The 57671-nt window shown below is 70.8% G+C and carries 51 protein-coding genes (2 of these 51 running past the window's edge); 22 read left to right on the top strand and 29 right to left on the bottom strand.

Annotation, left to right across the window (positions count from 1 at the left end):
• Positions 1-751: the 5' portion of an ATP-binding cassette domain-containing protein gene (locus GGR71_RS17680; protein ID WP_160959709.1), read on the bottom strand. 197 nt of this gene lie to the left of the window's left edge; the window shows 751 of its 948 coding nt (coding positions 1-751); its start codon is at positions 749-751; its stop codon lies beyond the left edge, outside the window.
• A gap of 263 nt (positions 752-1014) precedes the next feature.
• Positions 1015-2652, bottom strand: a complete 1638-nt coding sequence (locus GGR71_RS17675) for a Na+/H+ antiporter (RefSeq protein ID WP_160959706.1) — start codon at positions 2650-2652, stop codon at positions 1015-1017.
• Positions 2653-2815: 163 nt separating this feature from the next.
• Between GGR71_RS17675 and GGR71_RS17670 the strand changes: the two genes are divergently transcribed.
• On the top strand, positions 2816-3484 hold the full coding sequence (locus GGR71_RS17670; protein ID WP_048492244.1) for a class I SAM-dependent methyltransferase: 669 nt from the start codon (positions 2816-2818) through the stop codon (positions 3482-3484).
• A gap of 366 nt (positions 3485-3850) precedes the next feature.
• Here the strand turns inward: GGR71_RS17670 and GGR71_RS17665 are convergent, their stop codons facing one another.
• The 5 genes from GGR71_RS17665 to GGR71_RS17645 all read right to left on the bottom strand — a co-directional run bounded on the left by GGR71_RS17665 (position 3851) and on the right by GGR71_RS17645 (position 8902).
• Positions 3851-4324 (bottom strand): hypothetical protein, encoded by a 474-nt coding sequence (locus tag GGR71_RS17665; protein WP_160959704.1) that lies wholly within the window; start codon positions 4322-4324, stop codon positions 3851-3853.
• A gap of 447 nt (positions 4325-4771) precedes the next feature.
• The gene (locus tag GGR71_RS17660) at positions 4772-6265 is read right to left on the bottom strand and encodes a UdgX family uracil-DNA binding protein (RefSeq protein WP_160959701.1); all 1494 of its coding nucleotides are present in this window, start codon (positions 6263-6265) and stop codon (positions 4772-4774) included.
• Positions 6266-6321: 56 nt separating this feature from the next.
• The gene (locus GGR71_RS17655) at positions 6322-7566 is read right to left on the bottom strand and encodes a putative DNA modification/repair radical SAM protein (RefSeq protein ID WP_160959698.1); all 1245 of its coding nucleotides are present in this window, start codon (positions 7564-7566) and stop codon (positions 6322-6324) included.
• Between the two features lie 95 nt (positions 7567-7661).
• A complete protein-coding gene (locus tag GGR71_RS17650) occupies positions 7662-8468 on the bottom strand; it encodes a DODA-type extradiol aromatic ring-opening family dioxygenase (RefSeq protein WP_160959696.1) in 807 nt (268 codons plus the stop codon).
• Positions 8469-8500: 32 nt separating this feature from the next.
• Positions 8501-8902, bottom strand: a complete 402-nt coding sequence (locus tag GGR71_RS17645) for a DoxX family protein (protein WP_160959693.1) — start codon at positions 8900-8902, stop codon at positions 8501-8503.
• 107 nt (positions 8903-9009) lie between these two features.
• On the opposite strand from GGR71_RS17645, the gene GGR71_RS17640 reads away from it, so the two are divergent.
• Complete coding sequence (locus GGR71_RS17640; protein ID WP_160959691.1) at positions 9010-9918, top strand: LysR family transcriptional regulator; 909 nt, start codon at positions 9010-9012, stop codon at positions 9916-9918.
• Positions 9919-10024: 106 nt separating this feature from the next.
• On the top strand, positions 10025-10594 hold the full coding sequence (locus GGR71_RS17635) for a flavodoxin family protein (protein ID WP_048492263.1): 570 nt from the start codon (positions 10025-10027) through the stop codon (positions 10592-10594).
• Between the two features lie 199 nt (positions 10595-10793).
• Here the strand turns inward: GGR71_RS17635 and GGR71_RS17630 are convergent, their stop codons facing one another.
• A complete protein-coding gene (locus GGR71_RS17630) occupies positions 10794-11705 on the bottom strand; it encodes a LysR family transcriptional regulator (protein WP_160959688.1) in 912 nt (303 codons plus the stop codon).
• A gap of 139 nt (positions 11706-11844) precedes the next feature.
• Here GGR71_RS17630 and GGR71_RS17625 point away from each other — a divergent pair, with 139 nt between their 5' ends.
• The 12 genes from GGR71_RS17625 to GGR71_RS17570 all read left to right on the top strand — a co-directional run bounded on the left by GGR71_RS17625 (position 11845) and on the right by GGR71_RS17570 (position 23675).
• The gene (locus tag GGR71_RS17625; protein ID WP_160959685.1) at positions 11845-12912 is read left to right on the top strand and encodes an aldo/keto reductase; all 1068 of its coding nucleotides are present in this window, start codon (positions 11845-11847) and stop codon (positions 12910-12912) included.
• 378 nt (positions 12913-13290) lie between these two features.
• Entirely contained in the window at positions 13291-13482 is a 192-nt protein-coding gene (locus tag GGR71_RS21190; RefSeq protein WP_343160811.1) for a carboxymuconolactone decarboxylase family protein, read from the top strand.
• 53 nt (positions 13483-13535) lie between these two features.
• The gene (locus tag GGR71_RS17615; RefSeq protein ID WP_160959683.1) at positions 13536-14531 is read left to right on the top strand and encodes an aldo/keto reductase; all 996 of its coding nucleotides are present in this window, start codon (positions 13536-13538) and stop codon (positions 14529-14531) included.
• A 64-nt stretch (positions 14532-14595) separates the two neighbouring features.
• The gene (locus tag GGR71_RS17610; protein WP_160959680.1) at positions 14596-15297 is read left to right on the top strand and encodes a glycosyltransferase; all 702 of its coding nucleotides are present in this window, start codon (positions 14596-14598) and stop codon (positions 15295-15297) included.
• A 316-nt stretch (positions 15298-15613) separates the two neighbouring features.
• Complete coding sequence (locus GGR71_RS17605) at positions 15614-16060, top strand: GNAT family N-acetyltransferase (protein WP_202405032.1); 447 nt, start codon at positions 15614-15616, stop codon at positions 16058-16060.
• Positions 16061-16169: 109 nt separating this feature from the next.
• Positions 16170-17177 carry a 3-oxoacyl-[acyl-carrier-protein] synthase III C-terminal domain-containing protein gene (locus GGR71_RS17600; RefSeq protein ID WP_160959677.1) on the top strand — a complete coding sequence of 336 codons (1008 nt, stop codon included), beginning with the start codon at positions 16170-16172 and terminating at the stop codon, positions 17175-17177.
• A gap of 1 nt (position 17178) precedes the next feature.
• The gene (locus tag GGR71_RS17595) at positions 17179-18156 is read left to right on the top strand and encodes an NAD-dependent epimerase/dehydratase family protein (protein ID WP_160959675.1); all 978 of its coding nucleotides are present in this window, start codon (positions 17179-17181) and stop codon (positions 18154-18156) included.
• Complete coding sequence (locus GGR71_RS17590) at positions 18153-19001, top strand: MBL fold metallo-hydrolase (RefSeq protein ID WP_160959673.1); 849 nt, start codon at positions 18153-18155, stop codon at positions 18999-19001. The genes GGR71_RS17595 and GGR71_RS17590 overlap by 4 nt, the downstream gene beginning before the upstream one ends.
• On the top strand, positions 18994-20175 hold the full coding sequence (locus tag GGR71_RS17585) for an ATP-grasp domain-containing protein (RefSeq protein ID WP_160959671.1): 1182 nt from the start codon (positions 18994-18996) through the stop codon (positions 20173-20175). The genes GGR71_RS17590 and GGR71_RS17585 overlap by 8 nt, the downstream gene beginning before the upstream one ends.
• The gene (locus GGR71_RS17580) at positions 20172-21287 is read left to right on the top strand and encodes a hypothetical protein (RefSeq protein WP_160959669.1); all 1116 of its coding nucleotides are present in this window, start codon (positions 20172-20174) and stop codon (positions 21285-21287) included. Before GGR71_RS17585 ends, GGR71_RS17580 begins: the two co-directional genes overlap by 4 nt.
• Positions 21288-21430: 143 nt before the next feature.
• The gene (locus GGR71_RS17575; RefSeq protein ID WP_160959666.1) at positions 21431-22618 is read left to right on the top strand and encodes a diguanylate cyclase; all 1188 of its coding nucleotides are present in this window, start codon (positions 21431-21433) and stop codon (positions 22616-22618) included.
• Between the two features lie 43 nt (positions 22619-22661).
• On the top strand, positions 22662-23675 hold the full coding sequence (locus GGR71_RS17570) for a Rieske 2Fe-2S domain-containing protein (protein ID WP_160959664.1): 1014 nt from the start codon (positions 22662-22664) through the stop codon (positions 23673-23675).
• On the opposite strand, the gene GGR71_RS17565 is transcribed toward GGR71_RS17570, so the two are convergent.
• A complete protein-coding gene (locus tag GGR71_RS17565) occupies positions 23665-26643 on the bottom strand; it encodes a bifunctional diguanylate cyclase/phosphodiesterase (RefSeq protein ID WP_237474353.1) in 2979 nt (992 codons plus the stop codon). The genes GGR71_RS17570 and GGR71_RS17565 overlap by 11 nt on opposite strands.
• A gap of 103 nt (positions 26644-26746) precedes the next feature.
• Positions 26747-27673 (bottom strand): oxygenase MpaB family protein, encoded by a 927-nt coding sequence (locus GGR71_RS17560; RefSeq protein ID WP_160959661.1) that lies wholly within the window; start codon positions 27671-27673, stop codon positions 26747-26749.
• Between the two features lie 174 nt (positions 27674-27847).
• Here GGR71_RS17560 and GGR71_RS17555 point away from each other — a divergent pair, with 174 nt between their 5' ends.
• On the top strand, positions 27848-28465 hold the full coding sequence (locus tag GGR71_RS17555; protein WP_048492261.1) for a hypothetical protein: 618 nt from the start codon (positions 27848-27850) through the stop codon (positions 28463-28465).
• A gap of 276 nt (positions 28466-28741) precedes the next feature.
• Positions 28742-30853: a TonB-dependent receptor gene (locus GGR71_RS17550; protein WP_160959659.1), complete on the top strand. Its 2112-nt coding sequence runs from the start codon at positions 28742-28744 to the stop codon at positions 30851-30853.
• A 446-nt stretch (positions 30854-31299) separates the two neighbouring features.
• Here the strand turns inward: GGR71_RS17550 and GGR71_RS17545 are convergent, their stop codons facing one another.
• The 3 genes from GGR71_RS17545 to GGR71_RS17535 are packed head-to-tail and all read right to left on the bottom strand — an operon-like array spanning position 31300 to position 33800.
• Positions 31300-31695: a hypothetical protein gene (locus GGR71_RS17545; RefSeq protein ID WP_160959656.1), complete on the bottom strand. Its 396-nt coding sequence runs from the start codon at positions 31693-31695 to the stop codon at positions 31300-31302.
• A gap of 46 nt (positions 31696-31741) precedes the next feature.
• Complete coding sequence (locus tag GGR71_RS17540; RefSeq protein ID WP_160959654.1) at positions 31742-32509, bottom strand: LytR/AlgR family response regulator transcription factor; 768 nt, start codon at positions 32507-32509, stop codon at positions 31742-31744.
• The gene (locus GGR71_RS17535; protein ID WP_160959652.1) at positions 32502-33800 is read right to left on the bottom strand and encodes a sensor histidine kinase; all 1299 of its coding nucleotides are present in this window, start codon (positions 33798-33800) and stop codon (positions 32502-32504) included. The genes GGR71_RS17540 and GGR71_RS17535 overlap by 8 nt, the downstream gene beginning before the upstream one ends.
• 506 nt (positions 33801-34306) lie before the next feature.
• On the opposite strand from GGR71_RS17535, the gene GGR71_RS17530 reads away from it, so the two are divergent.
• The 5 genes from GGR71_RS17530 to GGR71_RS17510 all read left to right on the top strand — a co-directional run bounded on the left by GGR71_RS17530 (position 34307) and on the right by GGR71_RS17510 (position 39911).
• A complete protein-coding gene (locus GGR71_RS17530; protein WP_160959649.1) occupies positions 34307-35449 on the top strand; it encodes a glycosyltransferase family 4 protein in 1143 nt (380 codons plus the stop codon).
• Positions 35450-35468: 19 nt separating this feature from the next.
• Positions 35469-36611 (top strand): glycosyltransferase, encoded by a 1143-nt coding sequence (locus tag GGR71_RS17525; protein WP_160959646.1) that lies wholly within the window; start codon positions 35469-35471, stop codon positions 36609-36611.
• A 64-nt stretch (positions 36612-36675) separates the two neighbouring features.
• Positions 36676-38082, top strand: coding sequence for an undecaprenyl-phosphate glucose phosphotransferase (locus GGR71_RS17520; RefSeq protein WP_237474352.1), 1407 nt, complete (start codon positions 36676-36678; stop codon positions 38080-38082).
• A 27-nt stretch (positions 38083-38109) separates the two neighbouring features.
• On the top strand, positions 38110-39225 hold the full coding sequence (wecB, locus tag GGR71_RS17515) for a non-hydrolyzing UDP-N-acetylglucosamine 2-epimerase (RefSeq protein WP_160959643.1): 1116 nt from the start codon (positions 38110-38112) through the stop codon (positions 39223-39225).
• An 11-nt stretch (positions 39226-39236) separates the two neighbouring features.
• On the top strand, positions 39237-39911 hold the full coding sequence (locus GGR71_RS17510) for a class I SAM-dependent methyltransferase (protein WP_202405031.1): 675 nt from the start codon (positions 39237-39239) through the stop codon (positions 39909-39911).
• Positions 39912-39918: 7 nt separating this feature from the next.
• On the opposite strand, the gene GGR71_RS17505 is transcribed toward GGR71_RS17510, so the two are convergent.
• From GGR71_RS17505 to GGR71_RS17430, 16 genes are all read right to left on the bottom strand, one after another.
• Positions 39919-41187 carry an O-antigen ligase family protein gene (locus GGR71_RS17505; protein ID WP_160959641.1) on the bottom strand — a complete coding sequence of 423 codons (1269 nt, stop codon included), beginning with the start codon at positions 41185-41187 and terminating at the stop codon, positions 39919-39921.
• Positions 41184-41966, bottom strand: coding sequence for a WecB/TagA/CpsF family glycosyltransferase (locus tag GGR71_RS17500; RefSeq protein WP_237474351.1), 783 nt, complete (start codon positions 41964-41966; stop codon positions 41184-41186). Before GGR71_RS17500 ends, GGR71_RS17505 begins: the two co-directional genes overlap by 4 nt.
• Complete coding sequence (locus GGR71_RS17495) at positions 41963-43039, bottom strand: glycosyltransferase family 4 protein (RefSeq protein ID WP_160959638.1); 1077 nt, start codon at positions 43037-43039, stop codon at positions 41963-41965. Before GGR71_RS17495 ends, GGR71_RS17500 begins: the two co-directional genes overlap by 4 nt.
• 3 nt (positions 43040-43042) lie before the next feature.
• Complete coding sequence (locus GGR71_RS17490) at positions 43043-44359, bottom strand: O-antigen ligase family protein (RefSeq protein ID WP_343160810.1); 1317 nt, start codon at positions 44357-44359, stop codon at positions 43043-43045.
• A complete protein-coding gene (locus GGR71_RS17485; protein WP_160959635.1) occupies positions 44356-45621 on the bottom strand; it encodes a hypothetical protein in 1266 nt (421 codons plus the stop codon). The genes GGR71_RS17490 and GGR71_RS17485 overlap by 4 nt, the downstream gene beginning before the upstream one ends.
• Entirely contained in the window at positions 45608-46597 is a 990-nt protein-coding gene (locus GGR71_RS17480; RefSeq protein ID WP_237474350.1) for a class I SAM-dependent methyltransferase, read from the bottom strand. Before GGR71_RS17480 ends, GGR71_RS17485 begins: the two co-directional genes overlap by 14 nt.
• Before the next feature lie 16 nt (positions 46598-46613).
• Entirely contained in the window at positions 46614-48455 is a 1842-nt protein-coding gene (gene asnB, locus GGR71_RS17475; protein WP_160959629.1) for an asparagine synthase (glutamine-hydrolyzing), read from the bottom strand.
• Between the two features lie 58 nt (positions 48456-48513).
• A complete protein-coding gene (locus GGR71_RS17470) occupies positions 48514-49860 on the bottom strand; it encodes a hypothetical protein (RefSeq protein WP_160959626.1) in 1347 nt (448 codons plus the stop codon).
• Positions 49857-50600, bottom strand: coding sequence for a TylF/MycF/NovP-related O-methyltransferase (locus GGR71_RS17465; protein WP_160959623.1), 744 nt, complete (start codon positions 50598-50600; stop codon positions 49857-49859). The genes GGR71_RS17470 and GGR71_RS17465 overlap by 4 nt, the downstream gene beginning before the upstream one ends.
• Positions 50601-50835: 235 nt before the next feature.
• On the bottom strand, positions 50836-51792 hold the full coding sequence (locus tag GGR71_RS17460) for an NAD-dependent epimerase/dehydratase family protein (protein WP_160959620.1): 957 nt from the start codon (positions 51790-51792) through the stop codon (positions 50836-50838).
• Entirely contained in the window at positions 51789-53057 is a 1269-nt protein-coding gene (locus tag GGR71_RS17455; protein WP_160959777.1) for a hypothetical protein, read from the bottom strand. Before GGR71_RS17455 ends, GGR71_RS17460 begins: the two co-directional genes overlap by 4 nt.
• A 147-nt stretch (positions 53058-53204) precedes the next feature.
• Positions 53205-54437 carry a lipopolysaccharide biosynthesis protein gene (locus GGR71_RS17450; protein ID WP_160959617.1) on the bottom strand — a complete coding sequence of 411 codons (1233 nt, stop codon included), beginning with the start codon at positions 54435-54437 and terminating at the stop codon, positions 53205-53207.
• 13 nt (positions 54438-54450) lie between these two features.
• The gene (locus GGR71_RS17445) at positions 54451-56202 is read right to left on the bottom strand and encodes an ABC transporter ATP-binding protein (RefSeq protein ID WP_160959614.1); all 1752 of its coding nucleotides are present in this window, start codon (positions 56200-56202) and stop codon (positions 54451-54453) included.
• A complete protein-coding gene (locus GGR71_RS17440) occupies positions 56199-56666 on the bottom strand; it encodes a lasso peptide biosynthesis B2 protein (RefSeq protein ID WP_160959611.1) in 468 nt (155 codons plus the stop codon). The genes GGR71_RS17445 and GGR71_RS17440 overlap by 4 nt, the downstream gene beginning before the upstream one ends.
• 358 nt (positions 56667-57024) lie before the next feature.
• Positions 57025-57243, bottom strand: a complete 219-nt coding sequence (locus tag GGR71_RS17435; RefSeq protein ID WP_160959609.1) for a hypothetical protein — start codon at positions 57241-57243, stop codon at positions 57025-57027.
• Positions 57224-57671 carry the 3' portion of a type II 3-dehydroquinate dehydratase gene (locus tag GGR71_RS17430; RefSeq protein ID WP_160959607.1) on the bottom strand. 2 nt of this gene lie beyond the right edge of the window, so the window shows 448 of its 450 coding nt (coding positions 3-450); the start codon is cut by the window's right edge — 1 of its three bases falls inside, at position 57671; the stop codon is at positions 57224-57226. The genes GGR71_RS17435 and GGR71_RS17430 overlap by 20 nt, the downstream gene beginning before the upstream one ends.

The raw sequence follows: 57671 nt of genomic DNA, 5'->3' as shown, positions 1-57671 counted from the left end.
CCAGCGGCTGCGCCGCCAGCGCCGGCGGCAACGCCGGCAGCGGCGCCTGCAGGGTCAGCGCCAGTTGCTTCTTGCCGAGCTTGCGCATCAGCGTGCGCTTGTCCTCCACCAGCAGCAGTTCGCCGCGGGCGACCACGCCGACGCGGTCGGCCATGTCCTCGGCCTCCTCGATGTAGTGCGTGGTCAGGATGATGGTGGTGCCCTGCTCGCGCAGGCGCCGCACCATCTGCCACATGTCGTGGCGCAGCTCCACGTCGACGCCAGCGGTGGGTTCGTCCAGGAACAGGATGGACGGCTCGTGCGCCAGCGCCTTGGCGATCAGCACGCGCCGCTTCATGCCGCCGGACAGGGTGGAGATGCGGCTGTCGCGCTTGTCCCACAGCGACAGATCGCGCAGCACCCGCTCCAGGTGGGCATCGTCGCGCGGCTTGCCGAACAGGCCGCGGCTGAAGCGCACCGTCGCCCACACCGTCTCGAACGCATCGGTGGCCAGTTCCTGCGGCACCAGGCCGATCTTGCCGCGCGCGGCGCGGTAGTCGCGCACGATGTCGTGGCCGTCGGCCAGCACCCGACCGCTGCTGGGATTGACCAGCCCGCAGATGATGCTGATCAGCGTGGTCTTGCCGGCGCCGTTGGGGCCGAGCAGGGCGAAGATCTCGCCGCGCTGGATCTCCAGGTCGATGCCCTTCAGCGCCTGGAAGCCTCCGGCGTAGGTCTTGGTGAGCTGTTGCACGGAAATGATCGGCGACACGGGACCTCCCGGGGTGGCGCAGCGGCTGCGGAAACGGCCCTCAGGGTAGAAGCCTGGTCGTGATGGATAAATCCCGATGCAGCGGAAGCACTCTCCCGTGTGCGGGATAGTGCTGAAAAGCTGGGATTGGGGAGTCGGGAGTGGGGATTCGCAGAAGCCCGGCAATCGCGCGTGCGCGCCGTGTGCACGCACCCGAATCCGTCATCGCAACGCGCAGCCAGCGCTTCAACGAATCCCCACTCCCATCTCCCCAATCCCGGCCCTCAGCTCTTGCGCCGCGCCTCCAGCAGATCCAGGTTGCGGATCAGGCGCCGGGCGATCTCGTCGGAGATCTTGCGCTGGCGGGTCAGCTTGAACAGTTCCTGGCGTTCGGCCTGCAGGCCGGCGTTGCGCAACTGGCGCAGCACCGCGTCCAGGCGCCGCGCCTCCTCCGGATCGCTCTCCATCGCCTCGCCGTGGTCCAGATGGCGCTGGTACAGCGCGCTGACCCGGTTCGCCGCTTCGTTGTACAGATCGGCGTGCTCGCTGTCCTGCACCAGCCGCTGGCGCAGCTTCTCCACCGCGGCCAGTGCCGCACGCGAGGACTCGCGCCGCGCCAGGTCCTCTTCCCGCTGGTCGTTGGGTTCTTCCGGCAGTTCCAGGCCGCGCAGCAGCCGCGGCAGCCCGATGCTGGCGACCAGCAGCGAGGTGACGATCACTGCGCTGGCCAGGAAGATGGCCAGGTCGCGGGCCGGGAACGCGGCGCCGCTGGGCAGGGCCAGCGGCAGGGTCAGCACGCCGGCCAGGGTGATCGCACCGCGCACGCCGGCCAGCGATGTCGCCACCACGATCCGCCACGGCGGGCTCTGCCGGTCCTCGCCGCGACGGCGCGCCTTGAGCAGGGTCCAGCGCAGCGACAGCCACACCCACAGGAAGCGCAGCAGCAGCAGGCCGACGTAGATCGCCAGCGCGTAGGCCGGCAGCCACCACGGGTCCAGGTGCCCGGCTTCGTCCATGTTGTGCATGGCGCCCTGTACGATGCCCGGCAGTTGCTCGCCGAGCAGCACGAACATGATGCCGTTGAGGGTGAACTGCACCATGTCCCACACCGCCGAGCGCTGCACGCGCATGCTGCCCGGGGCGCGGCCGCTCAGCTCCACGTAGCTCATGGCGATGCCGGCAGCGACCGCGGCGAGGATGCCGGAGGCGTTGATCGCCTCGGCCAGCAGGTAGGCGGCGAACGGCAGCAACAGGTTGACCAGGATCGCCGCGCCCGGCTCCTCGCCGACCTGGCGCCACACCCAGCGCTGCGCCAGGCTGGTGCCGACCACCACCGCGATGCCGGCGGCGACGCCGACCAGCGCCACCCACAGAAAGGTCAGCGAGGCGTCGGCCAGCGAGAACGTGCCGGTGATCGCCGCAGCCACCGCGAACTGGAAGCAGACCAGGCCGGACGCGTCGTTGAGCAGCGACTCGCCTTCCAGGATGTGCATCAGCCGCTTGGGGATCGGCGCGCGCGCCGCGATCGAGGACACCGCGATCGGATCGGTCGGCGACACCACCGCGGCCAGCGCGAACGCCACCGCCAGCGGCATGGTCGGGATCATCCAGTGGATCAGGAAGCCGGCGCCGAGCACCGTGAACACCACCAGGCCCAGCGCCAGTTCCAGGATCACGCCCTTGTCGCGGAACAGGCCCTGCTTGGGGATGCGCCAGCCGTCCAGGAACAGCAGCGGCGGCAGGAACAGCAGGAAGAACAGTTCCGGCTCCAGCGCATAGCCCTTCTTGAACACGCCGGCGATGATCGCGCCCAGGCCGATCTGCACCAGCGGCAACGGCAGCGAGAACGGCAGGACGCGCACCAGGTAGCCGCTGGCCACCACCGCCAGCAACATCGCCAAGACCACTTCGATCGAATGCATGCTCGTCCGGACGGCGGCGCCACGCCGGCGGCGCCGCCCATGAATGGGGGAGCCTGCAAGCAAAGCGCACCGCGGCGGCGATGTCCAGTGGCACGGGCGGCACAGGCTACTATCCGGCGGCAGAGCCGGTGGCGGACACCGGCACCTTTCCGCCGGAGACCGCATGCTCACCATCCAGCAACTCAACCGTTTCATCGACGAACACGCGGCGGAAGGCAGCATTCCGCGGATCTGGGACCTGGTCGGCGAGCACTTCGTCCAGGCCCAGGCCAGCCTGCCGGCCGAGCACGCGATGGAGCGGCGCGAGCTGTCCTTCCACGATCACGTGCGGCTGCTGGGCTACCTGTGCCTGCTGCTGGAAGGCGTGCCAGGCGACCTGGTGGAGATCGGGGTCTGGAAGGGCAAGTCGCTGGTGCTGATGAACGAGGTCTGCGGGCGCCAGCGCCGGGTGATCGGCATGGACCCGTTCGCGTTGCCGAACCAGTTCGAGGAATTCAATCACTACCGGCAGCAGCTGCTGCCGAATGCGCGCTTCATCCGCGGCTACTCCGAGTTTTGTGCCGAGCATTTCTACGCGATGGAACCGAAGGTGGCGCTGCTGCACATCGACGGCGGGCATACCGGGCGCAACGTGCTGCTGGATTTCCTGCTGTATGGGCCGAGCGTCGTCTCCGGCGGATTCGTGGTATTCGACGACTACGGTGACTGGGAATACTCGCCGGAGGTCGGCCCGGCGGTGGACCTGCTGCGCGCCGCCGGCTACTTCGGCGACTTCCACGTGCTCGGCTGCGCCCATGGCTTCGAGAACAGCTACGTGCTGCAGCGCCGCTGATCGACGCCCGATGTCGGGCCGCCTGCGCCGGCACCGCCCGTGCCGCGCCAGCGGTGCTGGGCGCGGCGAAGGCGCAGCGGCGTCGCATGCCGCCGCCACGCCGGGTTCCAGCCCTTGATCGGCGATCGATTCGCTCCCCGGCCTGATGCCACTACCGCCCCTCGCAAGCCGCGAACCCTGCATGCCTCGCGTGGCATGCAAGCAAGCAGATGGCCGCAGGGCGACGCTTGCCATTGGCTGCGAAACGCCCCCGATGCCTGAGCAGGCGCGCCGCGCGGCGGCGCTCCTGCCTCCGGCCTCCGGCGATCAGGTCCCGTGCGCCCGCGGCCCGCGAACGCGGCCGTCACCGACACCGGCTACCACCGGCTACTTGGTGAATTTCTTGACCTCCTTCCCGCTCCCCGTGGCCGTGCTGATGGTCCAGATCTGCGTGCAGTACGCGCGATTGATGTAGATGTAATCGTTACGTTCGTCCACGCCCTCGTCCAGGCTGTCGGCATAGTCCTTTTGCTTGGTCATGAACAGCGCGATTCCCTGCTTGCCCCGGTCGCCCTTGATCGGGGAGATCAGGACGGCAGCACCCTTTTCATTCCATTCGGCGGGCAGATCCATTTCGAAGCACAGCCAGGCATCGCCTTCGGTCGCTTTCAGGCCCAGCACCCGCGCCACGGGGCTGCTGTTGTCGGCGAGCTGTTGCGGCGAAAGCCGCGTGACATAGCACGCCGTCGGCTTTCCTTCCGACTGGTTCTGTTCGCTCTCGATGAACTCCCATCCCTTCTTGCCGCCCAGCCGTTGCACCTTGCTCAGGATCGACATCGGGCCGTAGTGGTAGTACTTCATGCCATCCTCCATTTCTGCGCTTGATCGTGCGGGTGATAGGCACGCCCTCGGCATCCCGATCGATGGCCAGAGCCGGTCGCGCTCGGCGAGGACAATGCGAAGACAGCATCGGCGGACGGCACTGCGAGGGCTGCCGGACAAAACCTGATTTGCGCCCCATCCCGGCCCTATCCGTCCAGGCTGCCGTACCAGGACGCAGCGGCGATCGATGCCGAAGCGGCCGACGGCACATGCCGGGATGCTCGCTTGCGTCTGCGGTGCGCGATACGGACACCGATGCGCCCGGATCGGCGACGGCGCCATGGCGGACGCGACCCAGCCGTGCCTTCCGGTCGCCGACACGACCGTTATCCGTTGCCCGGCATCCACGCGCGATACGCCAACGCCGCCTTGTGCGCAAGACGCGGCACGCTAGGCGGTTCCCGGCGCACCCGGGTGCGATCGACATCAGGAACGGCGCGCGGGCTTCCCGTCGAAAACGCGTCGCTCGCCCGCCTCGCCATCGGAATACGCTGGCGTGCGCGGCGTCTGCGGCTCCTGCGCCAACGCCTGCAGATCCGCGACGAACCCGCGGTAAGCCGTGTCCGCGGCGGCGCCGCCGCGCTGGCGCAGCACCCACGACGGATGCACGGTGGCCAGCGCGTGGGTGCCGTCGTCCAGCGCCTGCCATTGCCCGCGCTGGGCCATCAGCTTGAAGCCGCTGCCCAGCACCGCGCGCGCCGCGGTCGCGCCCAGGCACAGCACGATGCGCGGGCGCACCCGCGCCAGTTCGCCGGCCAGCCACATCCGGCACGCCTCGACATGAGCACGCTCGGGATTGCGATGCAGCCGCGCCTTGCCACGCTGCTCGAAGCGGAAGTGCTTGACCGCGTTGGTCACGTACATGCCTGCACGTTCGACACCCAGTTCCTGCAACGCGCGGTCGAACAGGCGCCCGGCCGGGCCGACGAAGGGCCGCCCGCTCAGGTCCTCCTCGTCGCCGGGCTGCTCGCCGACCACCATCACCGCGGCGTCCTGCGGCCCCTCGCCGAATACGGTCTGGGTGGCTGGCTGCCACAGCGGACAGCGGCGGCAGTCGCGCGCCGCCGCGCGCAGCGCCTCCAGGCTGTCGTCGGCGGCCACCGCCGGCGCGGGTGCCGGCGCGGGAATGCGCCGCCGCACCGGCTCGGGCGCGCGCTCGGCCATCTCGCGCACGCGCTGCCCGGCATCTCGGATCAGCGTCGGCAGCAGTTGCGCCTCCGGCAGGTGCTTCCAGTATTTCTGCGGCATCTCCTGGCGCATCATCGTCGGGTTGAGCCGCGCCGGGTTGAAGATGTTGGCGTAGTAGGTGCGCCACAGCGCGTCCTGCGCGTCGTCGGCCGGCGCATCGGCGCGCTGCGCGCCGGCGCCGAACTGCAGCGCCTCGCCGTCCCAGCGCACGCTGCGATACGGGGTGAGGATCGCCCAGCGCATGCCGGCGAAACGGCGCGCGAAGAACGGCGCCACGCGATCGACGATGTGGTGCTCCGGCTCGAACCAGGCGATGTAGGCCTCCTGCTCGCCCGGCACTTCGCGGAAACGCACGAACGCCTTCATCTTGTGGCTGTCGCGGCGCACCGCCTGCGCCCATTGCTGGGCGCGGTGCACATCGGCATCGGTGACCCGCTGCAGCAGTGCGCGCTCGCCGCCGGCGATGCGCCACAGCAGGCGGTACAGCAGCGCGTGCCGCTGCGGATCGCGATGGCACAGCACCGCACCGGCCAGCGCCAGGAACTCCGCCGACACCCGCGGCGGCGGCACCTGTGCCGGCAGCGTCGCGACGTCGGTCCCGGCGAGCAGCCCTCCCTGCGCATCGCCATCCCAGGCAAGCGTCTCCGGCGCCACCTGCGCACACCACGCCGCCCGCGCCACCGCCCGCCACGCCTCCAGACTCCATGGCGGTGCCACCTCAGCCTGGAACACGATCTGCCCCTCGCATCGCGCCAGCGCGTCGAACGCAAACGACCGCCCCCATCGCTTCAATCAAACAACCCACCCTGCCGCGGTGCCGGCGCCAGTTGCGCGCGCAGCCGCTGCGGATCGTCGAGCCGCTGCCGCGGATGGTGGTCGAGCACACTGACGAACGGCAGCAGTTTCTTCAGCGGCACCCGCAGCCGCGCCAGGTCCTCGACCCGCAGCCGCGCATGCCGCCGCGCCAGCAGCAAGCGCTCGACGTTGCGCGTGCCCAGCCCCGGCACGCGCAGCAGCAGTTCGCGCGCGGCGGTATTGAGATCCACCGGGAACCGCTCGGGGTTGCGCAGAGCCCAGGCCAGCTTGGGGTCCACGTCCAGATCGAGCATGCCGCTGGTGGTGGGCGGGGCGATCTCCTCCACCGAGAAATCGTAGAACCGCAGCAGCCAGTCGGCCTGGTACAGGCGGTGCTCGCGCTGCAGCGGCGGCGCCAGCAACGGCAGCTTGGCGGAGGCATCGGGAATCGGACTGAACGCGGAGTAGTAGACCCGGCGCAGGCGGTAGTTGCCGTAGAGATTGTGGCTGGTGTGCAGGATCGCGCGATCGTCCGCGCCATCGGCACCGACGATCATCTGCGTGCTCTGCCCGGCCGGGGCGAAGCGCGGCGGCTTGGCGCGCACCCGCGCTTCCGCCTTGCGCGCTTCCTTGCTCTCCTCGATGCGCCAGCGCAATTCGCCCATGGCCGCACGGATGCCGCCGACGTTCTTCTCCGGCGCCAGTTGCGCCAGGCCGCGCTCGGTCGGCAACTCCACGTTGATGCTGAGCCGGTCGGCATAGCGGCCGGCGGCGGCGAGCAGTTCCGGCGCCGCATCGGGGATGGTCTTGAGATGGATGTAGCCGGCGAAACGGTGCTCCTCGCGCAGCTGCCGCGCCACTTCCACCAGTTGCTCCATGGTGTAGTCGCTGTTGCGGATGATGCCGCTGGAGAGGAACAGCCCTTCGATGTAGTTGCGCTTGTAGAAATCCAGGGTCAGCTTGACCACTTCCGCCGGGGTGAAGCGCGCGCGGCGCACGTTGCTGGACACGCGGTTGACGCAATACGCGCAGTCGAACACGCAGAAGTTGGTCAGCAGGATCTTCAGCAACGACACGCAGCGCCCATCGGGCGTGTACGAATGGCAGATGCCCATGCCCTCGGTGCTGCCGATGCCACCCGTGCGCAGCGAATGGCGCTTGTCGGCGCCGCTGGAGGCACAGGACGCGTCGTACTTGGCCGCGTCGGCGAGCACGGCGAGTTTTTCGAGGGTATTCACCGGCCGACGATGCCGCGTCCGCGTCTCAAACGGTGAGACGCGGAGCGACTGCGACCTTCACCGCGATGAATCGCTCAGGTCGAAGGACCCGACGTTCAGGCCGCCGCGCGCGCCGCGGCGCCGTCGAAACGGTAGATGTCCATTGCCAGCAGCCCGGCATCGATGCCGGCGTCGATGCGCTGCGCGCCCAACCCGTCCGCACCGGCCGCGCCCATCGCCACGTAGATCGGCAGCCAGTGCTCGTCGGTGGGATGCGCGCGGGCGGCGAACGGCGCCTGCCGACGGTAGTCGAGCATCGCCGGCACGTCGTCGCGGCGCAACGCCTGCTCGGTCCATTCGATGAACGGACGCACGTAGGGCACCTCCTTGCCCTCGGCGTAGCGGCCGAAGTCGTGCAGGTTGTGGGTGATGCTGCCCGAGCCGATCACCAGCACGCCGTCCTCGCGCAGCGGCGCCAGCGCCCGGCCCAGTGCCAGATGGTGCTCCGGCCCGAGTTCGGGCTGGATCGACAGCGGCACCACCGGGATGTCGGCCTGCGGATACAGCAGCGACAGCGGCACCCACACGCCGTGGTCCAGGCCGCGGCGCTCGTCCAGCACCGGCGCCAGCCCGGCCTGCGCCAGCAACTCGGCGACCTGGTGGGCCAGGGCCGGCGCGCCCGGCGCCGGGTACTGCATGGCGTACAGCGCCTGCGGGAAGCCGCCGAAGTCGTGGATGGTCTGCGGCTGCGCGGCGGCGCCGACCAGCGGCCGCCGGCCCAGCCAGTGCGCCGAGGCCAGCACGATGGCGCGCGGCCGCGGCAGCGTGGCCGCCAGTTCGGCCAGCCGCGTGCCCACCAGGCCGGGCTGCAACGCGGTCATCGGCGAACCGTGCGAGATGTAGAGGGAAGGCAGGCGGGACATGGCAGGTCTCCGGAAAGGATGGAATGCCGCGCTCAGCGCGAGCGCAATGCGAAGCGGCCGTCGCCGATCAGGAACAGCACCGCCAGCGCCAGCGCCCAGAACGCCGGGTATTCCCAGCCGCCGCCCGGATTGGCGAAGCCGAAGCCGTTGGCGCCGTGCACGCTGACGATGGTGCCGAGCAGCAGCGGGATGCCGAGCAATCCGACCCAGCGCGCGTACACGCCGAGCAGCAAGGACGCGGCGAGGGTGAACTCCAGCGCCATCGCCACATAGCCCAGCGCGCCGGGCAGGCCGAGCGACACGAAGTAGGCGGCGGTGCCGGCCGGGGTGAACACCAGCAGCTTGGTCAGCGCATGCACCAGGAACAGCGCGCCCAGGGTCAGGCGCAGCAGGGTGGCGCCATACGGCGCCAGGCGGGAGACGGGAGCGGACATGGGAGATCTCCTAGCAGGATGGGATGGACGACGCTGCACAGGCTATTCCCATCGCCAGCACGAATAAATTATCTTTATTCCGAGAATTAATTTCAGGATGCGCAACAATGGACACGTTGGATGCGATGCGGGTGTTCGTCGCCGTGGTCGACCGCAATGGCTTCAACGCCGCCGCCGACGCGCTGGGCATCTCCACCGCCAGCGTCACCCGCCAGGTGGCGTGGCTGGAACGGCGGCTGGGCCTGCGCCTGCTCAACCGCACCACCCGCCGGGTCAGCCCGAGCAGCGCCGGCGCGGCCTACTACCAACGCTGCCAGTTGCTGTTGGCCGAGTTCGACGACATGGAGGCGGCGGTCGGCGAACAGGCGCTGACGCCGTCCGGCACGCTGCGGATCAATGCCCCCTTCAGTTTCAGCGTCGCCCGGCTCGGGCCGCGCATGGCCGGCTATCGCGCGCGCTACCCGCAGGTCGCGCTGGACCTGACGCTGTCGGACCGGATCGTGGATATCGTCGAGGAAGGCTACGACCTGGCGATCCGTGTCACTCGCCAAGTGGCGCCGACCCTGATCGCGCGCAAGCTCGGCGAGGTGCAGGTCTACCTGTGCGCCGCGCCGTCCTACCTGGAACGTGCCGGCACGCCGCGCCTGGCCGCCGACCTGGCCGGCCATGAATTCCTGGGCTACAGCTACATGCCGCTGGACGAACTGGTGCTGCAGGGACCGGACGGCCCGACCCAGGTGCGCGTGCAGGGCGGCCTGCGCGCGAACGCCGGCGACGTGCTGCGCGAGGCGGCCATCGCCGGCATGGGCATCACCGTGCAGCCGGATTTCATGGCCGAGGCGGCGCTGGAGGAGGGCAGCCTGGTGCGGGTCCTGCCCGATCACCAGCTCGGCCCGACCGGCGTGTATGCGGTGTACGCCAGCCGTAGCCACCTGGCGCCGAAGGTGCGCAGCTTCATCGACTACCTGGTCGAGGTCGGCGTCGACCGCACGATGCGCGCCCCGGCCGAGAGCTGAACCGCGGCGCACGGTCGGACACAACATCCCGCCGATGGCGCTGATCGCGACCACGACGCATGCGCACAATGCCCGCGCTTTTCCCCTCACCTTCAGGAGTCCGCGCATGAGCAAGATCGCGATCGTCTACTTCAGCGGCTACGGCCACACCGTCAAGCAGGCCGAGGCCGTGCACGCCGGCGCCGCCAGCGTCGGCGAAGCCACGCTGTACCGCATCGATCAGGACGGCAACCTGCCCGACGGCGCCTGGGAGGCCATCGGCCAGGCCGACGCCATCATCTACGGCAGCCCGACCTACATGGGCGGCCCCGCCTGGCAGTTCAAGAAGTTCGCCGACGCCAGCTCCAAGCCATGGTTCGCGCAGGCCTGGAAGGACAAGATCGCCGCCGGCTTCACCAACTCGGCCTCGGTCAACGGCGACAAGTTCGCCACCATCGAGTACTTCTGGACCCTGTCGCAGCAGCACGCGCAGATCTGGGTCGGCACCGGCCTGATGCCGTCCAACACCAAGGCGCACGGCTCCGACGACGTGAACTGGACTGCCGGCTTCGGCGGCGCGCTGGCGATCTCGCCGTCCGATGCTTCGCCGGACGAGGCGCCGCGCAGCGGCGACCTGGAGACCGCGCGCCTGCTCGGCAAGCGCGTGGCCGAGTTCGCGGCCAGGTTCAAGGGCTGAGCCCATCGGTGTCGCCCGCAAAGGGCGGCACCCTGCATCGCGATCGCAGCGATCTCTGGGCGATGCGACGCCCCCACGGCGCCCGGCCCTGCCGGTCGGGCGCTTCTCCGATCCACGCTGCGATCGCGGCTGCGGCACCGCCGCCTGCTCTCTCCGTCCCCATCTCGCAATGCGACAACCGTTGGCCAGCGCGGTCGCGCTACGCCATGCCGTCCGGTGCGTGCGCCGCGCGCAGGTGATCGATGAACACGCGCAGCTTCGGCGGCAGGTGCTCGCGCGCCGGGTAGTAGATGTGCCAGCCGGCGAATGGCGTGTGCCAGTCGTCCAGCACCTGCTGCAGGCGCCCGGCGGCGACGTCGGCGGCCACCTGCCACTCGAACGCCTGGCCCAGGCCCAGGCCGCGGCGCGCGGCGTCCAGGCCGACCGCGGTGTCGTTGACCACCAGCCGCCCGCTGACTTCGACCAGGAAATCGTGGCCGTCGCGGGTGAATTCCCAGGCCTGCAGGCGGCCGTCGGTGCGCCGCCAGCGGATGCAGTCGTGCGCGGCCAGTTCGGCCGGCGTGCGCGGCGCCCCGTGCGTGGCGAAATACGCCGGCGCGGCCACCACCGTCTGCCGCTGCGGCGGGCCCACCGGCACCGCGATCATGTCGCGCGCCAGGCTCTCGCCCAGGCGGATGCCGGCGTCGAAGCCGCCCGCGACGATATCGGCCAGGGTGCGGTCCGAAAACAGCTCCACGCTGACCTCCGGATAGCGCGCCAGGAACCCCGGCAGGTGCGGACACACCAGTTGCTCGGCGGCCACCAGCGGCAGGTTGATGCGCAGCGTGCCGGCCGGACGATCGCGCAGGAAATCCAGGTCGGCGAAGGCCGCGTCGATCTGCGCCAGGCCCGGCGCCACCCGCTGCAGGAAGCGCTCGCCGTGCTCGCTCAGGCCGACCCGGCGGGTGGTGCGGTTGAGCAGGCGCGCGCCCAGTTGCGCCTCCAGCGCGCGCAGCGTCTGCGACAGCGCCGAAGGCGACACGCCCAGTTCGGCGGCGGCGCGGGTGAAGCTGCCATGGTGGGCGACGCGGACGAAGGCGACGACGGCGGACAGCGGCGGTGGACGGTGCATGGCGGGCGGCAGTGGAGGACGGGCGCGATGCGCGCCGGCCATTGTTTAGCACACCTTCAAAGCACATGCGCATTACCCGGATTTATCCATGGCGAGGCGGCGCCTACAGTGCCCGCACCCTCACCTGGAGACGGCCGCGATGGCCCTCGATCACTACCGCCTGCTCGGCCGTTCCGGCCTGCGCGTCAGCCCGCTGTGCCTGGGCACCATGACCTTCGGCGCCGACTGGGGCTGGGGCGCGGACGCCGACGAGGCGCGCCGGCTGTTCGATCTGTACGTGGATGCCGGCGGCAACTTCCTCGACACCGCCAACATCTACACCAACGGCAGCGCCGAGACCCTGCTCGGCCGCTTCGTCGCCGGCCGCCGCGACCGCCTGGTGATCGCCAGCAAGTTCGCGCTCAATCCCTTCCCCGGCGACCCCAACGGCGGCGGCAACCACCGCAAGGCGCTGCTGCGCTCGGTCGACGCCAGCCTGGCGCGGCTGGGCACCGACTACCTGGACCTGCTGTACCTGCACGCCTGGGACGGCACCACCGGCATCGACGAGATCATGCGCGGCTTCGACGACCTGGTGCGCGCCGGCAAGATCCTCTACGCCGGCATCTCCGACACCCCCGCCTGGCAGGTGGCGCGCATGCAGACCCTGGCCGACCTGCGCGGCTGGACGCCGTTCGTCGCCCTGCAGATCGAGTACTCGCTGGCGCAGCGCACGGTCGAGCGCGAACTGGTACCGATGGCCGAGGCGCTGGGCATGTCGGTGCTGGCCTGGTCGCCGCTGGCGATGGGCGTGCTCACCGGCAAGTACGGCGCCGCCGATCTGGCGCGGGTACGTGCGGCCGCCTCGGGCGGCGCCCAGGTCGATGGCGTCGGCCGCGCCGAGGTCGCGCATTCGCAGCGCACCTTCAACGAGCACGCATTGGCGGTGGCCGAGGCGGTGGTGACGCTGGCCGCCGAGCTGCAACGCTCGCCGGCGCAGGTGGCGCTGGCCTGGCTGCTGGCGCGCGGGGCGCTGCCGATCGTCGGCGCGCGCAGCGTGGCGCAACTGCAGGACAACCTCGGCGCGCTCACCCTGCACCTGGATGCCGAAGCGCTGCAGCGGCTGGATGCCGCCAGCGCGATCGAACTGGGCTTCCCGCACGACTTCCTGGCCTCGCCCAACCCACAGGCCTTGCTCAGCGGCGGCACCCGCATCCAGCCGCGCTGATCCCGGGCGGCAGCCTGCCGCCGGCCACCTCTCTCGTTGCGAGGTCCAGCTCATGTCCACGTCCCATCGTTCCCTGCTGAAGGCGGCATTGGCCGCAGGCCTGGCCGTCGGCGGCGTCGAGACCGCCGCCGCCGAACCGCCGTCCCCTGGCCGGCCCAGCGCGCCCTCCGCGCTCCCGGGCCAGACCACCCTGGTCGAGGCCGAAGCGGCCGGCATCACGCAGATCGACGCCTTGATGGGACCTGTGCAGGCGCAGGCGATCCGCGCGCTGGCCGATGCCCCGGACACCGCGCTCACCGGCCGCGGCGCGGCCATCGCGTTCGGCGAGATCTATCGTCCGGGCACCGCGCTGGACCTGAAGACCCGCGAGCGGTCACGGTGGCGGTGCTGGCCAGCCTCGGCCACGCCGAACCGCAACTGCGCGTGCACCTGCGTGCGGCGCTCGCCGCCGGCGCCAGCCGCGCGGAGATCTTCGCGGTGCTCGACCAGTTGTACGCCTACGTCGGCTTCCCCACCGCGCTCAATGCCCTGGCCGTCGCCCGCGACGCGCTGGGCCCGTCCTCACCCTGAGCGAACCGCCCGGCGGCCACGCTTCCCTCCCCTCCCCCTCAGGAGCATCCTCCATGCAAACCCGCACCCTCGGCCGCAACGGCCCCCGCGTCTCCGCCCTCGGCCTCGGCTGCATGGGCATGAGCGCGTTCTACGGCGGCCGCAGCGACGACGCAGCTTCGATCGCGGTCATCCACGCCGCGATCGAGCGCGGCGTCAGCCTGATCGACACCGCCGACATGTACGGCCCGCACACCAATGAAGTGCTGGTCGGCAAGGCGCTGGCCGGGCGCCGCGACCAGGTCGTGCTGGCGACCAAGTTCGGCATCAAGCTCGACCCCAACGACCCGGCCGCACGCGGCATCGACGGCCGCCCGGAGTACGTGCAGTCCGCCTGCGAGGCCAGCCTGCGCCGGCTCGGCGTGGACCATATCGACCTGTACTACCAGCACCGCGTGGACCCGAACGTGCCGATCGAGGACACGGTCGGGGCGATGGCGCGGCTGGTGGAACAGGGCAAGGTGCGCTTCCTCGGCCTGTCCGAGGCTGCGGCCGCCACCATTCGCCGCGCGCATGCGGTGCATCCGATCACCGCGCTGCAGAGCGAGTACTCGCTGTGGTCGCGCGACCCGGAACACGACGGCACGCTGGAGACGGTGCGCGAACTGGGCATCGGCTTCGTGCCGTATTCGCCGCTGGGCCGTGGTTTCCTGACCGGCGCGATCCGTTCGCCGGAGGACTTCGAGGCCGACGACTACCGGCGCCATTCGCCGCGCTTCCAGGGCGAGAACTTCGATCGGAACCTGCAACTGGTGGAGCGGGTGCGCGAACTGGCCCAGACCAAGGGCGTGACCCCGGGCCAGCTGGCGCTGGCCTGGGTGCTGGCGCAGGGCGAGGACCTGGTGCCGATCCCGGGCACCAAGCGCCTGGCCTACCTGGAAGAGAACCTGGGCGCGCTGCAGGTGAAGCTGAGCGCCGAGGAGCTGGCGCAGATCGAGGCGATCTTCCCCGCCGATGCCGCCGCCGGCCATCGCTACCCCGCCGCCTCGCGCGGCGCCCTGCAGGGCTGAACCGCGCCCCCGGCGACGGCGCGGGTCGATTGCCCGCGCCGCGCCGGCCCCGCATGATGCGGAGGTGATCTCCTTCATCGTCCCCGCGCACGACGAAGCCGCCCTGATCGGCGACACGCTGGCTTCGCTGCATGTCGCCGCCCAGGCCTTGCGGCTGGACTACGAGACGCTGGTGGTGGCCGATGCCTGCAGCGACGCCACCGCCGAGATCGCGCGCCGGCACGGCGCGCAGGTGCTGGAGGTGGAACTGCGGCACATCGCCGCCGTGCGCAATGCCGGCGCCGCCGCCAGCGGCGGCCGCCATCTGCTGTTCGTCGATGCCGACACCCGGGTCAACACTCCGCTGCTGGCCGCGGCGCTGCGCGCGCTCGGCACCGGTGCGGTCGGCGGCGGCGCGCAGGTGCGCCTGCTCGGCGACATCGCCTGGCACGAACGCCTGGCCCAGGCGCTGTTCGGCTGGCTGTTCCGCTGCACCGGCATCGCCCCCGGCTGTTTCCTGTTCTGCACGCGCAGCGCCTTCGTCGCCGCCGGCGGCTTCGACGAGCGCTACTACGCCGGCGAGGACGTAGCGCTGAGCCGCGCGCTGGCCAGACAGGGCCACTTCGTGATCCTGCGCGAGGCGGTGCACACCTCCGACCGCAAACTGCGCAGCTTCAGCAAGCGCGAGCACCTGGAACTGCTGCTGCAGTTGCTGCGCCGCGGCCGCGGCATGCTGCGCTCGCGCGATGCGCTCGGCTTCTGGTACGGGCAGCGCCGCGGGCGTTAGGGCGTGCCACCCATCCCCGAGCATGCCGCGCCGCGATTGCGCGCGCCTGTGGCAAGGAAGAGCGAGGAAGTGGACGTGCGTCCACGCCTGAGCGATGACGCCGCCATGGGCGCGCACAACCGCGGCCCTACGGGTTGGGCCTGGCAGGCGCGCGGCCGGCGCCGCGCGGCTTGACCTGACGGCCAGTCAGGCGCTGCGCCCCGCAACGCCGGCCGCGCGCCTGCCAGACCCAACGCGGCATACTCGGCAATGGGTGACACGCCCTAGGCGTGTCATCCACTTTCCTACAGGCTCGGGCGCTTTCTACGATCTGCACATGGACGAGAACGGCAAGCTGGAGATCGGGGAGGCGGTGATGGCGGACCGGCACGCCATCGCGGCGTTGATGGCGGCGCTGGACTATCCAGGCACCGAGGCCTTCATCGAGACGCGCCTGGCGCAGTTGCTGGCGCATCCGGACGCCGCCTTGCTGGTGGCCGCCGCAGGAGACGACGTCGTGGGTGTGCTGTCGCTGCATTTTCTGCCGCAGCTGGCGTTGACCGGCGACATCGGCCGCATCAGCTACTTTTGCGTGGACGATCGCGCACGCGGCGCCGGCGTCGGGCAGCGCTTGCTGGCGCAGGGCGAGGCCTTGGCGCGGCAGCGCGACTGCGACCGCCTGGAGGTGCACTGCCATCGCCGGCGGGAACGGGCGCACGCCTTCTATCGGCGCGAAGGCTTTGTCGAAGCGCCCAAGTATTTCGCCAAGTCGCTGCGCGATTGAGGACTGTCCGAGGCCGCCAGCCGCAGACAGCGGCGCGATCTTCCCAAGGGCGGTTGCCGGCGCCGAGGCGCTGGCAGTACGCTGCGCGCCCCTTGTGCGAGCTTTACGGATGAGCGTCCACACCAGCAGGCCCATCGCGGTGCGCATCCTCGGCACGGGCGAGTATCTGCCCGTGCAGCAGGTGCTGGCGGAGACCTTCGACCGGCGCTGGGGCAAGCCCACCGGCTGGACCCTGCGGCACACCGGCGTGGCCACGCGGCACTATGCGGGCGCCGACGAGCCGGCCACCTTCATGGGCGAACGCGCCGCGCGCGGGGCGCTGGAGGCGGCGCAGCTGCAGGCGCACGAGGTCGACTGCGTGATCAGTGCCTGCAGCCTGATGGAACAGGCGATCCCGTGCAGCGCGGCGCTGCTGCATGCGCGGCTGGGCCTGCAGGGCAGCGGCATCCCGGCCTTCGACATCAACGCCACCTGCCTGAGCTTCATCGCCGCGCTCGACCTGGCCGCCTGCGCGATCGCCGCCGGCCGCTATCGCCGCGTGCTGATCGTCGCCAGCGAGATCGCCAGCGTCGGCCTCAACCCGGACGACGCGGACACCGCGCCGCTGTTCGGCGACGGCGCCGCGGCGGTGGTGGTCGCCGCCGACAGCGGCTCGCAATTGCTGGCGGCACGCCTGGAAACCTACTCCGAAGGCATCGACCACTGCCGCGTGCGCGCCGGCGGCACCCGCCTGCGCCTGGACCACGGCGTCGAGGCGCTGCGCGCCGGTTCGCAGTTCGAAATGCACGGCCGCGCCACCTATCGCCTCGCTGCGGCGAAACTGCCCGGCTTCCTGCAGCGGCTGCTGGCGCAGGCCGGGATCGAGCTGGCGCAGCTGCGGCGGATCGTGCCGCACCAGGCCAGCGCCAAGGCGCTGCGCCACCTGCGCGTCGCGCTGGGACTGGCACCGGATGCGCTGATCGAGATCATCGGCCATCGCGGCAACCAGATGGCGGCATCCATTCCCGGCGCGCTGCACCAGGCGATCCACAGTGGCCGCATCGTCCGTGGCGACCTGATCGGCCTGGTCGGCTCCGGCGCCGGGTTGGCGTTCGGCGGCGCGGTGTTGCGCTACTGACATGGCAAGCGTCCTGGTCACCGGTGCTTCCGGCTTCATCGGCGCCTACATCGTGCGCGCCCTGGCCGAGGCCGGTTTGCCGGTGCGCGCCAGCGGCCGCGACACCGCCAAGCTGGCGGCCTTCGCTGGCGATCCGCGCATCAAGGTCGTGCCCGCCGAACTGTGCAGCGACGACCTGGCGCCGCTGCTGCATGGCTGCGATGCGGTGATCCACTGCGCGGCGTTGTCGGCACCGTGGGCCAGCGCCGAGACCTTCCGCCTAGCCAACGTGGTCGCCACCGAACGCCTGCTCGCCGCCGCGCTGGCCGCACGCGTGCGCCGCTTCGTGCACTTCAGTTCGCCCAGCATCTACTTCCGCTTCGCCGATCAATACCAGATCAGCGAAGACTTCACCCCACCGGCGCGCTGGATCGGTGGCTACCCGCAGACCAAGTGGGAAGCCGAAGAAAAGGTACGCGCCGCAGCGGCGGCCGGGCTGCCGGCGGTGGTGCTGCGTCCGCGCGCGGTGTTCGGCCATGGCGACAACGCGATCGTGCCGCGCTTGCTGGCGGTGGCGCAGCGCGGCTGGTTCCCGCTGGTCAACGGCGGCCGCGCGATGATCGACGTGTGCTGCGTGGAGAACGCGGTGGCCGCGGCGCTGGCCGCGCTGCGCGCCGAGCACATCGGCGACGGCCGCGCCTACAACATCAGCAACGGGGTGCCGATCGCGGTGCGCGACCTGCTGACCGAGCTGTTCGCGGTGCTGCGCCTGCGCGTGCGGCTGCTGCCGGTGCCACGCGGGCCGGCGCTGGCCCTGGCCACGCTCGGCGAACAGATCGCGTTGCGCCGGCGCGGCCAGCCGGAACCGCGGCTCAGCCGCTACGGCATCGGCGTGCTCGGCTATTCGCAGACGCTGGACATCGGCCGCGCGCGCCGCGAACTCGGCTATGCGCCGGTACTGTCGACCGAGGCCGGGCTGGCCGCACTGGGGCGGCCATGAGCGCGCCACGACTACGCTGGCGGCTGTACGAGGCCGGCCACTGCACGCACCCCGAACGCGCCACGCGCCGCGGCGCGCCGCTGGCGCCGTGCCCGTTCCCGGCGCTGGCGGCGCTGCTGCAGCATCCGCAGCACGGCGATCTGCTGTTCGACACCGGCTACGCGCAGCACTTCTTCGACGCCACCGCGCGTTTCCCCGAGCGCCTGTATCGCTGGCTGACCCCGGTGCGGCTGGCACCCGGGCAATCGCTACGCGAACAGCTCGCCCGCGACGGCGTGGATCCGGACCATATCGGCTGGATCGTGCTCTCGCACTTCCATGGCGACCACGTCGGCGGCGTCGCCGATTTTCCGCAGGCGCGCCTGGCCTGCGCGCGACAGGCCTGGGACGACCTGCAGCGCCGCGGCCGGCTGGCCGCGCTGCGCCAAGGCTTCCTGCCGGCGCTGCTGCACGGCGCGCGCCCGCGCATGCACTGGATCGAGGCGCTATCCGCGGCGGCGTCGCCCACCGCGCTGCGCGACTTCGGCACACCGCGCGATCTGTTCGGCGACGGCAGCGTGCTGCTGGTGCCGCTGCCCGGGCATGCGCCCGGCCACTACGGCCTGTGGTTCGAGGACGCGCACGGCCCGGTGTTCCTGATCGCCGACGCGGCCTGGTCCAGCGCCGCGCTCGCCGATGGCACGCCGCCGCCGGTGCTGGTCACCCACCTGCTCGGCGAGCATCGCGTGTATCGCGACACGTTGGCGCGGCTGCATGCGCTGCGCCAGGCCGAGCCAGCGTTGCGGCTGGTGCCCTCGCATTGTCGGCAATGGCGGCCGGCGCCGGCGGAGCACGCGCATGGCTGATGTCCCCGGCGTGCTGATCACCGGCGCGCGTGCGCCGGTCGCCCTGGACCTGGCGCGCCGTTTCGCCGCGCAGGGTTGGCGGGTGCACCTGGCCGACAGCGTCGCCAGCCGCATCTCCGGCTGGTCGCGCGCGGTCGCCGCGCATCACCGCGTCGCGCCCGCGCGCGATGCGCCGCGCGCCTGGCTGGCCGATCTCAACGGCGTGCTCGCACGCCAGCGCATCGACGTGCTGGTGCCGACCTGCGAGGAAGTGTTCTACCTGGCCCGCTACCGCAGCGCGCTGCCGGCGCAACTGCATCTGCCGCTGCAGGACTTCGATACGCTGCGCATGCTGCACAGCAAGTACGCCTTCATGGAACTGGCGCGCGGCCTGGACAGTGACGTCGACGTGCCCGACAGCGTGCGCGTGCGCAACCTGGAACAGGCACGCGAATGGGCGGGCACTGCGCCCCTGGTGCTGAAGCCCGAGTTCTCGCGCTTCGGCGTGCATGTCCGGCTGTACCCGCACGGCCTGCCGGCCGCGGACACGCCGCTGCCCGACCAGGGCGCCTGGGTCGCGCAGCGCTACTGCGATGGCGAAGAGCGCTGCTCGTATGCGCTGGCGCGCGACGGCGTGTTGTTGGCGCATGCGGTGTATCGCCCGCGCTATCGCCTGCGGCGTAGTTCCAGCTACTACTTCGATGTCGCGCCCGATCCGCAGATCGAGCGCTTCACCGCGCAGTTGGTGCAGGCGCTGCGCTTCAGTGGGCAGATCTCCTTCGACTGGATGGTCTCCGCGCAAGGGCGCTGCAGCGTGATCGAGTGCAATCCGCGCGCGACCAGCGGCCTGCACCTGTTCGCCGCGACCGACCCGCTGGTGGCCTTGCTGTGCGGCGACGCGGGCGATGCGCAGGCGCCACTGCGCCCGGCCGACGACCGCGCGGCGATGCTGGGCATGCTCATGCTGGGCGTGGCCTTGCCTGCGGCGTTGGGCCATGGCCGGCTGCGGCAGTGGCGCCGGGACTACGTGCGCGCCGAGGACGTGCTGGCGCCGCGCGGCGACCGATGGCCGCTGGCCGGCACGCTGTGCGACCTGGGCAGCCATGCGCGGCTGGCGCTGGCGCAACGCTGCAGCGTGCGCGAGGCCGCCACCCGCGATACCGAATGGGACGGCGAGGCGCTGCCGCCGCCATGAACGCCGACAGCGCCGAGGCCGCGGCCGCCGATTACGTCGCGCAGCTGCAGCGCTTCGCCGCGCTGCATGCCGGCGGCGACGCGCAGCAACTGGCCGACAACGCGCGGGCGCGCATCGAAGTGCTGCAGGCTGGCGCACTGACGCTGCCGGTGACCGTCGGCGAACAGCACCCGGGCAACGCCTGGGTGTGCTCGCCGCGCACCACCTATGCCGACTACGCCGCCGAGGAAGCCGCGCGGCTGTTGCCGGGCACACTGGCCGCACCGGTGCGCGGATTGTGCGGCGGCATCGGCGCGTGGCTGGACTGGGCGCGGATCGACCGTGCGGTCACCCTCAACAACTGGCTGCTGTCCACCAACCTGTATCCACCGTTGCCGCCCGGCGGCCTGCGCACGCTGTTGGACGCCGCGCGTGCGCGCTGGCCCGACCACGCGCTGTGGTTCCGCTCGCTCAACGCGGTGGACACGCCGCAGTGGCTGCACGCGCTGCAGGCCGAAGGCTTCACCCTGATCGCCAGTCGCCAGGTGTACCTGTACGAGGACTGGCCGCAGCTGCTGCGCCATCGCGATCTGGTCCGCGACCTCAAGCTGGTCGACCGCCGCGATCTGCAGCGCTGCGGCAACGACGCCATCGGCGAGGCCGACTATCCGCGTATCGCCGCGCTGTATGCGCAGCTGTATCTGGAAAAATATTCGCACTGCAATCCGGCCTACCACGCCGGCTTCCTGCGCGCCTGGCATCGCGCCGGGCTGCTGCGCTTCGACGGCTTCCGCGACGATACCGGGCAGTTGGTGTGCATCACCGGCCTGTTCGGCATCGGCGGCACCGTCACCGCTCCCATTGTCGGCTACGACCTGCGCCTGCCGCAGCGGCTGGCGCTGTACCGCACCCTCACCGCCTGCGGCATCGACCATGCGCGACGGTACGGCCAGCGCCTCAACCAGAGCGCCGGCGCTGCCAGCTTCAAGCGCCAGCGCGGCGGCATGCCGGTCATCGAATACAGCGCGGTCGATGCACGCCACCTGCCGTTGCGGCGACGCCAGCCGATCGCCGCGCTCGGCGCGCTGACTCGGCGCATCGGTGTACCGCTGATGCGCAAGTACCGGCTGTAAGGCAACGCAGCACCACGTCTGAAGGCAGACCGTAATCGTTTTCAGCCTCGATCGCGCATGCCGCGCCGGATGTCAGGCGCTGGCACTGGCATATACTTTGCTGCATCTGCAACACCTCATCGCCGCTGCGGCCCGGAACATCTGTGGAATGGATTGCGCATCTGGCCCATGCCGGCACCCTGCTGATGGTCAACGCATTGCTCGCGGCAGTGTCCTCGGCGATGTTCCTGGCCCTGTACGTCACCGGCCGCAAGGAACGGCACGCGCGCAGCCTGCTGCTGCTGGCGCTGAGCTACGGCGTGTTCGCCCTGGGCTTCGGCATCCTGCAGGCGCCGGCCTGGAACGTCACCAACTTCTGGGTCAACCACATCGGCAACGTCACCTTGGACGTGGCCACCATGCTGACACTGGTGGCGGTGAACGCTTATCTGCGGCGTCCGCTGCTGCAATGGACGCTGCTGGTGCCGGTCGCGCTGCTCTGCGCACTGGAGCTCTACAGCCTGTCCTACGCCAACCACGATCACCGGATCATGGTGATCTTCGGCGGCATGGTGCGCGGCCTGCTGACCGCCGCGACCGCAGTCGCGCTGTGGCGCTATGCCGACAGCGTGGTGCGCTCGGCGGCGCGCTTCACCGCCGTCTGCCATTTCCTGTGGGCTGGCATGGTGGGACTGCGGATCGCCTGGTGGGCGCTCCACCCCGATGCCGATACCAGCTACGACCCGACCACCAACTTCGGCCTGCTCTCGCGCATCGTGCTGACCGCCAGCATCACCCCCGGCTTCCTGTGGATGCTGAGCCGCGAAATGAACGCGGAGCTGATGCGGCACGCCTCGCAGGATCCGCTCACCGGGGTGACCAATCGCCGGGTGATGTGGGAGTGCGGCGAGGCGGCGACCCAGGATGCTGCGCGCAAGCAGGGGGCGATCGCGGTACTGATGATCGACGTGGACCATTTCAAGTCGATCAACGACCGCTTCGGCCATGCCGTCGGCGACCAGGTCCTGATCGCCATTGCGCAGACGCTGGCGCAGCACATCCGCACGCCCGACCTGCTGGCACGCATCGGCGGCGAGGAATTCATGGTGCTGGTCCCGCATGGCGAGGAGGCGGGGGTGCGCGATCTCGCCGAGCGCCTGCGGCGACGCATCGAACAGCAGCAAATCGAGGCGGTGCCGGAGACAGCGCTGGAGTGCACGGTGAGTATCGGCTACTGCCTGTCGCCAAGGGCGCAGGCGTCCTGGCAGAGCCTGGTGTTGGCCGCCGACCAGGCGCTGTACGCGGCCAAGCGCGCCGGCCGCAACCGGGTCGCCGGCACCGCCATCGCATGATCGCCCGCAGCGAGCCACGGACGCGGCGGACGCCGCGGGCGGCATGAGCGCCTGGCATCCGTCGCTGTACCGGCAGTGGTTCGCCGTCGCTCCCGCCGCGGCGTTGCGCCAGCGACCGCTGGGGGTCTCGGTGATGGACCGGCATGCGGCGATCGCGCGTTGCGCCGACGGCCGCCTGCTGGCGCTGGAGGACCGCTGCCCGCACCGGCACGCCCCGCTGTCGGCCGGCTGCGCCACCGGCGACGGCCTGTCCTGCCCCTACCACGGCTGGCGCTTCGACCGCGACGGCGCCCTGCGCGAGATTCCCGGCCTGCCGCCCGGGCAGGCGCCGCCGGCGGTGCGGGTGCGCGCCTTCGCCGCGCGCGAGCACGACGGGCTGATCTGGCTGCGTCCCGATCCGGAAGGCGCGGACGCGCCATCGCAACTGGTGCAGGCGCTGCAGCCGTCGGCGCGGCGCTTCCTGTGGCGCACGCGCTGGGACGCGCACGTGGTCGATGCGCTGGAGAACTTCCTGGACCCGCTGCACACCCATCTGCTGCATCCGGGGCTGGTGCGGCGCGGCGGCGCGCGCACCGCCATGCGCGCCGAGTTGCGGCACACCGACGAAGGCTTCCACGTCGACTACCGCGGCGCCGCGGCACAGAGCGGCTGGCTGTACCGGCTGTTCGAATCGCCGCGCATCCTGGAACGCGCGCATTTCGCCGCCCCCGGCAGCGCGCAGATCGAGTACCGCTACGCGCGCGGCGGCCGCGTGCGGATCAGCCTGCACTTCACCCCGCTCGGCGCACGCAGCACCGACGTCTTCGCCAGCCTGCACGTGGAGGGGCGCTGGGCGCCGGCGTGGGCGGTGCGCTTGCTGGTGTGGCCACTGCTGCGCCGGGTTGGCGAGCAGGACCGACGCATGCTCGCGCTGCAGTCGCGCAACCTGCAGCGCTACCCGGGTGCGCGCGGTGCCTCCACCGCGCTGGATCTGGTGCGCGAACCGCTGCGCCGCTATTGGGACGGCGAGGCACTCCCGACGCCGGGCAGCGGCCACGACGTGGACCTCATGCTGTGACCGTGCCGAGTCGCTGCAGCACCTCCGCCAACGGGGCCGGGCGCCCGAGCAGATAGCCCTGCACGCCGCCGCAGCCATGCGCACGCAGCCAGCGCAACTGGCTCTCGGTTTCCACGCCCTCGGCGACCACGTCCAGCCCCAGGCAATGGCCCAGGGTCAGCAGCGCCTGGCAGATCGAGGCGTTGCGCGGATCGCGGTCCACCTCGGCGACGAAGCTGCGGTCGATCTTCAGCGTGTCCAGCGGCAGGTCGCGCAGATACGCCATGCTGGAGAAACCGGTGCCGACATCGTCCAGAGCCACGCGCACGCCCAGCGCGCGCAGTTGCCGCAGCACGTCGCCGGCCTGCTGCGGCTGCCGCATCAGGCTGCTCTCGGTCAGCTCCAACTGCAGGCCATTGGCGGCCAACCCGGCCTCGGCGCAGGCCTGCGCCAGGTCGGCGACCAGGTCGCCATCGAAGAACTGCAGCGCCGACACGTTCACCGCCACCGGCAGGTCCGGCCATCCATGCTCGACCAGGGCGCGGCGCGCCCGCGCCGCGGCGCGCATCACCCAGCGCCCCAGCGGCAGGATCAGCCCGGTGTCCTCGCACAACTGGATGAACGCATCCGGCGCAATGAAGCTGCCGTCGGCCTGCGGCCAGCGGATCAGCGCCTCCAGTTCGCGTGGCGCGCCGCTGACGGCATCCATGATCGGCTGGAAGTGCAGCTCGAATTCCTGGCGCTCGATCGCCTGCTGGATGCGTCCAGCCAGGCGCAGGCGTTCGCCGGTGCGTGCCGCCATGGCGCGGTCGAAGCGCACCAGGCTGCGGCCCTCGGCCTGTGCCGCGTGCGCGGCCTGCGCGGCGCTGCCGATGACCTCGTCGGCGCTGGCGGCATCGTCCGGACACAACGCCACGCCGATGTGCGCCTGCAGTTGCTGGGTGAATTCGCCGCCCTGCACCGGCGCGTACAACGCCTCCTGCAAGGCCTGCAGCGCTTGCGGCAGTGCCTGCGGATCCAGGATCGCCAGCACGAAGTCCTGCACAGGCTGGTGCGCGCTCAGGCCGAAACGCTCGCCCAGCACGCGGATGCGCTCGGCCACCGCGCAGCGCACCGCGTCGCCGGCGGCACGGCCCAGGGTGTCGCCGATCAGCGACAGTCCGCGCACCTGCACATAGGCGATCGCATAACCGTCGCGGCGCTGCGCCTGCAGGGTCTCGGCCAGGGCACGCGGCTTGAGCAGGCCGGTGCTGAACTCGTGCTGGGCAAAGAACGCCAGTTCGCGCTCGTGGGCCAGGCGCTCGGTGACGTCCTCGGCCAGGATCAACCGCGCCGGCACGCCGCCGAATTCCAGGTCGGCGCTGTGGATGCACACCGACAGCAGGCTGCCGTCCTTGCGCCGGTGGGTCCATACGCTCGGCACGTCGAAGCCCTCACGCGGTTTGCGCACATCCTGCAGCAAGCGTTCGGCATCCTCCGGCGGGCGCAGATCGCGCAACTCCATCGCCAGGAATTCCTCGCGGCTGTAGCCGTACTGGCGCACCGCGGCCTGGTTCACTTCCAGGAAGCGCAGACTGTCCACGGCGAATACCCAGTACGGCAGTGGATTGCGGTCGAACACCAGCCGGAACTGACGCTCGGCATCGAGCAGCCGCGCCTGCGCCGCCACCCGGTCGCTGACATCCTGCACCGCGCCGGTCATGCACATGCCATTGCGGGTACGCACCAGCGCGCCGCGCGCGGCCAGCCAGCGCAGGCGCCCATCGGGCAGGTGCATGCGGTAGACGGTGTTGTAGTCCGCGCGCCCCTGCGCGGCGTCCTCGTATAGCTGCGTCACCCGCGCGCGATCCTCGTCGTGGATCCGCTCCAGGAACGCCTCGATGGGCAACTGCATGCGCTGCAGGCCGAACATCGCGCCGGTCGGCTCGGACAGGCGCAATATGCGCTCGGCGATGTCGATGCGCCAGGTGCCGATGCCGCCCATGCCGTGGGCCAGGCGCAGATCCTCGTCGCCGCGGCGCAGGCGCTGCAGCAGGTGGCGCTGGCGGCGCTCGGCACGGCGCAGGCTGACCAGCAGATAGGCCAGGCCGAGCAGGTACAGCACGTACCCCAGCGCCGCCGCCGCGGCGAACCACCACCAGCCGGACAGCGTCTCGCGCAGCCCCACGCCGGCCACCGCCAGCAACGGGTACGCACCGCCGCCGCTCAGCGCCAGGATCCGCGGCGTGCCGTCGAAGACATCGCGGCGCACGCCGAGCGCGCCGCCATGCGGCATCGGCCGCGCCAGCGCGATCGGCAGGCGCGGCTGGCCGGCCGCAAGCGTGCGGCTGGCGGCCAGCAGCACGCCCTGCGCGTCGGTCAGCGCGACGATGCCGTCGCGTCCGCTGTCGGTTCCCTGCACGATGCGCTGCAGGGCGGCCACCCGCCATTGCGCCTCGACCCAGCCATCGGTCCCCCAGGGCACGGCCACACGCACCACCGCCTCGCCGTCGGCCAGGCGCAACGGCGGGCTCACGCAGACCCGACCGCCGCAGCGCGCATGCTGCATCCAGGCGCGCAGTGGCGCATCGCCGGCGCCACCGAAGCGGCGTTGCCCCTGCGCATTCAGCAAAGCCACGTCGCGCAGTTCCGGGTGTCGCGCCAGCAGGCCGTGCAACGAGGCGGCGATCAGCTCGGGCGCACGCACCGGCGTCTCCGCCAGCAGCGCCTGCGCGCCCAGGCCTTCGCCATGCAGGGCCTGGCCGAGATTGTCCAGTTGCAACTGCAGCAGGCGGTCGGCGCCGGTGGCCAGCGCCAGGCTCTGCCGCTGCGCCGCGGCCAGGCGGTTGTGGCGGTCCTGCGCCAGGACCAGCACTAGGCCGGCCGCCAGCAGCACCGCCAGCACCAGGCCCCAGGTGGCGATCGCCCGCAACGGCGCGCGCGTGACGCGCCGCAGGCTGTGCCGAAAGCGACGGTCGCGCTTCCTGTCGGCGAGCGGGTTCTGCGGCATCGAGAGTGGGGAATGGGGCGTAGGTGCTGGTTACAGCGGCCTGGCACCGACGATCTTGACCGTACGTGACGCAATACTGCGTTCAGCGGCGCAGATAAACGGTTCAGTCCGCCGCGGGCCAGTGCGCCAGTTGCTGCGTGGTCAGGCCGACGCGCCTGCAGGCACGCGCAGCGATGCCGTCGTGCAGCGCCACCCGGAACAGCGGCGCCACCCGCTGCAGCAACCAGGCCGGCACCGCTGGGCCGGTGCGCTGCAATCGCGCCTGCCGCAGCATGGCGCTGGCCCACGGTGGCAGCAAGGCCGCGCCGGCCCCCAGGAACAGTTCCCGCGACAGGCCCGGCGCCGGCACCGGCAGGCGCAGGCCAGCCAGCACCGCCAGCACTTCGCGCGAGCGCGCATCCACCAGCAACTGCGGCCGCTGCCGTTCGAAATAGTCCAACACGGCCGCCTCGCTGGCCGGGACCTGGCGTGCGCCCAGCGCCTCGGCCACGCGCCGGCCTTCGTCGTAGTAACGGTCCGCGATCGCCGCCGGTACTTCACGGCAGTAGCGGCGGTAGCCCTGCAGGAAGCCATAGGCCTCGGTCACGTGCACCCAGGTCAGCAGCGCCGGATCGTCGGCGGCATAGGCGCGCCCGTCGGGCGTGTGCCCGCGCACCCGCGCGTGGATCGCGCGGACCCGGGCGATCTGGCGCTGCGCCGCATCCGTGGGCGCGTAGCTGGTGGCGGCGACGAACTGGGTGGTGCGGCGCAGGCGCCCGACCAGGTCCTCGCGGAAGTTGGAATGGTCGTAGACCCCGGCCAGCGCCAGCGGGTGCAGGGTCTGCAGCAGCAGCGCACACAGCCCGCCGGCCAGCATTCCCGGAAACTCGGCATGGATGCGCCAGGTGACGCTGTCCGGACCGAACAGGCCGATGTCGCCGAGCGGCTGGTCGTAATCGATGGCGTCGCGCTCGCGCGGGAACGCGCCCAGCACCCAGCGGCGGATCTGGGTGGTGGCCGGAGCGGAGAGCGTACGTAGTAGCGAAGCCATGTGCCGATGCTAGCGAAGACGGCGCGAGCGCCGTGCGATGGCGTATGGCGCGTCGGCCGCGTGCCGCATGTGCGGCCGCAGCATGCACTTTGCGGCGGCTGTGCTAGAAAGAAGCTGCCTCAAGATCGACCGTCGACGTTCCACGTCCGTCACCGCATCTGCAAGGAGCCCGTCATGCTCGCTTTGTTCAAAGGCTTGGGATTGTTGCTCGAGGACAACGCGCTGCACCAGCGCTCGTTTCCCGAACAGGTCGCGCACTGGCAGCACAAGAGCGAGGCGCAGATCCGCGAAGAGGTGGCCTTGCTGGCCAAGGCCAAGCAGCAGTGGCTGGTGGCCTCGATCATCGGCTGGCAGGCGATCTCGCTGATCCTGCTCGGCGTGATCACCGCGCAGCTGTGGCAGCACGACTACCACCTGACCTTCTCGCGCATCGTCATCGTGGTCACCTCGTGGGTGGCGATCCTGTTCGTGATCTGGTTCATCGCCAACATGTTCGACCGCACCGCCGGTTTCGAGCGCTGGCTCACCGCGTTCAACAGCCGCGAGCCGCTCTCCGCCGATGCCGATACCGTGGAATGCGTGGCCGATGCATTGAACATGGCGCGCAAGTACCCGGAGATCCTCGCCTACAAGCGCGAAGTGGTGAGCAACCGCGAACTGCGCCACGAGGACATCCGGATCATGCGCGAGATGGGCCGTATCCGCCTGCATGCCGAACTGGTCGCCTCGCTGATCCAGTTCGAAGGCACGCCGCCCGGCGGCCAGCCCGGCGTGTTCCGCGTCGCCGGCTAAGCGCGCCGCCCGCCCGAGCGACGCCACCGTCCGAACGGCGGCACAACGCCGCAAAGCGACCGCACCGGCGGTCGCTTTGCGTTTGTGGAGACCACGTGGCACGCGCTGTGCGCCGACGCTGCGATGCCGGCACAGCGCGGGTGCGGCACACCGAGTGCGCAGGCGCACCGCACACCGGGCACCGGGCACGCCGCCGTGCCGCTGCCACGGGCATTCCCAAGGCCGCCCTCGCGAAATATAATCATTCTCGATTAGAACTTTCGCCCCACGGTCTCGATGACACTGCATCCCCTCTCGTGCGCCTGCCTGCTGGGCATGGCGCTATGTCTGCCTGCGCACGCCGCCACCGCCGACACCGCCACTGACGCCGACGGCGATGCCGCACAGGCGACCGCCCTGCCCACCGTGCAGGTGCGCGCCGACGCCCAGAGCGGCTTCCGTGCCACCGGACCGGTGCAGGCCGACAAGTCCGATGCGCCGCTGGCGCAGACGCCGTTCTCGATCACCGTGGTACCGCGCGCGCTGCTGGACAGCCAGCAGGCGCTGAGCCTGTCCGACGCGCTGCACAACGTCTCCGGCGTGGTCGCCAACACCTACGGCCGACGCGGCTGGGACGACCTGATCATCCGCGGCCAGACCGCCTCCGACGCGCTGTTCGTAGACGGCCTGCGCACCGCCGACAGCAACCGCGTGGCCGAGCAATTGTTCGGCGTGCAGCAGGTGGAGGTGCTGAAGGGACCGGCCTCGCTGCTGTACGGGCAGGTGCTGCCGGGCGGCCTGGTCAACCTGATCAGCAAGCGCCCCGGCGCCGAACCGATGCGGCGGGTCGACCTGGGCGTGGGCAGCGACGGCCTGCGCCAGGGTAGCGTGGATCTCAACCAGCCGCTGTCGGCCGATGGCAAGGTGGCCTTGCGCCTCAACGCGCTGGCGATGAACAGCGACGACCCGACCGACCACGTGTACTTCCGCAGCCGCTGGATCGCCCCGGCGCTGTCGCTGGACCTGGGCCCGCGCACCGATTTCGTGCTGCTGACCAGCTACCAGGAGCGCGACTACATCCGCCAGCAGGGCCTGCCCTGGGAAGGCAGCGCCGAACCCAACCGCAATGGCCGCATCGACCGTGCGCTGTTCACCGGCGAACCCGGGCAGCGGCCGTACCACAGCCACCAGAGCCGGATCGGCTACGTGCTCGATCACCGCTTCGACAACGGCTGGAGCCTGCACCACGCCGCACGCTGGCAGAGCTTCGGCCTGGACGGTTTCCTGATCGCCAACAACGGCCTGGCCGCCAACCTGCGCACCCTGCGCCGTACCGCCACCCAGCAACAGTTCGACGGGCGCACCTGGGTGCAGGACACCTACCTGCAGGGCGGCTTCGCCACCGGCACCTGGCAGCACACCGTCACCGCCGGCCTGGACGCGTTCAAGACCTGGGAATGGAACGTGCAGTCGACCTGCCGCGTCGGCAATCTCGACGTGTACGCGCCGGTCTACGGCAGCGCCGTGGTCTGCCCGGCCCGACCCACCCGCGACAACCTCAGCGTGGTGACCTCGGGCGGCCTGTACCTGCGCGACCGCATCCAGTTCGCGCCCGACTGGCAGTTGTTGCTCGGCCTGCGCCACGACCGCAGCCGCAACCGCAGCGAGGACCACCTGGCCGGCAGCGACACGCGCAACGACAACAGCGCGACCACGGGCTCGGCCGCGCTGATGTTCGACGCCGGTGGCGGCCTGCGCCCGTATGTCAGCGTCGCCACCTCGTTCTATCCCAACGTCGGCACCGATGCGCAAGGCGCGCAGTTCGATCCCGAGCGCGGGCGCCAGGTGGAACTGGGCGTCAAGATGGAAGTGGGCAGCGGCACCAGCCTGAGCATGGCGCTGTACGACCTGCGCCGGCGCAACGTGCTGCAGACCGACCCGCTCAACGACGGCTACAGCATCGCCGTGGGCGAGCAACGCAGCCGCGGCCTGGAACTCAATGCCGCCGCCGACCTGGGCAACGGGCTGAGCCTGTTCGGCGGCTACGCCTACACCGATGCGGTGGTCACCGACGACGGCGGCCAACGCGTCAGCAGCGTCGGCAGCCGCCTGAACAACGTGCCGCGGCACAGCGGTTCGCTGTGGCTGCAGTACGCCGCCCACGGCGCGGCCGACGGCTGGAGCGTCAGCGGCGGCGCCCGCGCCGAAGGCGAGAAGACCGCCTACGGCCACCGCATCCCCGGCTACCTGGTGTTCGATGCCGGCCTGGGCTACCGCCAGGGCCATTGGCGCTATGCGCTGAACCTGAAGAACGCCTTCGACCGCGACTACTTCACCGGCGGCCTGCAGCGCGCGGTGGCCCTGGGCGATCCGCGCACGTTGCTGTTCTCGGTGGGCGTGGATTACTGAGTGGACGCGCGTCGTTCCGCACGACGCGACACCGTTCGTACCATGTGGCGCCGGATTGCGGGACAGCCTCCTGTGGGAGCGACTTCAGTCGCGACGCGAGACGTCATCCCGCAGTTCCGTTGCCGATGCGTCGGGACTGAAGTCCCTCCCACAACAGCAACGATCGGATCACTGCATCAATGATGCAATGACTGATTCGGCAACGCGATGCGGCACATCGGCTGACATCGGATCAAGGGTCGCGGCTGAAGCCGCTCCTACGATGTCCAGTGTCGGATCGCAGCGAGGCGCCCTGTAGGAGCGGCTTCAGCCGCGACGCGGGGCGCCAATCCGCTAGTCCGTTGCAGCCACGTCGGGACTGAAGTCCCTCCAACAACAATCGCGGTCGTCGCGACGTCGCTGGACGCAGCGGGCTGTCGTATCAACCTGCCCTTGCCTATCGCCTCTCACTCGCGCCCGCACGCCGAGGCCGCGGCATCCGACACCACGCACTGCCGGAAATCGCGCGGCAGCCCGGCGATCTCGCGACGCTGGCCGACCGGGAGGTCGAACGCCTGCAGCACGCGCGGGTGACAGGCAGCGTCGTCGCCGCCGCGCGCCGGCTGCGGTGCCGTGCAGGCGGTATAGACCTGGTAGTGGCAGCGCCCGCTGCGGCTGTCGATGCAGCGGAACGTGGTCAGGCTACCGCGATAGGTGGTGCGACTGAACAGCAGCGGCACGCCATCTTCGCTGGCCTGCACCACGGTCTCGCGACGGGCGCCGACGGACAGATCGAGATCGGCATGCCCATGGCAGCCGAGCAGGCCAAGCAGGCACGACCACAGCAAGGAGAGCAGACGCATGGCGGAGGTTCCTTGTTCCAGTGCGAAGCGGAAGGCGATGCCGCGGCTACATGCCGCGGAACAGGCTCATGTACGGCTGGCTGACGGTCAGCACTTCGTCGCGGTGGCGCAGCTTCAGCCGGCCCTTGCCGGTGTCGTCGCGCACCACCGAGGCCACCGCCTTGAGGTTGACGATGGTGGAGCGGTGGATCTGCCGGAATGCGGCCGGATCGAGCACGTCCAGCAACTCGCGCAAGGAGGTGCGCAGCACCGCCTCGCCATCGCGGGTGAGCACCGTGGTGTACTTGCTGTCGGCCTGGAAATACAGCACGTCGTCGAGCAGGATCAGCCGCGTCTCGCGTCCGCTGCTGGCGGTGACCCAGGCCAGTGGCGGCGGCGCCGACGGCGCGGCGGGGCGCTGCTGCAGGCGCTGCAGCAGCGCGTCGAGCACCGCCGGATCCGGCCCTTGCGCCGCGCGGGCCTGCAACCGCTGCACCGTGGCCTGCAGGCGCTCGCGCACGATCGGCTTGAGCAGGTAGTCCACTGCCCCGTGTTCGAACGCATCGATGGCGTACTGGTCGTAGGCGGTGACGAACACCACCTGCGTGTGCGGGCTCAGTTCGCCCAGCGCGCGCGCCACCTCGATGCCGCTCAGCCCGGGCATGCGGATGTCCAGGAACGCCACCTGCGGGCGCAGCTCGGCCAGCCGCTCCAGCGCGCTGGCGCCGTCCTCGCACTCGGCGACGATGCGCAGCTGCGGCCACACCTCGCCCAGCAGCGCGACCAGCGCGTCGCGCAGCAGGGCTTCGTCCTCGGCGACGATCGCGTCAATCATGCGGCACTCCCATGGTGGCCGGCGCCGGCAACGGTGGCGGTGACGGTGTCGCCGCCATCGGCCACGGCAGAGTGATGGTGGCGGCCACGCCGCTGGGAAAATTGGAGACGATGGCGAAGCTCGCCGCGCCGGCATAGGTCAGGCGCAGCCGTTCGCGCAGGTTCTTCAGGCCGATGCCGGTGCCGCTGGACTGGGTGTTGAAGCCCAGGCCGTCGTCGGCCACGGTCAGGGTGACGTGGTCGTCGGCCGCGCGCGCCAGGATCCAGATGGTGCCGCCGCCCGGCTTGGGCTCCAGGCCGTGCTTGATCGCATTCTCCACCAGCGTCTGCAGCATCATCGACGGCAGCGGCAGCGTCTTCATCGCTTCCGGCACCTGCAGCTCCAATTGCAGGCGCGCGCCCATGCGGATGCGCAGGATCTCCAGGTAGGCCTGGGTCCGCTCGAGCTCGGCGCCGAGCGAGCTCATCGCGTCCTCGGCGCTGGGCAGCGAGCGCCGCAGGTACTGGATCAGGTAGCCCAGCATCAGGTCGGCGCGCGGCGGATCGGTGCGCGCCAGCACCTGCGCGCTGGCCAGGGTGTTGTAGAGGAAATGCGGCTCGACCTGCGCGTGCAGCAGGTTCAGCCGCGCCACGGTCAGCTCCTGCGCGGTGGCGGCCCGCGCGGCGGCGGCCTGCTCGTCGCGGCGCAGCTCGGCCACGCGCCGCGCCAGCGCCCGGCCCAGCGCCTCGGCGTTCTCGTAGTTGCTGCCTTCGTCGACCGCGAACAGGTCGATCCAGGCGCTGGCGTCCGGCTCCAGCAGCAGGGTCAGGCTGCTGGTGCCGGTGCCCGGGGTCACCGTCGCCAGTATCTGGTTGCGCTTGACCGCAAAGCGCGCGGCCAGGTTCCAGCGCGACGGCGGGCGGCCGTTGTACGGATCGATGCGGCGTACCTTGGCGCGTACCTGCAGGCTGTCCAGCGTGCTTTCGACCTCCTCCACCCGCGGCAGCTCGCGCACCGCCGCATCCAGCAGCGCGAACGCCTCGCGGGTGTCCAGCGGAATCTCGATCTGGCGCCGCTGGCGGCTGGCCAGGGTGCCCCAGTCCAGGCGCCCGGCGATCAGCCAGACCTTGCGCAGATGGGTGATGCCGGCGATCAGCGCCGACAGCATCAACAGCATCGCCAGCAGGCCGAACAGCCAGCCCGGCCCGGAATTCATGCCGTAGAACAACCCGGCCCAGACGAAGGCGGCGACGACCACCGCCACTGCCCAGGCGCACAACAGGCGAACGAGGAAGAACAGGCTGGCGAGCATGGCGGCCGGGATTGGATGAGGTGCCGGCGAGCATAGCGGCCGAGCCACACAGCGCCAGCCCGTCGCGATGAAACCTGGGAAACGCGGAGTCGAGGCCGCAATCCGCGGCACCAATCGATAGCGGCCACGACGCGGCAACCGGTGCCCGCGCATTGCCGGCATGGCCTTGGCGCGGCGCGCAGCCTCGCCAATCGGAGCGGTAACCGCCCGCGTGTCGACAGGTGTCCGGACGCTGCCTCGCAGGCAGTGCAAGACACTGGCGCACGCCGCCACGTCCCGCCGCCAACCAAGGTGTCTCACCGTCCGGGCTGCGCACGTTCTAGACTCTGCGACTGACCAGCAGGAGCCAGGATGCGCCGGCCCTCCATCCCATGCAGCCACATGCCGACGCTCGCCCCGCGCGGGGCCTCGTCGACGGGCGTGCCCTGCCCGGCCGCCGCACTCGCACAGGACCGGCGCCGTGCCGCGTTGCCTGCTGCACCTCGCACGCCATCGTTGTAACGCCGATGCATGTGATCCTGGCGACGGAGTCGATCCGGTATCCGCTGACCGGCGTCGGCCGCTACACGCAGGAACTGGCCACACAGTTGGCGGCCTTGCCGCAGATCGATTCGCTGCGCTTCCTGCACGGCCGGCGCCTGCGCAACGACCTGCCGGCACCGGGACCGGCACCCACGCTGGCACCGTGGCTGCGCGACCGACTGTCGGGCATCCAGCCGGCCGTCGACATCTACCGGCGGATAAACAACGCAGCCAAGGCGCGCGCGCTGCGCGGACAGGCGCCAGCCCTGTTCCATGGCTGCAACTACTACCTGCCGGCGTTCGACGGACCCTGCGTCGCCACCTTCCACGACGTCTCGATCTATCGCTGGGCCGAGTGCCATCGTGCCGACCGGGTGCGCTACATGCGCAAGGAACTCGCGCTTTCCCTGCGACGCGCGCAGCTGATCCTGACTGTTTCAGAATTCTCGCGGCGCGAGATCGCCACGCAATTCGACTGGCCCCTGGCGCGCATCCGCGCCATCCCACTGGCCGGCAATGCGGCCTTCCGCCCGCACCGCGCGGAGGAGTTGCAGCCGCCGCTGCAGGCGCTTGGCCTGCAGGCCGATGGCTATACGTTGTTCCTGGGGACGATCGAGCCGCGCAAGAATCTGCAGATGCTGCTGCAGGCCTATGCGGCGCTGCCGGCGGCACTGCGCACGCGCTGGCCGCTGGTGGTGGCCGGCCATCCGGGCTGGCACAGCGAGGCGCTGCACCGGCATATGGCGCAGGCGCAACGCGACGGCTGGCTGCGCTACCTGGGCTACGTGGAGGAGGCCAGGCTGCCGGCGCTGGTCGCCGGCGCACGGTTGTTCGTGTTCCCGTCGCTCTACGAGGGGTTCGGCCTGCCGGTGCTGGAGGCGATGGGCAGCGGCACGCCGGTGCTGTGTTCCAATGCCGCGGCGCTGCCCGAGGTCGCCGGCGACGCGGCCGCGTTGTTCGATCCCGGCGATGTGGACGGTCTGGTCGGCTTGCTCGCGCGCGGGCTGGACGATGCGGCATGGCGCGCGACGCTGAGCGCGGCCGGGCGCCGTCGTGCTGCGCAGTTCGATTGGCGCACCTGCGCCGAGCGCACTGCCGACGCCTACCGCGACGCGATGCGCGCATGAACCACGGATTCCCGGGCTGATGCGCGTCCTGCATGTCTACAAGACCGCCCTGCCCGACTCCATCGGCGGGATCGAGCGGGTGGTGCATACGCTGGCGCAGCAGGCGCAAGCGCGCGGCGTGGACAGCGAGGTGCTGGCACTGTGCAGCGATGCCACGCAGGCCGGCACCCGGATCCATGACGGCTATACGCTGCATCGGCTGCAGCGCCTCGCCGAGTTCGCCTCCATGCCGGTCTCGCTCGGCCTGGTGCGGCGCTACGCGCAACTGGCGCGCCGCGCCGACCTGATCCATTACCACTTCCCGTGGCCGTTCATGGATGCCCTGCATTTCGCCGCATCGGCAGGCACGCCCGCGGTGCTCACCTATCACTCGGACATCGTACGGCAGCGGCAGCTGCTGCGCCTGTACCGGCCGCTGCAGCGGCGCTTCCTGCGCAGCGTCGACCGCATCGTCGCCACCTCGCCGAACTACCTGGCCAGCAGCACGGTCCTGGCGGAATGCCGCGGCAAGGTCAGCGTCATTCCCATTGGCCTGGATGCGGCGCCGCAACATGCGGCATCGGCGCAGCGAATGCAGGCCTGGCGCACGCGCCTGGGTCAGCGCTTCCTGCTGTTCGTCGGGGTACTGCGCTACTACAAGGGCGTGCGCTTTCTGCTTGAGGCCGCGCAAGGGCTGCAGATCCCGATCGCGATCGTCGGCGATGGCCCGGAAGCGCCCGCGTTGCGCGCGCAGGCGCAGGCGCTGGGCCTGTCCCACGTGCATTTTCTCGGCGCGGTGGACGAGGCCGACAAGCACGCCCTGCTCGCCGCCTGCGACGCGCTGGTGTTCCCCTCGCATCTGCGCTCCGAAGCCTTCGGCATTTCCCTGCTGGAGGCGGCCATGCATGCCAAGCCGATGATTTCCTGCGAGATCGGCACCGGTACCAGCTTCGTCAACGTCGATGGCGAAACCGGCCTGGTGGTGCCGCCGGCCGATCCGGTGGCCTTGCGCGACGCGATGCGCTATCTATGGGACCATCCACACATCGCCGCGGCCTTCGGGGGACGCGCGGAAGCGCGATATCGGCGGTTGTTCACCGCGGACGGCATGATCGACGCCTATCTGGCGCTTTATCGCAGTGTCTGCGGAACGCGCAGGGAGGCAGACAGGGAATGGGGATGAGGAACACCTTGGCGACGCACGGAGACACGGCAATGCGGGCGCGCAGCGCGCGGAGCGAACGCGCATGAGACTGCTGGGCAAGCCACTGCCGCGGACGGCGGCAGCGGGCATGGTCGGCGATGCGATGGCGCTGGCGGCGACGCTGCTGAAGGTGGCCGATGCCGCGGTGGTGGTCGCTAGCGGCCTGCTGGCCTATGCCGTCCGCGTGGGCCAGGCAAACCTGCCCGAGGCGCCACGTTACCCGTATGCCCTGCTGGCCGGCGCCACGCTGACGCTGCTGGTGTTCTCGCAATTGGCGCTGTACCGCAGCTGGCGCCTGGCGCTTCCGACGATGATGCTGGGCCGGTTGCTGCTCGGCTGGGGCGTGGTGCTGGGCGTGCTCGCGTCGCTGAGCTTCCTGAGCAAGACCGGCCCCAGCTTCTCGCGCTTGTGGTTCCTGTACTGGGCGGTGATCGGCGCAGTCGGCCTGATCGGCGTGCGCCTGGCCGCGGACCGGCTGCTGCGCTGGCTGCACCGGCACGGCGTGGGCACGCGCCGAATCGCGGTGCTGGGCCCGCTGGAACGGGTCGAGCAGGTCGGCGCACGGATCTGCCAGGGGCCGTGGTCGGGGCTGCAGTGGGTGCCGTCGCCAGCGGCGATCCGCAGCGGCGACCTCGCCGCGCTACCGCAATGGCTGGATCTGCACGGCATCGCGGAAGTGTGGCTGACCTGGCCGATGCGCGAGGAGGCGCTGATCCGCGAGAGCATGCGCCAGCTCGACGCCAGCAGCGTGGACGTGCGCTGGGTCCCGGACATCTTCGCCTTCGGCATGATCCACCACGGCATCGCCGAAGTGGCGGGAATGCCGCTGCTGGAGCTGTCGGTGCGGCCGCTGTCGCGCACCGCGCACTGGCTCAAGGACATCACCGACAAGCTGCTGGCCGCGCTGATCCTGCTGCTGAGCACCCCGCTGCTGCTGGCGCTGGCGCTGGGTGTCAAGCTGTCCGGGCCGGGACCGGTGCTGTTCCGGCAGACGCGGCACGGCTGGGACGGGCAACCATTCGAACTGTGGAAATTCCGCAGCATGCGCGTGCACGACGCCGTCGAGGCCGCGCCGCAGACGCCGCGCGGCGACCCGCGGGTGACACGGTTCGGCGCCTTCATGCGCCGCACCAGCCTGGACGAGCTGCCGCAGTTCTTCAATGTGCTGCAAGGGCGCATGTCCATCGTCGGGCCGCGTCCGCACGCGCTGGCGCACAACGCGCAGTACCAGGATCTGGTGCCGAACTACCTGCAACGCCACCGGGTCAAGCCCGGCATCACCGGCTGGGCGCAGGTGAACGGCTTGCGTGGCGAGACCGATACGGTGGAGAAGATGCGCAAGCGCATCGACTACGACCTGTACTACATCCAGCACTGGTCGTTGTGGCTGGACCTGAGCATCATCGCGCAGACCTGCGTGATCGTGCTGTTCGACCGCGACGCGTATTGACCGCAGGACCTGGGGAGTCCGAATCCGATGCATATCAGCTACGTTCTCGGCACCCGCCCTGAGATCATCAAACTGGCCTCGCTGATCGCCGCCAGCGTGCGCGATGGCCTGCGCTTCTCGATCGTGCATACCAACCAGCACTACGCCGAAACGATGGACCGCGTCTTCTTCGACGAACTGGAGCTGCCGCGCGCCCACTACAATCTCGGGGTCGGCTCGGCGTCGCATGCCACCCAGATCGGCCACATGCTGTGCGGCATCGAACCGGTGCTGGAACGCACCCGGCCGGACGTGGTGGTGGTGCAGGGCGATACCAACAGCGCGCTGGCCGGCGCCATGGCCGCCAACAAGCTCGGCATCGCGGTGGCGCACGTGGAGGCGGGCCTGCGCAGCCGCGATCGCAGCATGCCGGAGGAAGTGAACCGGATCCTGATCGACCACATGTCCGATCACCTGTTCTGCCCGACCATGTTGCAAGCACAGATCCTGCACGAGGAAGGCCTGGCGCCGGCGAGCATCCGCGTCACCGGCAACACCGTGGCGGATGCGACCCTGGCGCACGCGCGCACCGCGCTACGGCGGTCGGACATCCTGCAGCGGCTGGGGCTGCGCGAGGGCGCCTACCACCTGCTGACCTGCCACCGGCGTTCCAACACCGACGATCCGCAGCATTTCGCTGCGCTGATGCAGGCGGTGGCCGCGATCTCCGAGGATGCCGGCGTACCGTTGATCTTCCCGATGCATCCGCGCCTGGCGAGCATGGGCAATTCCGCCTCGGCGCGGCATCGCTGTCTGCGCGCGATCGGGCCGGTCGGCTATCTGGACATGCTGGCGCTGCAGCAGGGCGCGTCGCTGATCATGACCGACAGCGGCGGCATCCAGGAAGAAGCCTGCATCCTGCAGCGCAAGTGCCTGGTGCTGCGCACCAACACCGAGCGGCCGGAGACCCTGCAGGTCGGCGGCGCCGAGTTGCCCCTGAGCCTGGACACGCGCGGCTTGCGCACGGCGGCCGACACGCTGCTGAAGCGCACGGTGGCCTGGCACAATCCGTTCGGCGACGGCCATGCCTACCGGAACATCCTGGGTGCGCTGCTGGGCACCGCGGTCGAGCAGCGCGCGCCGCAGCGCCTGCGTCACGCCTGATCGGTACGCCCATGGGACTGCGCGCACAGGCCGACTATAACGATCCGCGTTCGCTCAGCGCGCGCTTGCGTGCGCGGCGATTGCAGCGCTTCATGCAGATGGTGTCCGAATGCCATAGCCGGCAGGGCGAGTGCAGGGTGATCGATGTCGGCGGCACACTCGCCTACTGGGCCCATGTCCCGGACACGTTCTTCGCCCAGCACCGTTGCAGCGTCACCATGGTCAACCTCGAACCGAACCACACCCACGCACCACGTCCGCACCTGCGCGAACACCATGGGGATGGCTGTGCCCTGGACTTCGCCGACAACGCCTTCGACATCGCCCATTCCAATTCGGTCATCGAGCACGTCGGAGATGCCGTGCGCACGCAGGCCTTCGCTGCCGAGATTCGGCGCGTAGCGCCATGGCACTACGTACAGACACCGAACTACTGGTTCCCGGTCGAGCCGCACTATCTGGCACCGGGCGTCCAATTCCTTCCCTATGCATGGCAGGCCGAACTGCTGTACCGGATCCCGCTGGGCCGGATCGATCGGCCGCAGACGCGGGCACAGGCGCGCGCGTTCGTGGAGGACATCCGCCTGCTGACGCGTGCCGAGCTGGCGCGTCTGTTCCCGGACAGCACCCTGGTCGGCGAGCGGCTGTGTGGACTCACCAAATCGTGGATCGCGGTGCGCCGCTGAGCGATGGTCACACGGTGCCGTTGCGTACGGGCAAGCGGGCATACAGAACGGCTATCGCCAGTGCTGCATGCAGCGAGAATGCATAGAACGGCAGATAGAAGTCGAACACGCCCAGACCCAGCAGCAATAGCAGCCAGGTCACCGCCCAGCCGCGCACGCTAGCGCTACGCAGCAGCGGCGCCCACAGCGCATACAGCAGTCCCAGGCACGCCAGCAGCCCGCACAGCCCGGTTTCCGACAGCACCGCCAGCAGCAGGTTGTGTGCATGCAGTTCGCCGCGGTCGAAGCGTCCTCCGGTGTAGTCCGGCACCAGGAACTGGAAGACCCCTGCACCCAGCCCGAACCACGGGTGGCTGCGCCAGGCCTCGAACGCGCCGGCCCACAGATAGGTACGCCCCAACGACACCGCGGTGAGCGTGCTTTCGTGCACCGCGCTGGTCATGTCCGCATAGCGCTGCCACAGCACGAAGCCGGCCAGCGCCGCCAAACCCAGCAGCGCGACCACGGCGGCGTTGCGGCGGACACGCGAAGCGCCGCGACGCGGCCACGCCCACCACAGCAGCAGCGCGCCGACCGGCAACAGCGGATTGCGCACCTGGGTCAGCGCCAGTGCCAGCACGGCGCCCAGCAACGCCATGGCCAGCGCGAAGCGCCCCAGCACACCGCTGCGCCAGCACTGCAGCACCAACGTGGCCACCACCACGGCGCTCGCCGCCAGCAGCGCCGGGTGTTCGTACATGCCGGAGATGCGCGGCAGATACTTGAAGCTGTCCTCGGCGTGGAAGGCCAACGACGCGCGCAGCGCCGGCGGCCAGTGCAGGCGCACCGCCAGCCCCAGCGCCAGGTTCCACCACAGTGCGATCAGCGCCGCCAGCGTGGCCGCACGCGGCCAGCGCGGGTAGGCGAGCGCGAGATTGAGCATGGCCCACAACGCCAGCAGGGCGGTGGCGTAGCGCACGGCGAACTTGAACGCCAGATCCGGATGCGCGGACGCCAGTACCGAGACGGCCAAGGCCGCCAAGCACGCCAGGATCGCCAGCAGCGGCCTGCGCAGAACCGCCGGCACGCCATGCCGCCACACCGCCCAGGCCGCGACCACCAGCACGAACGCGCGGATCGCCATCGAGCCCAGCGACAGGCCCACGCCGAAGTAGCGGCCAGTCAGCACCACCTGCTGCAGGCAGAACAGCAGATACACGCCCAGGCACACCGCGACCGCCAGCGGCTGCGGCGCACGCAGGCCGGCAGCGGATGCCGCCGTCGCCGGTTCGCTCATGCCGGCTCGCGGATCGCCGCGCGTGCGCGGTAGCGCCGGCTCAGGCGCGCACGCAGCAACAGCAGCAGATACAGGAAGTTGGTGCGGACGTAGCGCCAACCCAGGCGCCGCGGCTCCAGCGCAAGCCGGAACAGCCACTCCATGCCGAACCGCTGCATCAGCAGCGGCGCGCGCGGCAGCATGCCGGACAGCACATCGAACGATCCGCCCACGCCCATCGCCACCGCCACGCCCAGCTCGGGCCAGTGACGCTGCAGGAACAGTTCCTTCTTCGGCGAACTGATGCCGATGAACAGATAGCGTGCACCCGAAGCACGAATCGCCGCGACCACCTGCGCCACCCCGGCCTCGTCGAAGTAGCCGTCGCGGACGCCGACGATCTGCAATCCCGGTGCGGCCGCGCGCAGCCGCTCGGCCGCGGCCGCCACCACCGCCGGCCGCGCGCCCAACAGATACACGCCGTCGCCGGACTGCGCGGCCTGCACGCACAGGTCCTGCATCAGATCGATGCCGGCACGCCGCGGCGGCGGCTCCACGCCCACCCAGCGCAAGCCGATGCTGATGCCGCTGCCATCGATATGCACCAGTTCGGCCTCTTCCAGCGCCGCGCGCAACGGCGCTTGCGCGCGCGCATCGATCAGCTTGGCCACGTTCAGGCCCTCGATCCGCAGCGGCGCGCCACCGGCGGCCGCGGCCTGCGCGCGCTGCAGCAGCTCGGCGGGCGCAAGCAGATCCAGCGGGCAATCGAAGAAACGCAGGCGCGGCGGACTTGGGTTCAAGGGGCAGGCTCCTCGGGAATCAACGCATCGTACAGCGCCAGCACCTGCGGCCGGATGCCTTCCCAGGTGAAACCGGCGCGTACCGAGGCCACCACCTGTGGCGCGACGCGTTGTCGGCGCAGCGATGCAATCCGTGCCGCCAACGCGGGGACATCGCCCAGCGGATACAGCCCATCCTGCAAGCCCAACGGCTGCAGGATGGCGCGATTGCCGGGGATATCGCTGGCCAGCACCGGGCAACCGAGCAGCAGCATTTCGATCAGCACAGTCGGCATGCCTTCCACCGCCGACGGCAGCACGAACGCGTCGGCACGCGCGGCCATCGCCGCGACCTCGGTGTCGCCGACGAAGCCATGGAAGCGCACGCGTGCGGCCACGCCGTGCGCGTGGGCGCAGGCTTCCAACCGCGCGCGATCGGGTCCGCGCCCCACCAGATGCAGCACCGCCGCATCCATCCCCGGCTGCGCCAGCAGCGCGATCGCATCGTGCAGGCGTTTCACCGCATCCAGGCGGCCGACCGAGAGCAAGGCCGGCGCGCCCGCCAACGCGTCGGCCTCGACCGGGGCAGCCGGTAGCTCGGCAGCCAGTACCGCGTTGGGCAGCAGCAGCGCGCGCGTGGCTGGCATCCGCCGTTCCTGCAGATAGCCGTGCCAGTAAGCCGACAGCAGCACCACGCGATCGGCCCCGTGCAGCAACGGACGTTCCACCAGCGCATCCCAGACGCGTTTGCGCAGGCGCTTGCCCAGATTGGGCGCATCGTCGTAGTAGCAGTGCGGCGTGTACACCACACGCTTGCCGCGACAGCGCGCCAGCAGTGCAGCCAGCGCCGCGATCGGTGTGCGCGCGCCGTGCACGTGCACGACGTCGGCCCAGCCGATCTGCGGCCACAAGCCTGCCGCGGCGACGCGAACGGTGGCGTAGTCGGGCCTTCCCGGATCTTCCGCCGCCGGCGCCGCCACCCGCACCGCGTGTCCCGCCTGCGCTGCCAGCATCGCCAGGCCATGGATGTGCCGGGCCACGCCGCCGCCGCCACGCAGCGGCGCGAAATCCTTGTATACGTGCAGGACCCGCATGGCTCAGGCCTCCGCCGCAGCGCCCGGCGCCGGCAGCGCAGCGTCGCGCGCCTGGCGTGGACGCGCGCGCATCCGGCACTGCCGCAGCACGCCGCCAAGCAACAGCCAGAAGCCGCCAGCACCGGACACGGTCAAAGCGTTGTCCGAGGACACCAGGGTGGTCGTCATGCCGCACAGCAGCCAGAAGGTGGCCAGCGCCAGGCGGTCGTCGTCCTGGCGATAGGCGCGCCACAGGACCCGCAGGCACCAGCCGATGAAGCCCAGGAACAGCAACGCCGCCGGCACGCCCATCTGGTAGGCGATGCTGAACACGGCGCCTTCGCCGCCACCGAGATCGGTCAGTCCCTGGCGTGCGGCGATCGCGCCCTGGCGTCCCAGTCCGCCGCCGAACAGCGCGACCTGATGCAGGTCGGCCAGATTGCGCTGCAGCGCCCACCAGTGGCCGATGGTGGACCCGTCGCGAAAGTTCACCGACATCACCACGATGCCGTAGGACGCCACGACGATGGCCAAGCCCACCGCACCGGCCAGCACGATCCGCGCCGACGCCGAACGCACCAGGCCGCGCCCGGTCAGCAGATAGCCGAGTACGGCGACGATGCCGGCCAGCATCGCGCCGCGGGTGCCGGACATCCAGATCCCTGCGAACAAGCCGGCACAGGCCAGCAATGCCCGCCACGGCCAGCGCCGCTGCCACAGCGCCAATGCCGCCAGCGCAGCGGTCACCAGGAACTGCCCCTGTGCCAACGGCGCGGCGAGCAAGCCGCCTGCGCGGCGCGCATAGTCTTCGCCGCCGACGAAATTCCACGGCAGCCCGGTCTCCGGTTCGGTGTCTTGCGGCATCACGCCCTTGACCTGTTGCAGGTACTCCGGCAAGCGCACCTGCTTGACCCAGAAGTCGGTGTGGGTCAGATCCCAGACGCCGAACAGCGCGCTGGCCACGCCCAGCCAGACCAGGGCGCGCGTGGCGGCCCGCAGGTCCCGCGGCTGCGGCATGGCGCCGTAACCGGCCAGCAGGAACAGGATCGGGACCATCACCACGCCGAACGATCCCACGACGATGCCGGCCGGCAGCCCATGCGCATAGCCGAGCGGCGCGTACGCTGCCGCCAGCGCACCGAACACCAGCACCGACAGCAGCATCGGCCGCGGCATGCGCACGGTCAGCAGGCACAGCGCGGCCAGCCCCAGCACCGTGGCATCGCGCAGCGGCCGCAGCCAGGTCGCCTGCGGCATCGCGCCGCCGGCGTACAGCCAGGCCACCAGCAGATCGCCAAGATGGATCCACAGGATCAGCAGCACCACCCCCAGCCGCCTCACGCCATCGCTCCCAGGCGCTGCGGCCAGTGCGGGTCGCTGGCGAAGGTCTGGCGCAGCCACTGTGCCTGCTGCGCGAGCAGGCGCCGGCGTGCCGAGGGGTCCGCGCACAGTTGGTCGATCAACGCGCACAGCGCGGATGCAGCGTCCACCTGCATCGGCGGACGCCCCACCGCCAGTGCGTCCAGCGAGGCCGTCGCCGGCCACGCCAGGCCGATCACGTAATGGCCGCGGCAAGCGGCCTGCAGCAAGGCGGTGGAGCAGAAACCGACCACGATCGCCGGCGCCGCGGCGGCGTCCAGCAGCACGTGCGGCGGAGGCCGGCAGCGGGTGGCCAGCGCAGGAGCGGCGTAAGGATGGCCACCGCGCACCTCCTCCGGGTGCAGCAGGATCTGCAGTCCGGGACTGTTGCGCTGCGCCAGCACCTGCGCCAGCGCCAGGAAGTCCGCCGCGAGCGGGCGCCCATAGATCGGTGTGTGCGTCTGCGACACCAGGCACAGCGCCGCCGGCAACGGTGCGTCGTCGGCACGCTCGGCCGTTGCATCGGTCGGCAGCAGCGCCGGGCCATAGCCGAGTGCCTGCAGAGCCACCCCATGCCGCGCGAACACCTGCGCGCTGCTCGGCCCCCACAGCAGATGCCGCTGTGCGCGTACCGGGAAGAACTCGTCGGTGGGCAGGCCATGCTGCACGCACACGCTGTGCCAGCCGGCGCCTGCGGCCTGTTGCGCAGCGACCGCATACAGGTCGAAGTCGTTGTGCAGCAGCAGCGTCGCCTCGTTGCGCTTGGCCAACGTACGCGCCCAGGCGCCGCGCCACAGGCGCTGCCGGAACACGCAGCAGCGCACCAGCCAGGGCGACACCGGTGGCGTGCCTGCAGCGGCCTGCCGCAATCGCCAGGCGCCGACGGCGTGGCGCCAGGCGGCCGCCGCCGGGCGTGCGGGCAGGTCGCCGGCGACGCGCCCGCGCAAGCGGGGATGGATCAGCACGCTGCAGGCGATACCGCGCTGCGCCAGATCGGCCACACACGGCGCCAACGCGCCCCAGCCGTTGGCGCCGGGCAACGTCGCCAGCGCCACCCAGGCGGCCAGCGGTGCCGGCGTGCGTGGCAGACGCCAGCACAGCCAGACATCGCGCACCGTCGCCAGCAATGCCCGAAACACCGCGGCGCGCCCGCGCCGGGCAAGGAAATAGAGTTCGTGGCGCGCCGCCGCGGCTTCCTCACCGTAGTGCGCATGCAGCGCCTGCTGGAAGTCAGCGAAGCGCATCGCCTGTCGCCTCCCGCACCTGCCGCCGTCCGCGCCAGCGTTGCACTTCGCCCGGCAAGCCGGGGCCGAATGCATGCACGATCATGCGCTTGAGCACACGCCGCACACGGTCGCGCAGACCCCAGCCCACACCATCCAGCCGCGCATCGAGCAGGTGCACTTCCTCGGCGCTGGCGGTCGCCAATGGGCTGGCGCAGGGATGCGGCGGCCGCTGCAGTTGCACCCACAGATTGTCGGCCAGCACGCCGCCGGCCGGATGCGCACCGCACTGCACCACCTCCAGCCCGGCGCTCAGCGCCAAGCGCTGCAGCATGGGGCCGGAGAAATAGCTCAAGTGCGCCGGTTGCACGTAATTGCGCGAGCGCCAGTCGCTCATCACATCCGGCACTTCGATCCAGGCGTGTCCGCCTGGCGCCAGGATCCGCGCCAGCGTCTGCAGGAAACCGCGCGGATCGGGTAGATGCTCCAGCACGTGGAACGCCACCACTGCGTCGACGCTGGCGTCCACCACCGCCTGCAGATCCGGCACGAACGCCACGCGCGCTTCGCCGAGCAGCCGTGCACGATGTTCCAGGTCGGGTTCGATCGCCCACAGCGCCAGGTCCGGACGCGCTGCCGCAGCGACGCCGAGGAAGGCACCGAAACCCGAGCCCATTTCCAGCAGCCGGGCACCGTTCGCCAGGTGCGGCGCGATCCACTGCAGCCGCCGCTGCGCGATCGGCCGATCGCCACGCCAGGCGAAGAAGCGCACTTCGCTGCGCCAGGGCGATTCGGCCGGGAACAGCCGCCGGTAGTCGTGCGCATAGAAGCGCGCCAAGGTGTCCTCGGTGAAGTCCGGCGCCAGATAGGCCAGCGCGCAATGCCCGCACCGGCGCAATTCCTGGCCGGTGTCGGCATAGACCTCTGGCCACACCGCGCGTTGCAGCGTGCTGGCGCCGCAACAACGGCAGACGCCCGCGTCGGCCGCCAGTTCCATCGGCACACGCCCTGGCCTAGCCATAGATGCTCCGGTACCACAGCGCCACGGAGACGGCGAACCACAGCGTGCTGTGCGCCTCGCCACGCTGCCACTGGCTGCGCAACGCCGCCAGGTCGAGAAATTCGCCCAGCTCCGGCGGCAATGTCGCCAGGAGCGGCTGCAGCGGCATGCGATCGACCAGGAACTGCTCGGCATGGCCGAACCCGGTGCTCTTGCGCTGGCCGACCAAGCGTTGCGGCAGGACGCCGGAAAACGCCTGCCGCAGCAGCGCCTTGCCGTGGTAATCGCCCATGCGCTGGTCCGCAGGCGTGGCCAGCGCACGTTCCACCACCCGGTAATCCAGGAACGGCGCGCGCACCTCCACGCCCGAGTGCATGCTGTTGCGATCGGTCATGCGCAGGATCATCGGCAGGTTGGTCGTCAGCACATCGGCGCGCAGGCGCGCCTGCACGTCGCCGCGGCGATCGGCCTGCAACACGGCCAGGCGCGGTGCCTGGTCGTGCCATAGCGCCGCCGACATGCTGGCCACGCTCGGCCGCTGCCGCCGCAGCAATGCCCCGAGCGGACCGGCCGGCAGATCCCAGGCCAGGCGGTTGAGCAGCAACCGCGGATCCACCGCGCCGCTGCCGAGCAGGCGCGCCAGGGTCGGCAGGCGCAGGCCGCGCAGCGCGCTGCGCGCGCTCAACGCCAGATACAGGCGGACGTAGCCGCCGAACAGTTCGTCGGCGCCCTCGCCGTTGAGCACGACCGTGTAGCCGGCGTCGCGGATCGCCCTGTACATGCGGAAGCTGGCCAAGATCGACGGCGTGCAGAACGGCTCCTCCTGCGCGCGCGCCAACTCCAGCAACTCGTCTTCGGCAGGGATCGCATGCGCGCGGTGCACGCGGTGGCGCGCCGCCTCGCCCCACTCGGCCATCAACCCGGACGCGGCAGCGACCTCGTCGAAGCGCGCCTGCTCGGCGTCGTGGTAACCGTAGGTGTAGGCACCGGCGAAGCAAGTGCGCGGCGCATGCGCGGCGCTCAGGCTGAGCCGGGTCAGGATCGCACTGTCCAGCCCGCCCGACAGCAGCGTCACCGTCGGCACGTCCGAGCGCAGGCGCAGGCGCGTGGCATCCTCCAGCAGCGCCCGCGTGGCGTCGTCATCGAGCGGTGCCGCCTCGCCCAGGAGCGGCCAGCGATGGTAGCGGTGGTGGCGGCTGTGGCCGTCCGCCGAGACGCGGTACAGCCAGCCGGGCGGCACCGCACGGATGCCTGCATAGAAGGTCTCGCCGCGATGGTCGGACAGGCCGGCGACGAGGAAATCGAAGATCGCACCGGGATTGGGCGGCGGATAGCCGCCCAACGCCGCGGCGATGGCGCGGATCTCGCTGGCCAACAGCAGTTGCCGGCCGTCGTGATGCAGGTACAACGGCTTCACCCCGAGCCGGTCGCGGCAGTAGATCAGGTCGCCGCTGGCCTGCTCCAGCAGCACGATCGCCCACATGCCGTTGCAGCGCGCGAACAGGTCGTCGCCCCAGGCGCGCCAGCCATGCAGCAGGACCTCGGTATCGCTGTCGGTGCGGAAGCGATGACCGAGCGCTTCCAGTTCGCGGCGCAGTTCCAGGAAGTTGTAGATCTCGCCGTTGAACACCACTGCGTTGCCGGTCTCGGCGCAGCGCATCGGCTGCGTCGCCGCCTCGCTCAGGTCGAGGATGGCCAGACGGCGGTGGCCCAGCGCGGTCGGCACCGGCTGCTGCATACACAGCAGGCCCTGTGCATCCGGCCCGCGCCGGGCCAACGCGGCCAGCGCGCGTTCGGCCTGCGCCTGCAGCGCGGCGCCGTCGCCGAAATTGCGCAACGCGACTATGCCGCACATGCGCGCCTCCTTGTCTCTACGCCGCGGCGCGGCGCGACAGCGAACCTCGACGACCGCGTCACGCCGCGCGCTCCGGCGCAGGTGCGAACAAGCTGCGCTGGCGCCATGCCGTCCACAGCGCCGGCAGCAGCAGCACCGCCGCCAGCGCCCAGCCGACCCGGCCGCCCCAGAGCGAGGCCGCCAGCAACGCCGAAAGCAGCGCCGCAACGCCGCCGCCGTTGAGACGAAGGCCGCACAGATGCAGGCTCACCGCGGCGATGCCCAACAGGCACAACAACCGCCCCCATAGCAGCCACTGCGGCGCCGCCCATGCCGCAGCGGCCAGTTGCAGCACCGCGCTGCACAGCAACCCGATCAGCAGCAGGCGCAACAGCGCGCGCTCGCGATGACGCCCGATCAGCAGCGCCGCCAGCACCCCGCTGAGCAGCACCGTCGCGCCGCCGGCCAGCACCGGCGTCGTCCATGGCCACCAGGCCCGCTGTTCGGCACTGCCCCAGGCCGCCAACGCAAGCGGCAGCAGCAGCGCGGCCAGCGCCGCGCCGCCCAGCACCAGCGAGATCAGCGACTGCGCCCAACGCTGGCCGGCCTCGCTGGTGGCTTCGGCCAGCAGCAGGCGATTGAACTGAGTGAACACCCCGCTGGCGCCGTTGAGCAGATAGCCCAGGAACAGATACACCGGCAGGAAGCCCGGCGCCACCGCCGCCAGCAGCAGCGGCGTCAGGCGATCGTGCAGGATGCCGGCGATCCCCAGCAGCGAGAGTTGCACGGCCGCCCCCAGCAGGTGGCGGCCGTGGCCGCGCTGCGGCCACAGCAGGCGCGGCGGCGCGGCGAACACCGCCGTGTTGAGCAGCGCCTGCAGCAGATAACCAATGCTCACGGCGATGCCGGCACCGACGCCGCCGCCGCATCCGGGCAACGGCCGCAGCAGCAACCAGGCCAGGATCGCCACGGGCATCGCGACCTGCTGCACGGCGAATCCCGACAGTCGCCGCCCCTGCGCCAGCAACGGCGCCGAATAATTGACCAGGCCGAACAGGGTGGCCGGCAGCACCGCCAGCACGTAGCCGAAGCCTGCGCCCTGCCACTGCCAGGAGCATCCGGCCGCGACGACCCAGCCCAGATCCAGCGCCAGGGTGGCCAGCAGCCGATGGCGCAGCGCTTGCCGCCACCGCAGCTCCCATCCCGGCGCGGCCGGATCTTCGCGCAGGAACAGCGAGGCGTAGCCCAGGTCGGCCAGAAACAGCACCGTCGTCAGCCCCAGATGCGCCAGTCCCACCTCGCCATAGCCCTGCAGGCCGAACTGGCGCAACAGCAGCCATTGGAACAGCAGCGCGCAGCCCTGCCCGAGCGCGTACAGCAGCGCGCCGGACACGAATCCCGCGCGCAGGCGCCCGGCCGCGCTCATGACCGGGCGAAGGATCCGGCCGCCGGCACATGGCACAGGAAGGCGCGCGAGGCCGCGCCGTAGGCGAACCACGGCTCGAATTCGATACCGAACCGCCCGGCGCATTCCCGAAGGGCGCGCCGTTCGCCGCGCTGGCGATCGGCCTGGAACAGATCATAGTCGTCGCACAGCAGCACGCTGCCCTGGACCAGGCGTGGCGCGATCAGCGCCAGGGCGTCGCACGCCGAGGCGTACAGGTCGCAATCCAGGTTCACGATCGCCGCCTGGGTGTCGCCGACGGCATGCGCGTTGTCGGCGAACAGGCCGGGCACCAATTGCAGGTCCGGCGCGCGCAGCCCCACCGCGGCGCACCGCGCCTGCGCCTCGGACTGCGCGGCCAGAAAGCTGCCGGTGGCCAGACTGTCCTCGCCTTCGGCATTGCGCGGCATCCCGGCAAAGGTGTCGAAACCGTAGAACCGCGGCCGCTGCGCCAGAAAGCCCAGCACCGTGCCCTGGTGCTGGAAGGGCAAACCGGCACTGCGCTCGATGCGCCGCCGCTGGTGCCGATAGCACAGCCACGCATGTGCCAGGCTGTTGCCGCGGTACACGCCGAACTCGTAATAGTCGCCAGCGAGCTGGGTGGCATGCACGTACGCCCAGGCACGATACAGCGCGCCCAGCGCGTCGTTGCGATGCAGGTTCGCACCGACCCGCAGGCCGCGATAGGCGAGCTTGAGGCGTTCGATGAGCGTTATGGACACGTCGGACACCTTGTCTCGGGCCAGGAGCGGCAGCGTCCGAGTATCCAGGCTCGATCCCGACCAGCGCAATGGTGCACGCGGGTGCGCGTGACCGTGGAGACGGCGGCGCGCACCTGGTCAGCGGCAGATGCGCGCGACGCATATGGCACGGTGTCGAGAACAGCGTCCTCGACGACATCCGCCACCGACTGCACGCGCGGATCGGTCGCGCACCGAGCGATCCGGTCGAGTGCGCTCATCCGGGAACGTGTGCGTCGGCAGCCTGCTCCGGCGCGAGTGTGCGCTGCAACGCCTCGCGCAGGGTCCAGCGCGTGCGCCAGCCCAGCACCGCGGCGGCCTTGGCCGGGTTGCCGAGCTGATGCGCCCGGTCGTGCGGACGCTGACGCTGCGGATCCACCTGCACGCGCGGTGCACGGCCGAGCAAGGCACCGATTTCCTCCACCAGCTCGCCGACCGAGTGTTCCACGCCCGAGCACAGATTGAACACATCGTAAGCCGGCTCCGCCCGCGCATCGTCGAGCAGGGCCAGCAGCCCGGTGGCCGCGTCGTCGGCATGCAGGTAATCGCGGCGCGGCTGCAGATTGCCCAGCCGCACCAACGGCGCCGGCGCCGGATCGGCCGCCAGTTGCGCCAGCACCTCGGGAATCAGGTGCGCGTTCGGATCGTCGTGGGCGATGCTGTTGAACAGGCGCGCCACACGGCCGCGGCGCCCGCCACCGCGCGCGCACCACAGGCGCAACTGGCCTTCGTTGCAGAGCTTGGACAACGCGTAGTTGTCACGCGCCTCGGTGGCGCTGGCGGCTTCGTCCAGCGCCTCCTGGCCCCAGGCGTACACCGCCCCGCTGGAGGCGATCAACACATGCCGCACCTCGGCGACGTCGGCGGCATGCAGCACGCTCTCGGTCCCGACCACGTTCACCTGCAGGCAATGCATGCGCTGCTGCTCGCAGGTCGGGATATGGTGGACCGCGGCAAGGTGCACCACCGCATCGGCCCCGAACGTGCGCAGACAGGACGTGACCGCGGCGGTGTCGCGCACGTCGGCGACCGCGGCAAGGTCCAGCCCGTCCGGCATGGTCATCCCGCTGGACAGGTCGTCCAGGCCGGCCACCGCATCGCCGCGCTGCAACAGCGCAGCGGCCAGCCGGCGGCCGATCATGCCGGCGGCGCCGGTCACCAGCACGCGCTTCATGATCGCTCCGACGTGCGCGGTGCGTCGTCGGGCAACAGGCGGCGCCGCATCCCTGCCGGCAACCAGGCGAACAGCGGATCGCGCTGCGGGGACCACGACGCGGACGGATCGCCCAGGCGCCGCATTGCCACATACAGCCCGAGCGCCAGCGACATCGCCAGCAATGCGGCGGCGAACACGGCAACGGCCACCAGCAACGGTCGCCGCGCCGGCACCGGCGTCGCCGAGAGCGCCGGCAGCGCCCGGTAGCGCACCTGCTGGGCGCGCCCGCGTTGCTGGGCCAGCGTCAGTTCGATCTCGCGTGCGATCTGCTCCCGCACCGAATCGGCCTGCGCGCCGGCGGCGAAGACCGCCGTGTGGCACGCCAGCAGCCAGTCCTGCAGGGCCTTGCCAGAATGCAGCGTCGATGTGCGCTTGTCGGCGCACGCGAGGAAACGCTGCTTCCAGTCGAGCTGCTCGAGTTCGCGCTGCCCCTGGCGCAGATTGGCCCGGGTTTCGGTGATGGTGGCCTGCAGCGCCACGATCTGCGCCAGCGGCGACAGGTACTTGCCGCCGCCGTCGCCGACCGAGACCACCGTGTTGACCTCGCTGCGCCGCAGCTCCGGATAACGCTCCAGCAACGCCTGCATGTCCGCCGCCTGCTGGGTGCTCTGCTGGATGGCGAACTGCTGCTGGATCTGCGCGATCTGCAGTTCCGGCCGCTTCTCCACGGTCTGCTGGCGCATGCCGTCCAGGGCATCGCGCAGGCCGCCCCACAGCATCACCTGGCGCACGTGCTGTGCGATCGCCCGCAACTGCTGCGTGGCGGCGGCATCGTCGCGTGCGTTGATCGCCACTTCCAGCCCCAGCGCACCGACCGTCTTCGGATCGATGTTGACCTGCTGGCGGATGTCGTCGCGCTCCACCGCGCTGCGGTACTGCACGCGCGTCTCCCAGTAGCGCGGCTGCTGGAACTGCCGCTGCACGCGTTCGCGCAGGTCCGCCGGCAATGCGATGGTGGCCACCGAATCGGCAACCAGTTGCCGATCCGACAGCATCGGCTGCAGCCGCCGCCACTGCTCCAGGGTCAGTTGCGGCACGTCCAGCAGCGCGCTGGCGCTGTAGACCGGACGTAGCGCAACCAGCACGCCGGCGGCCAGCGCCAGCAGCAGGGCCACCGGAATCAGCAGGCGGCCGAACTGCCGATAGAAGCGCAGCAGTTCAAACACCAGGTCGCCCAACGACGCATCTTCGCCACGGTCACGTACATCGTCTCTGCCAGGCATCGGATCCATCGCCGTGTTCGGGTCACAAGGGAGTCACCAGCCCGGCGTAGCGCCGCACGCGGCATCGCATGTCCCCGCATGTCGATCGGCGGCTGGAGGAGCGGGCACTGTGCCATACCGATCGCAATGGCGGCAATGCGAAGCGGCTCACGTCGTTGCCGCGGCGGCGCGGCGCAGCCCCAGCCACAGCGTCGCCGCCAGCACCGCCTCGGTGGCGATCGTCGCCATCGCCGCGCCGCGCGCCCCGTGGTGCGGCGTCAGCAGCAGGTTGAGCGCCAGGTTGGTCGCGGCCGCCAGGCCGGCGCCGACCATGTAGTAGCGCTGGCGCTCGAGCGCGATCGCCGTTTGCGTCAGCACATAGTTCGGCAGCACGAACACGAACGCGGCAAACAGCCAACCCACCAGCGGTCCCGCCGTGGATCGGTATGCCTGCCCATACAGCAGCCCGACCACCCAACTGCCGAGCGCGGCACCGGCGATCGCCAGCGCGATGCCGGCCAGCGCCGCGGCGGCCAGAGTACGGCGCTGCAGACGCTGCGCGGCACCGGGATCGACGCGGCTCAGGCGCAGACGCCGGAAGAACAGCAGTGCCACCGGCGCCGCCAGCAACAGCACGCCATCGAACAGACGATAGGCCGCGGCATACTGGCCGACCTCGGCCGGCGACACCGCGCGATGCAGGATGACGATGTCGCTGCGCCGGTACAGGCCGGTCGCCAGGTCGATCCACAGGAAGCCGGCCGCTGCGCGATACACCGCGACCTGCGGCCGCCAGCGCGGCCGATCGTGCAGATCCCGACCCAGCAGCGCGTAGGCCAGCAGCAGTCCCACGGCCCAGGCCGCGAACACCACCTCGGGACGGGCGCCCAGCAGCAGCACCGCGAGCACGATCGACAGTCCGCTCAGCGCACGCGCGCCGATCTGCCAACGCGCCTCGCGACGCCAGTGCCCGGCGCCCTTCAGTTGCGCCGAGACCAGTTGCGACAGGGTCACCGCGGCGAAGCACAGCACCGCCCACCCGAGCGCCGGGTCGCCGACACTGCGCGGCAATAACAGCGCCGCGATCACCAGCAACAGCGTCGCCAGCAGCAGATGCCCGCGTGCCAGGCCCGGCAACGCCGTCGCGTACTCGGCCAGCCCCGGGCTGGGCGCCACGCGCTCGCGCAGCACCAGCGTGCGCATCCCGGCGTCCTGGGCCAGCGCCAGCAGCGTTGCCAGGTTGAGCAGGTAGGCGTAACGGCCGAATCCATCCGGCTGCATGCTGCGCGCCAGCCACACCGACAACCCCAGCGAGACCGCCGCCACGCACAGGATCGCCCCCCATTGCGCGGACAAGGCACCGGCGCCGGCGCGCCAGGCAGACGTGCGTGGCGCGCTCATCCGCACAGGCCTGTCATGCCGCGCCGGTCCATGCCGCGGCCACCTCGTGCCAGCGGCCCTGCGCGCGCACCCGACCCTGCTCCAGCACCACCACCTGGTCGGCGCGTTCCAGCAACGCCAACCGATGGCCGATCACCACCACGGTCAGATCGCCGTGCAGGCGCTCGATCGCGGCGCGGATGCGCGCTTCGTTGTCGTGATCCAGCGCGCTGGTGGCTTCGTCCAGAATCAGCAACGCCGGCCGCTGCAGCAGCGCGCGCGCCAGCGCCAGGCGCTGCCGCTCGCCCCCGGACAGGCGCATGCCGCGATCGCCGATCACGGTGTCCCAGCCCTGCGGCAGTGCATGCACGAACTGCGCCGCGGCCTGCTCCAGGGCCAGGTGCAGCGTTGCCGCATCGGCATGCGGCGCGGCCAGCAGCAGGTTGTTGCGGATGCTGTCGTTGAACAGGAAGGTGTCCTGCGACACGTACGCCACCGCGTGCCGCCAGCTGCGGCGCGCGTGCGCGTCCAGGGCCACATCGTCGATCTCCAGCGCGCCCTGGTCCGGGCCCAACAGACCGCACAGCACATCGGCCAGCGTGCTCTTGCCCGCACCGGAGGGGCCGACGATGGCGGTGGTGGTGCGCGCCGGCAACACCAGCGAGATCTGCTGCAGCGCCGGCGCCTCGCGCCCGGCATAGCGCACCTGCACATCGCGCAGGGCGATCTGCGTCTGCACCTGCCAGTCGCTGGCACGCGGCGGCAGCGCCGGCTCGGACCACTCGCGCGCCTGCGCCAGTTGCCGCTCCACTTCCACGAACGCAGGCACCGTATGCAACCAGTATTGGTGCTGCTGCTGCGCCACGGTCAGCAATGGCAGCAGGCGCGCGAACATCACCACCAGGATCAGCAGCTCGGCCAGCGGCAGGTGCCAGACCTGCAGGCCCAGCAGCGCATAGCCGGCCAGCAGGACCGCCGCGGCGCTGTGCAGCAGGGCCTTGGACAGCGCCAGGCCGGAAGCGAAGCCCACCTGCAAGTCGCGCACGGCCGTCGCATCGCGGTTCACGACAGCGCGATAGCGCGCCTCGGCACCCAGGATCTTGGCCAGGCGCAACCCGGCCAGGCTGTCGTGCATGCCGGCGTGCAGGCGCTGCCTGGTCTGGGTCAGCGCACTGCCCAGCCGCAGCACGCGACGGCGGCGGCCGAGCAGCAGCAACAGCAGCAGCGCGCCCGCCACGACCGTGGCCAGCGCCAGCGTCCCGGCCAGCGCGAGGGCGGCCAGCAGATAGACGACGGCAGTGGCGAGCGATGCGAGCATGAGCAGCGCATGGCCGAGCCCGACACCGATCCTCTCCACTTCGGTCAGCATCAGGCTGGCATGGTCGCTGCTGCGCTGGGCCACCAACCATCGCCATTGCGCCTCCAGGAGTGCGGTGAAGCTGGCCTCGCGCAAGCGCTCGGCCACGTCCTGCTGCACGCGTGCGGCCGTGTGCTCGCGTGCGTAATGGATGCCGTTGCGCAACAGCACCAGCGCGCAGAACAGCGCCAGCAATGGCAGCGGTGCGTCGCGCGGCAAGCCGAGCATGCCGACGATCTCGCCGACGGCATGCACCATCGCACCGCCGTTGGTCGCGCCACCGCCCTGCAGCGCGCCGAGCAAAGGCACCAGCAGCAGTACGCCGATGCCTTCGCTGGCACCGGCCAGCACCATCAGCAGGAACACGCCAAGCAGGCGCCCGCGCGGCGCCCAGCCCAGCAATCGGCGCAAGGCCCGCCAGTTGCTCATTGCCGCGATCCCGCCGGCGCCACGAAGCAACCGACCCGGGCGAAGCGCTCCACACCGCCGCCGCCGGTGACCCGGACCGGGCCCGCCACCACCCAGGCGTGGGCCTGCAGGGACGCCGTCTGTGACGACCGGGCCACGCCGAAGCACAGCATGTGCGGCACGCGGAACAGGCCGAGCAGGCAACGCGCGCTCAACGCCTGGGCGAGGCAGTTGGATTGCCATGGCGTGTGCCGCGCCGCCAGGCGCAGGGTGCGCCCGATCTGGATGGCACGGCGCTGCGCCCGCGCATCCAGTACCGGCGCGGGCGGCGGCTCCGCCACCCCGCGCCCCAGCCATGGCACCAGACGGCGGAAGCCCAGCGCCAGCACTGCGGCACGCGCCGCGCCGAGCAGCATCCAGGCCGGCAGCAGCAGGCAGCGTTCGAATCGAGGCAGACGCAGCAAGCCGCTCAGGCCGCCAGGCATGGGGACTCCTGCCACGACAACGCCGATGGCACCGCCGCGCGCTGCGCAGGCACGGCCGCGTCCGCCGCATGGACGCGTTGCGCTGTCTGCATGTGCGAACGCGGGAGCGGCGACACAACGGGCATGGGTGAGACCTGCGCAGGAAGGACGACCGCGCGACCGGCGCAATGGGCGCCACGGCGCAGTGCCGAGCGACCATGGCGCAAGCGCCGACACGCCAGCCTAGCAAATGTTCCCCCACGCCGGTGCGCCGGACACTGTGCCGCGCAAGGGCATGGACCTGCCTCCACTGCGCGCGCTGCTCACGTGCCACAGGCACGCGCAACGGGCGCTGCCTGCGCGGGACCGAACGGATCCGCTACAGCCGGCTCACGCTGCGGATGCGGATCTCGGTGCTGTCCACGCCGTGGCGTTGCGCCGCTTGTGCGCGCAGGCGGCCCAGCAGCCGCTCCGGGTCCAGCGGCGCCGGCTCGGCCCAGGTGTGCGCCAGGGTGCCCCAGGCCACGCGCTGGCCGAAGCTGTAGGCCTCGTAGTCGGCCAGGTAGTGGCGCGCGCGCTCAGGTACCGACGTGGACATCGCCTTCGTAGCCGTTGCAGCCCAGGTGTTCGAGCGCGATCGACAGCGCCAGCGCGTAGCCCTGCGCGCAGTAGCCGCCGACCTGGCCTAACCGTTGCCCCGAGGCTGCGCACAGGCAGGCTTCGCGGCGATCGCTGGCGTCGTCGTGCACTTCCACGTAGGGCCGGCGCAGATGCGCCACCGCGTCGGCGGTGACCGCGCTGTCGGAACACGCGCCCGGATCCAGCAGCAGCATTTCGACGCCGGCCTGGTCGGCCTGGGCCAGCGCCTGCAGCAGTTCGCGCTCGCTGGCGCAGCCGCGCACGGCCAGGGTCTTGCCGGCGCGGCCGGCATTGGCGAGCAATTGCCGCATCACCGGCGGGGCGATGCGCGCCGGGCGGCCGCGATGGCCGGCCACGCAGTCCGGGCCACGGAGCAACAGGATCGAC

The sequence above is a fragment of the Xanthomonas sp. F1 genome (genome assembly GCF_014199855.1).
This window is presented reverse-complemented; position numbering and strand designations above follow the sequence as displayed.

Bases quoted from the DNA above. Each gene is read 5' to 3' on its own strand.
- GGR71_RS17570 (WP_160959664.1), top strand. From the start codon at position 22,662: ATGAGCGCCTGGCATCCGTCGCTGTACCGGCAGTGGTTCGCCGTCGCT.
- GGR71_RS17625 (WP_160959685.1), top strand. From the start codon at position 11,845: ATGGCCCTCGATCACTACCGCCTGCTCGGCCGTTCCGGCCTGCGCGTC.
- GGR71_RS17675 (WP_160959706.1), bottom strand. From the start codon at position 2,652: ATGCATTCGATCGAAGTGGTCTTGGCGATGTTGCTGGCGGTGGTGGCC.
- GGR71_RS17485 (WP_160959635.1), bottom strand. From the start codon at position 45,621: ATGCGCTTCGCTGACTTCCAGCAGGCGCTGCATGCGCACTACGGTGAG.
- GGR71_RS17445 (WP_160959614.1), bottom strand. From the start codon at position 56,202: ATGAGCAACTGGCGGGCCTTGCGCCGATTGCTGGGCTGGGCGCCGCGC.
- GGR71_RS17560 (WP_160959661.1), bottom strand. From the start codon at position 27,673: ATGGCTTCGCTACTACGTACGCTCTCCGCTCCGGCCACCACCCAGATC.
- GGR71_RS17440 (WP_160959611.1), bottom strand. From the start codon at position 56,666: ATGCCTGGCGGCCTGAGCGGCTTGCTGCGTCTGCCTCGATTCGAACGC.
- GGR71_RS17545 (WP_160959656.1), bottom strand. From the start codon at position 31,695: ATGCGTCTGCTCTCCTTGCTGTGGTCGTGCCTGCTTGGCCTGCTCGGC.
- GGR71_RS17645 (WP_160959693.1), bottom strand. From the start codon at position 8,902: ATGTCCGCTCCCGTCTCCCGCCTGGCGCCGTATGGCGCCACCCTGCTG.
- GGR71_RS17535 (WP_160959652.1), bottom strand. From the start codon at position 33,800: ATGCTCGCCAGCCTGTTCTTCCTCGTTCGCCTGTTGTGCGCCTGGGCA.
- GGR71_RS17525 (WP_160959646.1), top strand. From the start codon at position 35,469: ATGCGCGTCCTGCATGTCTACAAGACCGCCCTGCCCGACTCCATCGGC.
- GGR71_RS17580 (WP_160959669.1), top strand. From the start codon at position 20,172: ATGAACGCCGACAGCGCCGAGGCCGCGGCCGCCGATTACGTCGCGCAG.
- GGR71_RS17495 (WP_160959638.1), bottom strand. From the start codon at position 43,039: ATGCGGGTCCTGCACGTATACAAGGATTTCGCGCCGCTGCGTGGCGGC.
- GGR71_RS17640 (WP_160959691.1), top strand. From the start codon at position 9,010: ATGGACACGTTGGATGCGATGCGGGTGTTCGTCGCCGTGGTCGACCGC.
- GGR71_RS17605 (WP_202405032.1), top strand. From the start codon at position 15,614: ATGGACGAGAACGGCAAGCTGGAGATCGGGGAGGCGGTGATGGCGGAC.
- GGR71_RS17540 (WP_160959654.1), bottom strand. From the start codon at position 32,509: ATGATTGACGCGATCGTCGCCGAGGACGAAGCCCTGCTGCGCGACGCG.
- GGR71_RS17505 (WP_160959641.1), bottom strand. From the start codon at position 41,187: ATGAGCGAACCGGCGACGGCGGCATCCGCTGCCGGCCTGCGTGCGCCG.
- GGR71_RS17630 (WP_160959688.1), bottom strand. From the start codon at position 11,705: ATGCACCGTCCACCGCCGCTGTCCGCCGTCGTCGCCTTCGTCCGCGTC.
- GGR71_RS17600 (WP_160959677.1), top strand. From the start codon at position 16,170: ATGAGCGTCCACACCAGCAGGCCCATCGCGGTGCGCATCCTCGGCACG.
- GGR71_RS17635 (WP_048492263.1), top strand. From the start codon at position 10,025: ATGAGCAAGATCGCGATCGTCTACTTCAGCGGCTACGGCCACACCGTC.
- GGR71_RS17665 (WP_160959704.1), bottom strand. From the start codon at position 4,324: ATGAAGTACTACCACTACGGCCCGATGTCGATCCTGAGCAAGGTGCAA.
- GGR71_RS17510 (WP_202405031.1), top strand. From the start codon at position 39,237: ATGGGACTGCGCGCACAGGCCGACTATAACGATCCGCGTTCGCTCAGC.
- GGR71_RS17455 (WP_160959777.1), bottom strand. From the start codon at position 53,057: ATGCCTGGCAGAGACGATGTACGTGACCGTGGCGAAGATGCGTCGTTG.
- GGR71_RS17470 (WP_160959626.1), bottom strand. From the start codon at position 49,860: ATGAGCGCGGCCGGGCGCCTGCGCGCGGGATTCGTGTCCGGCGCGCTG.
- GGR71_RS17615 (WP_160959683.1), top strand. From the start codon at position 13,536: ATGCAAACCCGCACCCTCGGCCGCAACGGCCCCCGCGTCTCCGCCCTC.
- asnB (WP_160959629.1), bottom strand. From the start codon at position 48,455: ATGTGCGGCATAGTCGCGTTGCGCAATTTCGGCGACGGCGCCGCGCTG.
- GGR71_RS17450 (WP_160959617.1), bottom strand. From the start codon at position 54,437: ATGAGCGCGCCACGCACGTCTGCCTGGCGCGCCGGCGCCGGTGCCTTG.
- GGR71_RS17480 (WP_237474350.1), bottom strand. From the start codon at position 46,597: ATGGAACTGGCGGCCGACGCGGGCGTCTGCCGTTGTTGCGGCGCCAGC.
- GGR71_RS17595 (WP_160959675.1), top strand. From the start codon at position 17,179: ATGGCAAGCGTCCTGGTCACCGGTGCTTCCGGCTTCATCGGCGCCTAC.
- GGR71_RS17585 (WP_160959671.1), top strand. From the start codon at position 18,994: ATGGCTGATGTCCCCGGCGTGCTGATCACCGGCGCGCGTGCGCCGGTC.
- GGR71_RS17650 (WP_160959696.1), bottom strand. From the start codon at position 8,468: ATGTCCCGCCTGCCTTCCCTCTACATCTCGCACGGTTCGCCGATGACC.
- GGR71_RS17565 (WP_237474353.1), bottom strand. From the start codon at position 26,643: ATGCCGCAGAACCCGCTCGCCGACAGGAAGCGCGACCGTCGCTTTCGG.
- GGR71_RS17555 (WP_048492261.1), top strand. From the start codon at position 27,848: ATGCTCGCTTTGTTCAAAGGCTTGGGATTGTTGCTCGAGGACAACGCG.
- GGR71_RS17550 (WP_160959659.1), top strand. From the start codon at position 28,742: ATGACACTGCATCCCCTCTCGTGCGCCTGCCTGCTGGGCATGGCGCTA.
- GGR71_RS17670 (WP_048492244.1), top strand. From the start codon at position 2,816: ATGCTCACCATCCAGCAACTCAACCGTTTCATCGACGAACACGCGGCG.
- GGR71_RS17460 (WP_160959620.1), bottom strand. From the start codon at position 51,792: ATGAAGCGCGTGCTGGTGACCGGCGCCGCCGGCATGATCGGCCGCCGG.
- GGR71_RS17530 (WP_160959649.1), top strand. From the start codon at position 34,307: ATGCATGTGATCCTGGCGACGGAGTCGATCCGGTATCCGCTGACCGGC.
- wecB (WP_160959643.1), top strand. From the start codon at position 38,110: ATGCATATCAGCTACGTTCTCGGCACCCGCCCTGAGATCATCAAACTG.
- GGR71_RS17520 (WP_237474352.1), top strand. From the start codon at position 36,676: ATGAGACTGCTGGGCAAGCCACTGCCGCGGACGGCGGCAGCGGGCATG.
- GGR71_RS17435 (WP_160959609.1), bottom strand. From the start codon at position 57,243: ATGTCCACGTCGGTACCTGAGCGCGCGCGCCACTACCTGGCCGACTAC.
- GGR71_RS17590 (WP_160959673.1), top strand. From the start codon at position 18,153: ATGAGCGCGCCACGACTACGCTGGCGGCTGTACGAGGCCGGCCACTGC.